Annotated in this window: 54 protein-coding genes (2 of these 54 running past the window's edge); 24 read left to right on the forward strand and 30 right to left on the reverse strand. The window is 68.9% G+C overall.

What is annotated here, in order from left to right:
• The 5 genes in view from bchL to bchF are tightly spaced (at most 8 nt apart) and all read right to left on the reverse strand, a layout consistent with a single transcriptional unit that may run on beyond the window.
• On the reverse strand, positions 1-596 hold the 5' portion of the coding sequence (bchL, locus tag DTQ71_RS00555; RefSeq protein WP_109562351.1) for a ferredoxin:protochlorophyllide reductase (ATP-dependent) iron-sulfur ATP-binding protein. It extends 295 nt beyond the left edge of the window; 596 of the gene's 891 nt are visible here — the first part of the coding sequence; it begins with the start codon at positions 594-596; its stop codon lies off the left edge, out of view.
• Positions 597-604: 8 nt separating this feature from the next.
• The gene (locus tag DTQ71_RS00560) at positions 605-4117 is read right to left on the reverse strand and encodes a cobaltochelatase subunit CobN (RefSeq protein WP_109562352.1); all 3513 of its coding nucleotides are present in this window, start codon (positions 4115-4117) and stop codon (positions 605-607) included.
• On the reverse strand, positions 4107-5657 hold the full coding sequence (bchB, locus tag DTQ71_RS00565) for a ferredoxin:protochlorophyllide reductase (ATP-dependent) subunit B (RefSeq protein WP_109562353.1): 1551 nt from the start codon (positions 5655-5657) through the stop codon (positions 4107-4109). The genes DTQ71_RS00560 and bchB overlap by 11 nt, the downstream gene beginning before the upstream one ends.
• Positions 5654-6985, reverse strand: a complete 1332-nt coding sequence (locus tag DTQ71_RS00570) for a ferredoxin:protochlorophyllide reductase (ATP-dependent) subunit N (RefSeq protein ID WP_109562354.1) — start codon at positions 6983-6985, stop codon at positions 5654-5656. The genes bchB and DTQ71_RS00570 overlap by 4 nt, the downstream gene beginning before the upstream one ends.
• Positions 6982-7494, reverse strand: coding sequence for a 2-vinyl bacteriochlorophyllide hydratase (gene bchF / locus DTQ71_RS00575; protein WP_109562355.1), 513 nt, complete (start codon positions 7492-7494; stop codon positions 6982-6984). Before bchF ends, DTQ71_RS00570 begins: the two co-directional genes overlap by 4 nt.
• A 160-nt stretch (positions 7495-7654) precedes the next feature.
• Here bchF and DTQ71_RS00580 point away from each other — a divergent pair, with 160 nt between their 5' ends.
• Genes DTQ71_RS00580 through idi form a run of 6 tightly spaced genes read left to right on the forward strand, consistent with a single transcriptional unit; the run spans position 7655 to position 13787 of the window.
• On the forward strand, positions 7655-8434 hold the full coding sequence (locus DTQ71_RS00580; protein WP_109562356.1) for a hypothetical protein: 780 nt from the start codon (positions 7655-7657) through the stop codon (positions 8432-8434).
• A 42-nt stretch (positions 8435-8476) separates the two neighbouring features.
• Complete coding sequence (gene ppsR, locus DTQ71_RS00585) at positions 8477-9871, forward strand: transcriptional regulator PpsR (RefSeq protein WP_109562357.1); 1395 nt, start codon at positions 8477-8479, stop codon at positions 9869-9871.
• 58 nt (positions 9872-9929) lie between these two features.
• The gene (gene chlG, locus DTQ71_RS00590; RefSeq protein WP_109563092.1) at positions 9930-10829 is read left to right on the forward strand and encodes a chlorophyll synthase ChlG; all 900 of its coding nucleotides are present in this window, start codon (positions 9930-9932) and stop codon (positions 10827-10829) included.
• Positions 10829-12067: an MFS transporter gene (locus DTQ71_RS00595; protein WP_109562358.1), complete on the forward strand. Its 1239-nt coding sequence runs from the start codon at positions 10829-10831 to the stop codon at positions 12065-12067. Before chlG ends, DTQ71_RS00595 begins: the two co-directional genes overlap by 1 nt.
• Before the next feature lie 2 nt (positions 12068-12069).
• Positions 12070-13260 (forward strand): geranylgeranyl diphosphate reductase, encoded by a 1191-nt coding sequence (locus tag DTQ71_RS00600; RefSeq protein WP_109562359.1) that lies wholly within the window; start codon positions 12070-12072, stop codon positions 13258-13260.
• The gene (idi, locus tag DTQ71_RS00605; RefSeq protein WP_109562360.1) at positions 13257-13787 is read left to right on the forward strand and encodes an isopentenyl-diphosphate Delta-isomerase; all 531 of its coding nucleotides are present in this window, start codon (positions 13257-13259) and stop codon (positions 13785-13787) included. The genes DTQ71_RS00600 and idi overlap by 4 nt, the downstream gene beginning before the upstream one ends.
• 307 nt (positions 13788-14094) lie before the next feature.
• Here idi and pufC read toward each other — a convergent pair whose 3' ends face one another.
• The 12 genes from pufC to DTQ71_RS00665 all read right to left on the reverse strand — a co-directional run bounded on the left by pufC (position 14095) and on the right by DTQ71_RS00665 (position 24977).
• Positions 14095-15204 (reverse strand): photosynthetic reaction center cytochrome PufC, encoded by a 1110-nt coding sequence (gene pufC / locus DTQ71_RS00610; protein ID WP_109562361.1) that lies wholly within the window; start codon positions 15202-15204, stop codon positions 14095-14097.
• The gene (pufM, locus tag DTQ71_RS00615; RefSeq protein ID WP_109562362.1) at positions 15204-16181 is read right to left on the reverse strand and encodes a photosynthetic reaction center subunit M; all 978 of its coding nucleotides are present in this window, start codon (positions 16179-16181) and stop codon (positions 15204-15206) included. Before pufM ends, pufC begins: the two co-directional genes overlap by 1 nt.
• Position 16182: 1 nt before the next feature.
• A complete protein-coding gene (pufL, locus tag DTQ71_RS00620; protein WP_109562363.1) occupies positions 16183-17022 on the reverse strand; it encodes a photosynthetic reaction center subunit L in 840 nt (279 codons plus the stop codon).
• Between the two features lie 117 nt (positions 17023-17139).
• Positions 17140-17307: a light-harvesting antenna LH1, alpha subunit gene (gene pufA / locus DTQ71_RS00625; protein WP_109562364.1), complete on the reverse strand. Its 168-nt coding sequence runs from the start codon at positions 17305-17307 to the stop codon at positions 17140-17142.
• A gap of 12 nt (positions 17308-17319) precedes the next feature.
• A complete protein-coding gene (gene pufB, locus DTQ71_RS00630) occupies positions 17320-17475 on the reverse strand; it encodes a light-harvesting antenna LH1, beta subunit (RefSeq protein WP_109562365.1) in 156 nt (51 codons plus the stop codon).
• Positions 17476-17686: 211 nt separating this feature from the next.
• Complete coding sequence (gene pufQ / locus DTQ71_RS00635) at positions 17687-17908, reverse strand: cytochrome PufQ (protein WP_109562366.1); 222 nt, start codon at positions 17906-17908, stop codon at positions 17687-17689.
• Positions 17901-19376, reverse strand: a complete 1476-nt coding sequence (bchZ, locus tag DTQ71_RS00640) for a chlorophyllide a reductase subunit Z (protein WP_109562367.1) — start codon at positions 19374-19376, stop codon at positions 17901-17903. The genes pufQ and bchZ overlap by 8 nt, the downstream gene beginning before the upstream one ends.
• An 82-nt stretch (positions 19377-19458) precedes the next feature.
• The gene (gene bchY, locus DTQ71_RS00645; protein ID WP_109562368.1) at positions 19459-20958 is read right to left on the reverse strand and encodes a chlorophyllide a reductase subunit Y; all 1500 of its coding nucleotides are present in this window, start codon (positions 20956-20958) and stop codon (positions 19459-19461) included.
• On the reverse strand, positions 20951-21952 hold the full coding sequence (locus DTQ71_RS00650) for a chlorophyllide a reductase iron protein subunit X (RefSeq protein WP_109562369.1): 1002 nt from the start codon (positions 21950-21952) through the stop codon (positions 20951-20953). The genes bchY and DTQ71_RS00650 overlap by 8 nt, the downstream gene beginning before the upstream one ends.
• Positions 21949-22887: a chlorophyll synthesis pathway protein BchC gene (bchC, locus tag DTQ71_RS00655; RefSeq protein ID WP_109562370.1), complete on the reverse strand. Its 939-nt coding sequence runs from the start codon at positions 22885-22887 to the stop codon at positions 21949-21951. The genes DTQ71_RS00650 and bchC overlap by 4 nt, the downstream gene beginning before the upstream one ends.
• A 111-nt stretch (positions 22888-22998) precedes the next feature.
• Positions 22999-24111, reverse strand: a complete 1113-nt coding sequence (locus DTQ71_RS00660; protein WP_109562371.1) for a methyltransferase — start codon at positions 24109-24111, stop codon at positions 22999-23001.
• A complete protein-coding gene (locus DTQ71_RS00665) occupies positions 24108-24977 on the reverse strand; it encodes a polyprenyl synthetase family protein (protein ID WP_109562372.1) in 870 nt (289 codons plus the stop codon). Before DTQ71_RS00665 ends, DTQ71_RS00660 begins: the two co-directional genes overlap by 4 nt.
• 96 nt (positions 24978-25073) lie before the next feature.
• Between DTQ71_RS00665 and crtD the strand changes: the two genes are divergently transcribed.
• The 5 genes from crtD to DTQ71_RS00690 all read left to right on the forward strand — a co-directional run bounded on the left by crtD (position 25074) and on the right by DTQ71_RS00690 (position 31093).
• Positions 25074-26732, forward strand: a complete 1659-nt coding sequence (gene crtD / locus DTQ71_RS00670) for a 1-hydroxycarotenoid 3,4-desaturase CrtD (RefSeq protein ID WP_109562373.1) — start codon at positions 25074-25076, stop codon at positions 26730-26732.
• On the forward strand, positions 26615-27454 hold the full coding sequence (gene crtC, locus DTQ71_RS00675) for a carotenoid 1,2-hydratase (protein WP_346217168.1): 840 nt from the start codon (positions 26615-26617) through the stop codon (positions 27452-27454). The genes crtD and crtC overlap by 118 nt, the downstream gene beginning before the upstream one ends.
• A 109-nt stretch (positions 27455-27563) precedes the next feature.
• The gene (hslV, locus tag DTQ71_RS00680; RefSeq protein WP_109562375.1) at positions 27564-28115 is read left to right on the forward strand and encodes an ATP-dependent protease subunit HslV; all 552 of its coding nucleotides are present in this window, start codon (positions 27564-27566) and stop codon (positions 28113-28115) included.
• Between the two features lie 330 nt (positions 28116-28445).
• Positions 28446-29744, forward strand: a complete 1299-nt coding sequence (gene hslU, locus DTQ71_RS00685; RefSeq protein WP_109562376.1) for an ATP-dependent protease ATPase subunit HslU — start codon at positions 28446-28448, stop codon at positions 29742-29744.
• A 125-nt stretch (positions 29745-29869) separates the two neighbouring features.
• A complete protein-coding gene (locus tag DTQ71_RS00690; RefSeq protein ID WP_109562377.1) occupies positions 29870-31093 on the forward strand; it encodes an MFS transporter in 1224 nt (407 codons plus the stop codon).
• A gap of 40 nt (positions 31094-31133) precedes the next feature.
• Here the strand turns inward: DTQ71_RS00690 and DTQ71_RS00695 are convergent, their stop codons facing one another.
• Positions 31134-32675 carry a hypothetical protein gene (locus DTQ71_RS00695; RefSeq protein WP_146204783.1) on the reverse strand — a complete coding sequence of 514 codons (1542 nt, stop codon included), beginning with the start codon at positions 32673-32675 and terminating at the stop codon, positions 31134-31136.
• A gap of 145 nt (positions 32676-32820) precedes the next feature.
• Here DTQ71_RS00695 and DTQ71_RS00700 point away from each other — a divergent pair, with 145 nt between their 5' ends.
• Both DTQ71_RS00700 and DTQ71_RS00705 read left to right on the forward strand, forming a co-directional pair.
• On the forward strand, positions 32821-33876 hold the full coding sequence (locus DTQ71_RS00700; RefSeq protein ID WP_109562379.1) for a phosphatase PAP2 family protein: 1056 nt from the start codon (positions 32821-32823) through the stop codon (positions 33874-33876).
• A gap of 3 nt (positions 33877-33879) precedes the next feature.
• Entirely contained in the window at positions 33880-35610 is a 1731-nt protein-coding gene (locus tag DTQ71_RS00705) for a hypothetical protein (RefSeq protein WP_109562380.1), read from the forward strand.
• Here DTQ71_RS00705 and DTQ71_RS00710 read toward each other — a convergent pair.
• The 4 genes from DTQ71_RS00710 to cueR all read right to left on the reverse strand — a co-directional run bounded on the left by DTQ71_RS00710 (position 35583) and on the right by cueR (position 39243).
• Positions 35583-37169 (reverse strand): AfsR/SARP family transcriptional regulator, encoded by a 1587-nt coding sequence (locus tag DTQ71_RS00710; RefSeq protein WP_146204784.1) that lies wholly within the window; start codon positions 37167-37169, stop codon positions 35583-35585. The two genes, DTQ71_RS00705 and DTQ71_RS00710, sit on opposite strands and share 28 nt — an antisense overlap.
• An 83-nt stretch (positions 37170-37252) precedes the next feature.
• Positions 37253-38128 carry a nickel/cobalt transporter gene (locus DTQ71_RS00715; protein ID WP_109562382.1) on the reverse strand — a complete coding sequence of 292 codons (876 nt, stop codon included), beginning with the start codon at positions 38126-38128 and terminating at the stop codon, positions 37253-37255.
• On the reverse strand, positions 38119-38745 hold the full coding sequence (locus DTQ71_RS00720) for a DUF1007 family protein (protein ID WP_170125254.1): 627 nt from the start codon (positions 38743-38745) through the stop codon (positions 38119-38121). The genes DTQ71_RS00715 and DTQ71_RS00720 overlap by 10 nt, the downstream gene beginning before the upstream one ends.
• Positions 38746-38844: 99 nt before the next feature.
• Positions 38845-39243, reverse strand: a complete 399-nt coding sequence (cueR, locus tag DTQ71_RS00725; protein WP_109562384.1) for a Cu(I)-responsive transcriptional regulator — start codon at positions 39241-39243, stop codon at positions 38845-38847.
• 75 nt (positions 39244-39318) lie between these two features.
• On the opposite strand from cueR, the gene DTQ71_RS00730 reads away from it, so the two are divergent.
• From DTQ71_RS00730 to DTQ71_RS00745, 4 genes are all read left to right on the forward strand, one after another.
• Positions 39319-41793 carry a heavy metal translocating P-type ATPase gene (locus tag DTQ71_RS00730; RefSeq protein ID WP_109562385.1) on the forward strand — a complete coding sequence of 825 codons (2475 nt, stop codon included), beginning with the start codon at positions 39319-39321 and terminating at the stop codon, positions 41791-41793.
• 79 nt (positions 41794-41872) lie between these two features.
• A complete protein-coding gene (locus DTQ71_RS00735; protein ID WP_109562386.1) occupies positions 41873-42577 on the forward strand; it encodes an ABC transporter permease in 705 nt (234 codons plus the stop codon).
• Positions 42571-43278, forward strand: a complete 708-nt coding sequence (locus DTQ71_RS00740; protein ID WP_172500033.1) for an ATP-binding cassette domain-containing protein — start codon at positions 42571-42573, stop codon at positions 43276-43278. The genes DTQ71_RS00735 and DTQ71_RS00740 overlap by 7 nt, the downstream gene beginning before the upstream one ends.
• A complete protein-coding gene (locus tag DTQ71_RS00745; RefSeq protein WP_109562387.1) occupies positions 43275-44078 on the forward strand; it encodes an ABC transporter substrate-binding protein in 804 nt (267 codons plus the stop codon). The genes DTQ71_RS00740 and DTQ71_RS00745 overlap by 4 nt, the downstream gene beginning before the upstream one ends.
• Before the next feature lie 278 nt (positions 44079-44356).
• Here the strand turns inward: DTQ71_RS00745 and DTQ71_RS00750 are convergent, their stop codons facing one another.
• Positions 44357-45133 carry an SDR family oxidoreductase gene (locus DTQ71_RS00750; protein ID WP_109562388.1) on the reverse strand — a complete coding sequence of 259 codons (777 nt, stop codon included), beginning with the start codon at positions 45131-45133 and terminating at the stop codon, positions 44357-44359.
• Positions 45134-45270: 137 nt separating this feature from the next.
• On the opposite strand from DTQ71_RS00750, the gene DTQ71_RS00755 reads away from it, so the two are divergent.
• The gene (locus DTQ71_RS00755; RefSeq protein WP_109562389.1) at positions 45271-46113 is read left to right on the forward strand and encodes a sulfotransferase; all 843 of its coding nucleotides are present in this window, start codon (positions 45271-45273) and stop codon (positions 46111-46113) included.
• A 4-nt stretch (positions 46114-46117) separates the two neighbouring features.
• Here the strand turns inward: DTQ71_RS00755 and DTQ71_RS00760 are convergent, their stop codons facing one another.
• From DTQ71_RS00760 to DTQ71_RS00770, 3 genes are read right to left on the reverse strand one after another with little or no spacing between them, the layout of a single operon-like run.
• Positions 46118-46705 (reverse strand): Smr/MutS family protein, encoded by a 588-nt coding sequence (locus DTQ71_RS00760; RefSeq protein WP_109562390.1) that lies wholly within the window; start codon positions 46703-46705, stop codon positions 46118-46120.
• On the reverse strand, positions 46702-47586 hold the full coding sequence (locus DTQ71_RS00765) for an MltA domain-containing protein (RefSeq protein WP_245947137.1): 885 nt from the start codon (positions 47584-47586) through the stop codon (positions 46702-46704). The genes DTQ71_RS00760 and DTQ71_RS00765 overlap by 4 nt, the downstream gene beginning before the upstream one ends.
• 3 nt (positions 47587-47589) lie before the next feature.
• A complete protein-coding gene (locus tag DTQ71_RS00770) occupies positions 47590-48249 on the reverse strand; it encodes a Tim44/TimA family putative adaptor protein (RefSeq protein WP_109562391.1) in 660 nt (219 codons plus the stop codon).
• Positions 48250-48345: 96 nt separating this feature from the next.
• On the opposite strand from DTQ71_RS00770, the gene DTQ71_RS00775 reads away from it, so the two are divergent.
• Positions 48346-48852, forward strand: coding sequence for an FxsA family protein (locus tag DTQ71_RS00775; protein WP_109562392.1), 507 nt, complete (start codon positions 48346-48348; stop codon positions 48850-48852).
• 70 nt (positions 48853-48922) lie between these two features.
• The gene (gene secB / locus DTQ71_RS00780) at positions 48923-49477 is read left to right on the forward strand and encodes a protein-export chaperone SecB (RefSeq protein ID WP_109562393.1); all 555 of its coding nucleotides are present in this window, start codon (positions 48923-48925) and stop codon (positions 49475-49477) included.
• 106 nt (positions 49478-49583) lie between these two features.
• On the opposite strand, the gene dnaQ is transcribed toward secB, so the two are convergent.
• From dnaQ to DTQ71_RS00800, 4 genes are read right to left on the reverse strand one after another with little or no spacing between them, the layout of a single operon-like run.
• Positions 49584-50270 carry a DNA polymerase III subunit epsilon gene (gene dnaQ / locus DTQ71_RS00785; protein ID WP_109562394.1) on the reverse strand — a complete coding sequence of 229 codons (687 nt, stop codon included), beginning with the start codon at positions 50268-50270 and terminating at the stop codon, positions 49584-49586.
• A complete protein-coding gene (gene coaE / locus DTQ71_RS00790) occupies positions 50267-50833 on the reverse strand; it encodes a dephospho-CoA kinase (RefSeq protein WP_109562395.1) in 567 nt (188 codons plus the stop codon). Before coaE ends, dnaQ begins: the two co-directional genes overlap by 4 nt.
• Complete coding sequence (locus DTQ71_RS00795) at positions 50830-51645, reverse strand: shikimate dehydrogenase (RefSeq protein ID WP_109562396.1); 816 nt, start codon at positions 51643-51645, stop codon at positions 50830-50832. The genes coaE and DTQ71_RS00795 overlap by 4 nt, the downstream gene beginning before the upstream one ends.
• Positions 51642-52223 (reverse strand): Maf family protein, encoded by a 582-nt coding sequence (locus DTQ71_RS00800; protein ID WP_109562397.1) that lies wholly within the window; start codon positions 52221-52223, stop codon positions 51642-51644. The genes DTQ71_RS00795 and DTQ71_RS00800 overlap by 4 nt, the downstream gene beginning before the upstream one ends.
• 379 nt (positions 52224-52602) lie before the next feature.
• Here DTQ71_RS00800 and hemJ point away from each other — a divergent pair, with 379 nt between their 5' ends.
• From hemJ to mnmG, 4 genes are all read left to right on the forward strand, one after another.
• The gene (hemJ, locus tag DTQ71_RS00805) at positions 52603-53034 is read left to right on the forward strand and encodes a protoporphyrinogen oxidase HemJ (RefSeq protein WP_109562398.1); all 432 of its coding nucleotides are present in this window, start codon (positions 52603-52605) and stop codon (positions 53032-53034) included.
• A gap of 145 nt (positions 53035-53179) precedes the next feature.
• On the forward strand, positions 53180-54493 hold the full coding sequence (rho, locus tag DTQ71_RS00810; protein ID WP_109562399.1) for a transcription termination factor Rho: 1314 nt from the start codon (positions 53180-53182) through the stop codon (positions 54491-54493).
• A gap of 12 nt (positions 54494-54505) precedes the next feature.
• Positions 54506-55789: a tRNA uridine-5-carboxymethylaminomethyl(34) synthesis GTPase MnmE gene (mnmE, locus tag DTQ71_RS00815; RefSeq protein ID WP_109562400.1), complete on the forward strand. Its 1284-nt coding sequence runs from the start codon at positions 54506-54508 to the stop codon at positions 55787-55789.
• Between the two features lie 2 nt (positions 55790-55791).
• On the forward strand, positions 55792-55861 hold the 5' portion of the coding sequence (gene mnmG / locus DTQ71_RS00820) for a tRNA uridine-5-carboxymethylaminomethyl(34) synthesis enzyme MnmG (protein ID WP_109562401.1). The gene runs 1799 nt beyond the window's last position; 70 of the gene's 1869 nt are visible here — the first part of the coding sequence; the start codon lies at positions 55792-55794; its stop codon lies beyond the right edge, outside the window.

The raw sequence follows: 55861 nt of genomic DNA on the forward strand, positions 1-55861 counted from the left end.
TTCTTGGCCTTGGCCTGCACCGCCGCGATGATCCGGTTCATCGCGTAGATGCTGTCGAAATCGTTGGCGGTGACGATCAGCGCCCGGTCGGCATGTTGCAGCGGCGCGGCAAAGCCGCCGCAGACCACGTCGCCCAGAACGTCGAAGATCACGACATCGGTATCTTCCAGCATGTGGTGCTGCTTCAGAAGCTTAACCGTCTGCCCCACGACATAGCCGCCGCAGCCCGTGCCGGCGGGCGGCCCGCCCGCCTCGACGCATTGCACGCCACCATAGCCCACGGCGACGAAATCCTCGGGGCGCAGCTCCTCGGCGTGGAAATCGACCTCCTTCAACGTGTCGATCACCGTCGATTGCAGCCGCCCGGTCAGGGTGAAGGTGCTGTCATGCTTCGGGTCGCAGCCGATCTGGAGCACGCGCTTGCCGAGCTTGGTGAAGGCGGCGGAGAGGTTGCTCGACGTCGTCGACTTCCCGATCCCGCCCTTGCCATAGACCGAGAAGACCTTGGCCCCCTCGATCCGGGCGCTCGCGTCCTGGTGGACCTGGACCGAGCCTTCTCCGTCCAAGCCTTTCAGGTCTGGGATATCCTTCGGCATCTCGCCTCCTATTCCGCCGCCATGCCGACGATGCCTTCGAGCCGGTCTTCCAGCTCGTCGGCGGCGTTCTGCAGGGCTGCCAATGTCTCGGCGTCGGGCTGCCAGAAGTCGCGGTCGCCCGCCTCCAGCAGCCGGTTCGCCATGCGCGCGCTGGCCTTGGGGTTCAGCTCCGCCAGGCGGCGGCGCATCTCCTCGTCCAGAACGAATGTCTCGCTGAGCCGGGCATAGACCCAGGGCTCCACCGAGCCGGTCGTCGCCGACCAGCCCAGCGTGTTGGTCACCTGCGCCTCGATCATCGAGACGCCCTCGGACCCGTGCTTGAGCAGCCCCTCGAACCAGCGGGGGTTGAGGCTGCGGGAGCGGGTCTCGAGCGCGACCTGATCGGCCAGGGTGCGCACCTTGGCCGCGCCGGTGGTCTGGTCGCCGATATAGACCGGCGCCTCGCTGCCCTTGGCCCGCTTCACCGCGCGGCTGATGCCGCCCAGCGTGTCGAAGTAATGGTCGACCGTGGTCACGCCCAGCTCGACCGATTCCAGGTTCTGATAGGCGAGGTCCACGTCCGAGAGCGCGGCCTGCATCACCTCGGCCTGCCGCGCGGCCTTGCCATCGCGGCCATAGGCGAAGGATTTGCGCGCCTCGAAGGCATCGGCCAACTCGCCCTCATCCTCCCAGGCGCCGCTATCGACGAGCTGGTTGACGTTGGAGCCATAGGCGCCCTCGGCATTCGAGAACACGCGCAGCGCCGCCGTCTCCAGGTCGCAGCCGACTTTCGCCGCATAGGCAAGGGCATGGGCGCGGACGAAATTCTGCGTCTCGGGTTCGTCGGCTGTGGCGGCCAGCCAGGCGGCCTCGGCCAACAGGCGCGTCTGCAAGGGCAGCAGATCGCGGAAGATGCCCGAGAGCGTCATCACCACGTCGATCCGCGGCCGACCCAGTTCGGCCAGCGGGATCAGCTCCGCCCCGGCGAGCCGCCCGTAATGATCGAAGCGCGGCCGCGCCCCCAGCAGCGCCAGCGCCTGCCCGATGGGCACGCCGTCGGACTTGATGTTGTCCGACCCCCAAAGCACCAGCGCGACGGAACGCGGCATCTCGGCATGGGTCTCGATCAACAGGTCGGCCTGCCGCGCCCCATCGGCCAACGCATAAGCCGTGGGCATCCGGAATGGGTCGAAGGCGTGGATGTTGCGGCCCGCCGGCAGCACCTCGGGCGAGCGGATCAGGTCGCCGCCCGGCACGGGCGCGACGAAGCGCCCCGAGAGCGCCCGCATCAGCCCGTCGAGCTCAGCGGAGCTGCGCAGCGCCTCTTCCGCGCTTGCCCGCGCGTCCGCAGCCTGATGCCCGAGATAGGCCGCCATCTGCGCATCGCTCAGATCCCCGCCAACCACGTGCAGCCCATCGGGGATGAGCGCCGCCTCGGTCTCCAGCAGCGTCAGCCACAGCGCATCCGGGTCGGCGCCGTCCATATCGACCGCCGCCGCCTGATCGGCGATCAGATCGGCCAGCGCCTCGGAACGGTCGCCCCCGCGCCAGCGATCCACGGAATCCTTGAGCGCTTGCAACCCCTTGTAGAGCCCCGATGCCAGCAGCGGCGGGGTCACATGGGTCACCGTCACCGCGTTGGAGCGGCGCTTGGCTAGCGACGCCTCGGATGGGTTGTTGGACGCATAGAGATAGACGTTGGGCAGGTCGCCGATCAGCCGGTCGGGCCAGTCGCCCGGCCCCATCCCGGCCTGTCGGCCCGGCATGAACTCCAACGCGCCATGCATCCCGAAATGCAGCACCGCGTCGGTGCCGAAATCGTCCCGCAGCCAGCGGTAGAAGGCCCCGAACGCATGGGTCGGCGCAAAGCCCTTCTCGAAGAGCAACCGCATCGGATCGCCCTCGTACCCGAAGGCGGGCTGGAGCCCGACGAAGACATTGCCGAACCGCGCGCCCAGCACGAAGACCCCGCGCCCGTCGGACTGGGCGCGGCCCGGCGCGGGCCCCCAGGCGGCCTCGGTCTCGGCCAGATAGGGATCCTCCGCGACCAGCCGGTCGGCCGCGACATGCGCGGCGACATTGGCGTCCTGGCCATGAATGGCGGCGTTGCCCTCCAGCACGGCCGCGCGCAGCGCCTCGACCGAAGGCGGCACCTCCACGTCGTGCCCCTCGGCCGCGAGGCGGCGCAAGGTATTCAGCAGGCTCTCCCAAACGGCCAGATAGGCCGCGGAGCCGGACCGCCCGGCATTGGGCGGGAAGTTGAACAGGACAATGGCGACCTTCCGGTCCGCGGCACGCGAGCGACGCAGCGCCGCGAGGCGCGCGGCCTTGGCCACCAATGCTTCAACCCGCTCCGGGCAGGGCGCCAACTCCCGCGTTCCGGCGCCGCGGCACATGCGGGCGCAGCCATGACAGCCCTCCGCGCCATGGCGCCCGGCAAAGACCGTCGGACAAGTCGCGCCGTCGATCTCCGGCAAGGCGATCAGCATGGTCGTCTCGACCGGACCCAGCCCCTGCCGCGCCCCCGCCCATTGACCCAGCGTCTGGAATTCCAACGGATGGGCGGCGAGATAGGGCATGTCGAGCCCCACGAGCGTCTCCACCGCGGCGGGCGAATCGTTATAGGCGGGCCCGCCCACCAAGCTGAAACCCGACAGCGAGACCAGCGCATCGATCCGGCCCCCGTCGAGATAGGCGGCGATGGCCGGCCGCATGTCGAGCCCGCCCGCGAAGGCGGGCAGCACGCGAATCCCCCGGGCCTCGAACGCGCGGATCACCGCGTCGTAATGGGCCGTGTCCCCCGCCAGAACATAAGAGCGCATCAGCAACAGCCCGACCGCCGGCCCGGTCCCGCCGGGCAAGTCGCTGGCCTCCGTCGTGATGCGGTTCGCGAGGTCGGGATGGTAGAGCCCGACCTCCGGATAGGCGATGGGAGCGGCGGCCCGCGTCTCGAACCGGCCGTAACGGCCGATGAGATGCCGCAGCAGCCCCTCGAAATTGTCGTCCGACCCGCCCAGCCAATATTGCATGCACAGGAACCAGGCTCGCAGGTCCTGCGCCTTGCCGGGGATGTAGCGCAGCAGCTTGGGCAGGCGGCGCAGCATCCGCATCTGCTTCTCGCCCGACGAGCCCGAGGGCGCCTTCGACCCGCGCAGCCGCTTGAGCAGCTCGACAGCGGCCGAAGACGGCGCAGCCATGTCCAACTCGCCCATCCGCGTCGCCTTCACGACGGCCGGGTCCGAAACCATGCCGACCATCGCGTCGCAACGGTCGCGGCGGGCCAGCAGGTTGGGCAGGATCGCGCGGACATGCTCGTCGATGAAGAGCAGGCCGCAAATCACGATATCGGCGGTGTCGACGGCGGCCCGCGCCGCCTCCAGCGCGCCGGGCGTCTCCGACCAGGCGGCGGCGGCATGGACCTCGACCGTCAGCCCAGGGAACTCGGCCGCCAGCCGTAACCCGACCCGATCGACGGGGCCCGCCGCATGCGCATCCATCGTCACGATGACGATGCGATAGGGGAGAGGCCCGTCACCGCGCATAGTGGGCCTTCGCTTCATAGAGCGTCTCGACGGTGATTTCTGCCACACCCCGTTCGGCGGCAAAACTCTCGGTGTTGCGCCGCGCCTTGCCGCGCACGAAGAACGGGATCTTGCGCAACTCCTTCTCGGCCAGGGCGTGCCAGACGATATCGAGCGCGTTCTCTTCCTTCTTCCCTGCGGAAATATCCCGGGGGGTCTGGGGGGCTGGCCCCCCAGCCTCTCCGCCGGGCGCGTGGCCGCCATGATGCGAAGGGCCGGCGGCGTCGGAGAACTCGAAATCCTCGCGGAACATCGTCAAGAGATGCTCCTCCAGCCCCATCACCAACGGATGCACCCAGGTGTCGAACAGCACGTTCGCGCCTTCGACTCCCATCTGCGGCGAATGACGCGCGGGAAAGTCCTGGACATGGACCGGCGCGGAGATCACCGCGCAGGGGATGCCCAGACGCTTCCCGATATGGCGCTCCATCTGGGTGCCGAGGATCATCTCGGGCGCGGCGGCGGCGATGGCGCGCTCGACCTCCAGATAGTCGTCGGTGATCGTGGCCTCGACGCCCATATCGCGGGCCAAGGCACGGACGGGACGCGCGAATTCGCGGTTGTAGCAGCCCAGCCCGCAGACCTCGAAGCCCATCTCGTCGCGGGCCACCTTGGCAGCCGCCATCGCATGGGTCGCGTCGCCGAAGACGAAGACGCGCTTGCCGGTCAGGTAGGTGCTGTCGACCGACGCGCTCCACCAGGGCTGGCGCAGGTCGCCGGTATCGAGTCGCGGCGCGACGCCGGCCATCTCGGCCACCTCGGCGACGAAGGCGCGGGTGGCGCGGGTGCCGATGGGGATGGTCCTGGTGTAGGGCTGGCCGTGCTCGCGCTCCAGCCAGCGGGCGGCCGCTTCGCCGTGCTCGGGATAGAGCAGCACGTTGAAATGGGCGGCGCCCAGGCGGGTGAGGTCCGAGGGGCGCGCCCCCATCGGCGCGACCACGTTCACGGCGATCCCCATCGCGTCGAGAAGCTTGGTCACCTCAACGACATCGTCGCGGTGGCGGAAGCCCAGGCCGGTGGGCCCCAGGATGTTGCAGCTGACCTCGGGCGTCCGCGCGCAGGGCGTCGCGAGCCTCCGGGCGAGCTGGTAGAAGGTCTCGTCGGTACCGAACAGCTCCTTGCGGGAATAGCTGGGCAATTCCAGAGCGATGACGGGGACAGGCAGGCCCAGCCGCTCGGCCAGCCCGCCGGGGTCGTCCTGGATCAGCTCGGCGGTGCAGGAGGCCCCGACGATCAGCGCCTCGGGCTTGAACCGCTCATAGGCGGCGAGGCAGGCGTCGCGGAACAGCGTCGCGGTATCGGCGCCCAGATCGCGGGCCTGGAAGGTGGTGTAGGTGACCGGCGGGCGCTTGCCGCGCCGCTCGATCATGGTGAAAAGCAGATCGGCATAGGTGTCGCCCTGGGGCGCGTGCAGGACGTAGTGCAACCCCTCCATGCCGGTGGCCACGCGCATGGCGCCGACATGCGGCGGGCCCTCATATGTCCAGACCGTGAGCTTCATTCGCGGGCGGAAGCGGGGGCCAGCCCCCGCACCCCCGGAGTATTTTCGGCCAGAAGAAGGGGGGCCGGGTCGGTCAGGATCCGCTTGCGGCGTAGCGGCCGGGCGAAGAGCGCGGCGAGATCGCCGGCCTGTTCGTAGAAATGGACGGGGGTGAAGACCAGCTCGATGGCCCATTTCGTCGTCAGCCCCTCGGATTCGAGGGGATTGGCGAGGCCCATGCCACAGACCGTCAGATCCGGTCGGTCGGCGCGCACGCGGTCCAGCTGACGATCCACGTCCTGGCCCTCGGAGAGCCGGGCGCCTTGGGGCAACAGGGCCAGCTCCGGCCCCATCAATCCGGCATGCAGGTAGGGCGTACCGATCTCCACCGGCTCCATCCCGCATTCGCGGGACAGAAAGCGGGCGAGAGGCAGTTCGAGTTGGCTGTCGGGAAGGAAGGTGATGCGCTTGCCCGCCAGCGTCTCGGCGGCGGCGGCCACGGCCCGGCGGGCGCGGGCGCGGGGCGCATCGGTGACACGGGCGAAGGTGGCCTCGTCGATGCCGAACGCCTCCGCCACCGCGCGCAGCCAAGCGGTCGTCCCCTCTTCTCCGAAGGGGAACGGCGCCGCGATTCGGGTCGCGCCGCGCCCGTCCAGGGCCGCCGCCGTGTCCCCCAGAAACGGCTGGAGCAGGGCGTATCGCGTATTTGGCCCGACCGCGGGATCCTGATCGGCGCGGCGACCGGGGAGGACCTGGACGTGATCGATACCAAGCCCCGCCAGGAGGGTGCGGGCCTGATCCTCGACGACGTCAGGCAGCGCGCCGACCAGGAGGAGGTTGGCAGCATCGGTCGAAGGCAGGCCCGGCACCATGGCGGCGAGACATGCATCCTCGCCCTGGGTGAAGGTCGTCTCGATCCCGCTGCCGGAATAGTTCAACACCCGGACATGGGGGGCGTGGACCTGGGTCAGCCGCTCCGCCGCGCGGGCGAGGTCCAGCTTGATGACTTCGGAGGGGCAGGAGCCCACGAGGAAGAGCTGCCGGATGTCAGGCCGCCTGGTGAGCAGCCGCGCGACCTCCCGGTCGAGCTCATCATTGGCGTCCTTGAGGCCGGCCAGATCGCCCTCCTCCAGGATCGCGGTGCCGAAGCGGGGCTCGGCGAAGATCATCACGCCCGCGGCCGATTGCAGCAGATGCGCGCAGGTGCGGGAGCCGACCACGAGGAAGAAAGCATCCTGCATCTTGCGGTGCAGCCAGACGATTCCCGTGAGGCCGCAGAACACCTCGTGCTGGCCGCGCTCCCGCAGAACTGGGGCTGATTGGCAGCCGAACGGAGTCGCATCGTTCATGCTGGCGCCCCTTCCAACCGCGCCATGCGCAGCTTCCAGATGAATTGGACGGCGTTGACCAGGTAGGCCGCATAGGCGGCCAAGGCGCAGGCCATTTCGGCCACCGGAGAGAAGCCGCCCCAGAGGATCATCGCGACATAGGAAAGATGAAGCGCGATGACGCCGAAGCTCACGACATCCTCCCAGAAGAAGGCCGGCGCGAAGAGCCAATGACCGAATACGACCTTCTCCCAGATCGAGCCAGTGATCATGATCGTGAGCAAAACCAAAGTCTTGACGACAATCGAAGCGGTCGCGACCGCATAGCCCTCGCCGGTCAGCAGGAAGCGGGCGACAAGCCCGAGGGAGACCAGGAAGACCACGAACTGAACCGGCGCGAGGATGCCCTGGACCAGCGTCCAACGCGTCGCGTCGCGGCGGGCGCGCTCCTCCGGCGAATAGAGCCGGGACGGCGTGGATGTCAGGCGCGAAGCGGTCACGGTTCTCGAGTCTCCCTCAAAACGTATCATCGGAATGACGCGTAAATTGTCAACTTGAACTTACACTCACTTCCACATACTGTCGACCTTGCGAGACGTGGGGTCGCGAGAATTCTGTCACCTTGGTTTGACAGAACCCGTGTCGAGAGGTTTTGTGAGGGCGCGCGCGCGCTCGACGAGGTAGCCACCGATGAGCAAGACCAGACTCGCGATTCAGTCCCTGCCCGAGGCCGTCGCCGCTTCGGTCCTGACGCAGCAGGCGGATCGCTTCGCAGATCTGATGGGCAGGGCGGGAGCCGACCCGACGCTGATCGACGCCTTCACGCCCATGGCCGAGCGGATCTTTCTGCATCCCGACGAGACCCCTCGACGCACACTGCTGGCGGCCGGCGAGGCGAATGCGCGCCTGGGCGAGACCCTGCTCGGGGCGATCTTCCCTCGGGTGGCCGCGCTGCTGGAGGAGGGGTGGAACACCGATCGGCTGTCCTTCGTGGACGTCACGATCGCGGCGACCCGCCTTCAGGACGCCGTCCGCCAGCTGGGTCGCTTCGTTTTGCCGGTGCAGGCGGACGCGCTCGTCATGATCGTCCCGCCTTGGGAACAGCACGGCTTGCCGCCGAGCCTAGCGGCATCACGGCTCCGGCGGATGGGCATGCCGACGCGACTCGTCTCTGGACTTCCAGCGCGGCAGATGCTGGCCCTGATCGCGCGGACAGGCCCGTCGGGCGTCCTGATCAGCGTCGGAAGCCATCGGTCGGCGGCAAAGCTGCGCCCGCTGATCGGGGCGCTGCGCCACCAGTTGCAACGCGTCTTACCCATCGTCGTCGGTGGTCCGGCGATGGAGGCGGACAGCGCCCTGTGTCGTTTGAGCGGCGCAGATCTTGCAACGAACGACCTAGCGGAAGCGTTGAGCTTTTGCGATCTCGCACTAGGTAGTAAGGCTCTTCACCAAGCCGATGTCGATGCGTGAAGGGGGAGTTTCGCGCAACGCGCCACGAATGGGACAGTCTGCATGAACACGCGCGAAAGCGACTTCTGGAACGAACGGTCCGGCCCCCGCATCGCGCCCGAGCATTTCGGCGAGATTGTCGCCACCGCCGCCGATATCGCCCTCGTGGTGGGCGAGGGTGGGACCATCATCTCGTTCACCACGAACCCGCTCAATTCCGCGATCGGCCGGATCGATCATTGGGAGGGGCGGCCGATCACCGATTTCCTCTCGGCCGACAGCACCGCCAAGGTCACGCGGCAGATCGCCGCGACCATCCGCGGGGAGGAGCGGCCGACCGCCATCGAGGTCAACCATGTCGACGGCGCGGCCTGGGACTTTCCGGTGCGCTACACCACCCATCTGACCGGGCGCGACGGCCGCGTTCTGATGCTGGGCCGCGATCTCCGGCCCCTAGCCGAGTTGCAGCAGCGCCTGGTGCGCGCGCAGATCGCCATCGAAAAGGACTACGAGCAGCAGCGGATCTACGAGACGCGCTACCGCGTCCTGCTGGAAGCGACCCGCGAGGCGGTCGTTCTGGTGGAGGCCGCATCGGGCCGGATGTTGGATGTGAGCGACGCGGCCGCCCGGTTGCTCGGCTCCGACCGGGGCACGCTGACCGGAGGCGCCTTCACCCAGGAGTTCACGGGCCGCCGCCGGTCGGAATTCATGGACGCGCTGAGCCGCGCCTCGGGCGAGGAGCGGGGACATGTCGTCGCCAGCCTGCGCGACGGACGCGAGGTGACGCTGCGCCCGGTCTTGTTCCGAAACGCCGGAGACCGCGTCTTGCTGTGCCGAATCGAGAGGGCCAACACTCCGGCGCAGGCGGAAGATGTCGCGCTGGAGGCGCTTTTCGACGGCGCGCGCGAAGCCATCGTCCTCACCGATGGCGAAGGCCGAATCCAGCGCGCCAATGACAGCTTCCTGACGATGATGGAGATCGATTCGCTGACCGAACTGCGGGGCCGCACCCTGAGCGAGTTGCTGGTTCGGGGCGGGGTCGACCTCAAGGTGCTGCATGATGGCGGACAGGCCATGCCCCTGGCCACACGGCTGGTGACGCGGTTCGGCTCCCATTTGCCGGTGGAGGTGACCTGTGCGGGCCCGATCGGCGCCGGACATGGCTATGTCTTCCGCGAAAGCTCCCGCAGCGCCGCGCTCGACGGCGAGGCCGCGCCGTCCGACGGCCTGAACGGCCTCGGCGCGGATGCGTCGCGCGTTCAGATGCTGGTCGGATCCGCACCGTTGCGCGACATCGTCGCCTCGATGACCGATGTCATCGAGAAGCAGTGCATCGAGACCGCCATCGAGCTGACCGACAACAATCGCGTCGCCGCCGCCGAGATGCTCGGCCTCAGCCGCCAGAGCCTCTACGTCAAGCTGCGCAAATACGGCCTCTTGCAGCGCGACGAGACGTGACGCCGCATATGGTGTAAACCTGTTGTGACACATGGGGTGTATGATCTATCATACGTCCATGACCGTCGCCCATGATATTCCCTCAACCCGCCGCTGGCCCGATCCGGCGGCGCTGTTGCGTCTCATCAAGCCGATCACATGGTTTCCGCCGATGTGGGCCTATCTGTGCGGCGTGGTGTCCTCCGGCGTCTCGCCCTGGTCGGCGCCAGGGCTTGTGGTGCTGGGCGTCGTTCTGGCGGGGCCGGTCGTCTGCGGGATGAGCCAAGCGGCCAACGATTGGTGCGACCGTCATGTCGACGCCGTCAACGAACCCGACCGCCCGATCCCCTCGGGGCGCGTGCCGGGCCGCTGGGGCCTCTGGGTCGCGCTCGCCATGACCGTGCTGGCCCTGGCCCTCGGCGGGCTGCTGGGCCCCTGGGGATTCGGCGCCACCGTGCTGGCGGTCATCGCCGCCTGGGCCTATTCCGCCGAGCCGGTGCGCGCCAAGCGCTCGGGCTGGTGGGGGCCGGGCCTGGTCGGGCTGAGCTATGAAACCCTGCCCTGGATCACCGGCGCCGCCGTTCTGGCCGCCGGCGCGCCGGACATACGGATCGTCGCGGTCGCCCTGCTCTATGGACTCGGGGCGCATGGCATCATGACATTCAACGACTTCAAAGCGTTGGAGGGGGACCGCCAGCATGGCTTGGCCTCCCTGCCGGTGACGCTGGGGCCCGCCCGCGCGGCCCGGGTCGCCTGCTGGGTCATGGCGCTGCCACAGGTCGTCGTCGTCGCGCTGCTCTGGTCCTGGGACCGGCCGGTCCATGCCTTGATCGTCGGCGGGCTGATCGCGCTGCAACTCGCGGCAATGCGCCGTCTCCTACGCGACCCGGAGCGGTTCGCGCCCTGGTTCAACGGCACCGGCGTCCTGCTTTCGGTAACCGGCATGATGGTCGCCGCCGTCGCGCTGAGGGGTCTGTGATGGGCTGGGGCGGCATCGCGCGGCTCTGCCTTGTCAACGCCGCGATCGGCGGGATGGCGGCGCTGCCGCTCAACCTCTTCAACCGGCTGATGACCGTGGAGCTGGCTTTGCCGGCGCTTCTGCCGGGGCTGCTGGTCGCGCTGCATTATGCCGTGCAGATCACCCGGCCCGCCTGGGGCCACCGTTCCGACCGGACTGGGGCGCGCGTGCCGGTGATTCTGTCGGGCATGGCGGTGCTGGGCGCGGGCGTCGTGGCGGCGGCCTGGGCCGTGGGCCTGCCGACCGGGGCCGCTCTGGCCGTATGGCTGGCTGCCTATACGGCGATCGGTCTAGGGATCGGCGCCGCGGGCACCTCCTTCCTGGCGCTGCTGGCCACCGCCGCCCCGGACGACAAGCGCGGCGCGGCGGCAACCCTGGCCTGGTTGATGCTGATCGCGGGGGCGATCCTGGCCTCGGTCGGCGTGGGCCTCGCGCTGGAGCCCTATTCCCCCGCCCGGCTCGTGCTCGTGGTCGGGGCCGCCGCGCTGGTGGCCTTCGGGCTGACGGTCCTCGCAACCTGGAGGATGGACGACCGGCCCAGCGCCGCCCCGCCCGCCTCGGTGCCGCTCAGGGCCGCGCTCCGCGCCGTCTGGGCCGATTCGAGCGCGCGGCGCTTCACCGGCTTCGTCTTCCTGTCGATCCTGGCCTTCCACCTGTCGGAGCTGATCTTCGAGCCCTTCACGGGTCATGTCCATGGGCTGCCGCCCGACAAATCGACGACCCTGTCCGGCGCCAAGGACGGCGCCGCCCTGCTCGGCATGCTGGCCGCCGGGGGCCTCGCCCATTTCCGTATCGGGACCTTGCGCGCCTGGGCCATGACCGGCTGCGTCGTCTCGGCCCTGGGGCTGGTAGCGCTCGGCGCCGGGGCGCCTCTGGTGCCGGCCACGCTGACCCTGGGCCTCGGGAATGGCTTGTTCGTCGTCGGCGCCATCGGGTCGATGATGCGCCTCGCCGCCTCCCGCGCCTCGGCGGAGGGCACGACGATGGGCGTCTTCGGCGCGGCGCAAGCCATCGCCGCTGGCCTCGCCGTGGTCGCCGCCACCGCAACGCTGGACCTGCTCCGCACGGTGCTGCCCGACCCCACCGCCTATGGCACGCTCTTCGTGCTGGAGGCTCTGCTCTTCCTCGGCGCCGCTCTGATGGCGGCCCGCGTCCTGGGCTCCGCGCCCGCCGCCCCAACCGCCATCCCCGGAGAGTGACCATGCCCCAGACCTTCGACGTCGTCGTCATCGGGGGCGGCCCCTCGGGCGCCACCGCCGCCGCGGACTTGGCGCGGCTTGGCCGCTCCGTCGCACTGATCGACCGGGCGGGGCGCATCAAGCCCTGCGGCGGCGCCGTGCCCCCCCGTCTGATCCGCGATTTCGAGATCCCCGACGATCAGCTCGTGGCGCGCATCAACACCGCGCGGATGATCTCCCCCACCGGACGCCGCGTCGATATCCCCATCGAGGACGGCTATGTCGGCATGGTCGACCGCGAACATTTCGATGAGTTCCTGCGCGTCCGTGCGGCCGAGGCCGGGGCGGTGCGCCTGACCGGCACCTATCTGCGCATCGAACGGGCGGGCAATGTCGCCACTGTCGTCTACCGCGACAAGGCCAGCGGGGAGGAGCGGCGGCTCGACTGCCGCCTCGTGATCGGGGCCGACGGGGCCCGTTCGGCGGTGGCCCGCAGCGAAGTGCCCGGCGGGCGCGAGATCCCCTATGTGATCGCCTATCACGAGATCATCGAAGCGCCGGCGGCGGTCGGCTCCTACGATCCCGCCCGCTGCGACGTGGTCTATGACGGGGCGATCAGTCCCGATTTCTACGGCTGGGTGTTCCCACATGGGAAGTCGGCCAGCGTCGGCATGGGCACGGGCCGCGACGGCGTCGACCTGAAAGCGGCCACCGCGGCTCTGCGCGCGGCCAGCGGCCTCACCGACTGCCCCACGATCCGGCGCGAGGGCGCGCCGATCCCGCTCCGCCCGCTCGACCGCTGGGACAATGGCAAGGACCTCGTGCTCGCCGGAGACGCCGCGGGCGTCGTCGCGCCCAGCTCGGGTGAGGGGATCTTCTACGCCATGGTCGGAGGCCGCGTCGCCGCCGTCGCCTGCGAGAAGGTTCTCACCACCGGCAAGGCCGCCCATCTCCAATCCGCGCGCAAGCTTTTCATGAAGGACCACAAGGCCGTCTTCCGCATCCTCGGCGCCATGCAGGACGCCTATTACAAGTCCGACGAGCGGCGGGAGCGGTTCGTGACCCTGTGTCACGATGTCGACGTGCAACGGCTGACCTTCGAGGCCTATATGAACAAGGAACTCGTAAAGGCTCGGCCCATGGCGCATATCAAGATCGGCATCAAGAACCTCGCCCATCTCGCAGGGATCGTCCCGGCCACGGGGCGGGCATGAGCAGCCTCATCCCTGCCTGGGTCGACGGCAAACTGGTGCCGGTCGACAAGCTCGAAGTCCATGAGCGCGGACTGCGGCATCCGGCCGTCTCGGTGTTCGTGATGGAGGGCTCTCGCGTGCTGATCCAGCGGCGGGCCTTGTCCAAATACCATACGCCCGGACTCTGGGCGAATACCTGCTGCACCCATCCGCATTGGGGGGAGGCTACGGCGGCCTGCGCCAGCCGTCGCCTGGAAGAAGAGCTGGGGATCACGGGTTTGCGCATGCGCCCCCGCGGGACGCTCGAATATCGTGCGGATGTGGGCGGCGGGCTGATCGAGCATGAGGTCGTCGACGTATTCACCGCCGACGCCCCTGCCTCCCTGTCCGTGACGCCCCATCCGGACGAAGTCGATGCGACCCGCTGGGTCGATCTCTACGACCTCGCCGCCGAGATTCGGCGCCATCCCGGGCGCTTCACGCCCTGGCTCCGCATCTACATGACCGAGCATATGGACTCGATCTTCGGCGTCCTGAACCGCGCCTGACCGCAGGGCGGCGGGGCGCGCTCACCGAGCGGCGCCGACCGAAAGCCGGTCGCCCTTTCCTTCATGCGGCGGCAAGGCTGCAATCTTCCTGCTTGGCCACCACCCCCGCCCGACCCGTCGGTCCGCGGACAATCACCGCGCGGCCCGGGGCGGTCCGCCGCTCCCTTCTTCTGGCCGGAAATACTCCGGGGGGCGCCGAAGGCGTGGGGGCAGAGCCCCCTCCTCCCCTTTCAGCCCGTGCAGGAGCTCCCAAAACGACGACGCGCGCCCCCACGGGGGCGCGCGCCATCTCGCCGTCGTCCGACTGTCACTCGTAGACGGGCGGCTCTGTCGAGGCGAGCTCCGGCCAGTCCGCGGCCATGTTCAAGCCCTGCATCGGCTTGTTGTAGCCTTTGTGACAGGTCTTGCAGGCCGCCTTGGGGGCATCGGCATAGACCGGGCCCAGGCGATGCTCCGGATATTCCGGACCCAACGGCTCAAGGAACTCGTTGTTCATTCCCCGCACCATCTCGATGGCCAGCGATGCGGCCCCCCATTGCGGGGTGAACTGCGCCCCATCGTAGAAGGCACGGCTGTTGTGGCAGAACACGCAGTTCACGCCCAGCGAATTGGCGAAGTAGTTCATCAGCGAGTAGGTCCGCTCGGCATCCTGGATAGAGGCATAGTCCCCCTGCCCAGGCGTGCCGGCGACGCGGCTCTCGAGGTCGTGCACCACGATGATGTTGTCCTCGTAGAGATAGCGATAGAGCGCGTCCGACGGCAGCGAGGTGAACTGAGACTGAACGGTCGCGCGGTTCTGCACCGCCGCCCAGCCCTCGGTCGCCTCGGTCACCGGGTCGATCCGGAACCAGATCTCGGACGGCACATTCTCGCCGCGGTGGCAGGTGTAGCAGTTTACCCCGACCTCCGCGTTGTAGTTGACGTGCGCGCCCCACTCCTCGTTGATCCACTGCGTCATCTGGATCATCCGCCGGGCGACGATCTTGGTGTAAAGGCTGTCATCGGCGTAGTCCCCCTCATCCGCGCCAGCGTGACAATAGGCACAGCCCTGATCGGGGGCGACCCAGAGTGTCATCGCGTTCATCAGCCGGTTGAAGTTCCCCTCCGAGACGCCGCCCAGAACCTGGACGTTCTCGTAGATCTCCGAGGCCAGCGGTTCCCCTTCTTCACGGGGATAGGGCGGCTCGGAGTAGTACTCCTCCAGAGTGGGATCCGCCGTCATGGTCGCGATGGAGGGGATCTGCATCCCCGTCCCACGAGGGCCGGTCTGGTTGAACTCGTCGTTGAACGGGTTCCCCCAGCTCACTACCAGCGTTGCCAGGACCACTGCGCCGCCCAGAGCCCCGATCAGGATCGCCGGACCGTAGATGTTGGTCGGGTTCTCGGAGTTCCAGTCATTGAACCATTTGGGAAACATCAGTTCGCCTCCGGGACATAGAACTCGTAGCCATAGGGCTCGAGATAGGTGGGGGCGAAGTGGTGCTCTTGCGCCCAGATGAACCAGTTGTCGACGACCGTCCCGGTGAGCAGGATGCCGATTCCGCCGGTGATCGGGGTCAGCACCGCGAACCACCAGGCCCAGCGATGGATGCCTTCCATCGTGGCGTTGAAGCCCATGGTCCAGCGCCAGAACAGGCCTGCGCGCTCAGACGCGGTGCCGCGGTCGTAGATCTGCTCCAACTCCCGGTCGCCGCCATAGCGGGTGACCGCCAGGATCGTGCCGCCATGCATCGCAAACAGCAGGACCGAGCCATAGAGGAACACGATCGAGAGCGCGTGGAACGGGTTGTAGTAAAGGTTACCGTAGCGGATCGAGAAGGCCGTCGTCCAATCCAGGTGCGCGAAGATGCCATAGGGCACCGCCTCGGACCAGGAGCCCATCAGGATGGGCCGGAAGAGACCCAGCACCAGGAAGAGCCAGATCGCGGCGAGGAACGCCCAGGCGACATGCTTCCCCATCCCGTGCTGCTGCGCCAGGAAGTAGGAGCGCGCCCACCAGGACATCACCGAGACCAGCAGGAAGAAGCTGGAGATGATGTACCAGCCCCCGTCCTTGAGCGGCGGCATCGTCAGCCCGTATTCAGGCGAAGGCGGGTCGAGCGACAGCCAGAACAGCTGCCGGATGAACTCCGGGATCGACCAGCCCACCTGCGCGAGGAAGTTGAAGCCGATGATGTTGAGCCACAACGTCCCGGTGATCAGCGAGATCACCCCGAAGAAGCCCAGATAGATCGGCCCGAGCTGGGCGTTGCCGATCAGGCCGAACAAGGTCGAGAAGGACGCGCTCTTGGTGCGCTCGCGGTGCATCTCGTTGGCGTTGTCCATGCCCATCTCGGGCGCGCCCTGGACCTGCACCTGGGTGAAGATGTTCTGATATTCAGGCCACCAGCTCATATCACAATCCTCCCGTCGCGGGCCAGATCGGCAGCGTCAGCCACCAGTTCCACCATTCCGGCCAGCCCTTGGTCCAAACCGGACCGCTGATGATGATGCAGACCGCGGACCAGAAGCCCGCATTGATGGCCAAGAGGAAGCCCAGGCGGTGGATGCCCAGCGTCCCGATCGAGTAGCCGATGAAGTCGCGGAAGAACGTGTCCTCGTGATCCGGGGTCTTGGCCTCCTCGCCCTTTTCGGGATTGGCGGCGGACAGGATCAGCGCCCCGTGCAGCGCGAGCGCGAAGGTGGTGGTGAAGAACAGCGTCACCGCCAGCATATGCGCCGGGTTGTAGTGGAAGTGCAGATAGGCGTAGCCCGTATTCGACACCCAATCGAGATGGGAGAAGATCCCGTAAGGGAAGGCATGCCCCCAGGCGCCCATGAAGAAGGGGCGGAAGACGTTGAGGGTGACGAAGGCGAAGATCGCGAAGCTGAAGGCGAAGGGCACGTGATAGCCCATGCCAAGCTTGCGGCAGATCTCGACTTCCCGCAGCGCCCAGCTGACAAAGGCGCCCACCGCGCAGAACGTGATGATCTGCCACAGCCCGCCTTCCCGCAGCGGCGCCATGCCGAGGCCGACGCTCAGATCGGGCGGCGCGATGTTGATCAGCCAGGGATTGAAGACACCCTGCCAGGACGCGCCGATGAATATGAGGATGGTGCCGAGCAGGGCGAAGAACGCGCCCGATACACCGAAGAAGCCGACATAGAATGGCCCCACCCAGAAGTCGAACAAGTCGCCCCCGATAAGCGTCCCGCCACGGACGCGGTATTTTCTCTCGAAGCTGAGCAATGCCATTGGCAGCCTCCGCGCTTTCGGGACGGTCTTCGGGCGCGAGGATCGAGCCGCGCGAGCCGTCGGTTATCTTGGGAGTTGGATCGCGGGCGGGCGGACCCGCCCGCGATCCGGGGTGGGTCACTCGCCTGCGAGACGGGCCGCCTGGCTCAGCTCGAACCAGTTGTAGCCGTCATAGGACAGCAGCACGAGATGGATCATCGCCGCGAGCAGGAAGAGGAAAACCCCCTGCGCCACGAAGACCCTGCGGGGGTCGAAGACCAGCCAGATCTTGTAGAACTTGCTCATAATCTATCCCCTTCAGAACGCGAACCAGGGGAACACGATGTAGGTGAGCAGGTGGGCCACGACGGCGACTGCCGAAAACAGCCAGAGCCCGCTCAAATACACCGCGTGCAGTTCCTGGGCCTGCTCGTCGGTCAGACCTGTGAAGGACAGGTCGGTTCTGTCAGCCATTGGAGAACTCCTTAAGGACTGACGCCGCACACCCTGCGGCCGGGCCCCGGCGCCGCCTCATTGCGACGCCGGCCGTCCGTCCCCCCTGGGAGGGGACGGAACCGGTCGCTCCCCACCGCCCGGCCACGGGAGAGGGAGCCTATTGGTCCCCCGGCGTGTCTGACGTGCCGGGGTATCTGGAAGGCGTCCCCGAGGGGGCGCCCGGGTCCGCTCAGATCGAGCAGATCGTGGTCGTCACGTCCCGCGCGCGGCGGACGGCATCGGTCAGGATGCCCGGCCGCGGGGTCGGATCGGAGGTCAGGATCGCACCGCCCGCGCGCAGCGCCGCCAGAGGCAGCGACAACGCGAAGACCGGCACGAAATAGGCCTTGTATTCCCAGCCGGGTGCCTTTCGCGCACGCGGCATTGGGGTATTCGATGTCATGTCAGACATGGCTGTCCTCCTTGGCGTCGGATGAGGGGGCGAGACGCGCGACGGTGTCACGATCGACACGCGACGCGCCTGCCTTAAGCGCCGCCCGCTCCGCGTCGTCGCGGAGCGTCTTGGCGGCGGAGATGCGCGTGAGCACGGGAAACTCCGCAACGATCCGGTCGAGCAGAGCTTGCGCCTCGGGCTCCCACGGGAAGTCGCGTTTGAGCGGCGTGGGCGTCGCCTCAGCGGCATCCATCTCGCTGCCCAGCGGCAGGATGTGAAACAGCGCGTCGAAGAGGCCGTTGCAGATCTCCTGCAAGAGATAGGTCGCGCCGGCATAGCCCATGAAGGGCGTGCCCGTGGCCCGCCGGATCGCCGCGCCCGGAAAGCTCGCGGGAATGAAGGCGGGCTTCGGGCCGTGCCCGCCGGCCATCTCGGCAAGATACATCTTCTCGTTGATCGACCCCATCAGCACCAGCGGCCGCTTGCCGTGGATGTCGGCGCGCACCTTGTCGTTGTCGGACTTCTTGCCCGCCACCCGCGCGGTCGCGAAGGCGCAGGGCAGGCCCAGATCGTCCTCGAGATACTTCCGCACGCCGCGGGCATAGGTCTCGTTCGCGACGATCCCGAAACTGGCCGTGGCGAAGAAATCCTGCGTGACGGAGCGCCAGAGATCCCAGACCGGCTTCAGCGTCGAATGCTTCTCGGTCTCGATGAAGGGCTCGGGGTCGAGCCCGGTCAGCTCGCCCAGCTTGCGCAGGAAGAGGGTCGTCGACTCCACCCCGATGGGCGCTTGCAGATAGGGCTTGTCCAGTACCTCGGCCAGGCCGCGCCCGAACTCCCGGTACATGACGACATTGACGTCGGCGTTCACCAGGTTGCGCATCTCGGCCAGGTGACTGCCCAGCGGCATGACCATGTTGATCTCGGCCCCGATCCCTTCGACCAGCCGGCGGATCTCATGGAGATCCGAGGCCATGTTGAAGGTGCCGTACATCGGGCCGAGGATGTTCACGCGGGGCTTGGCGCCCTCGGGGCGCTTGGCCTCCTTCGGCATCCGGCCCTTGGTCATCCCGAACTCGGTGAAGATCCAGGTCATGGCCCGGTCGGCGGCCTGCCACTGATCCTCGTCGATGGTGCGCGGCAGGAAGCGCTGGATATTGGTGCCCTCGGGCGTGACGCCGCCGCCGATCATCTCGGCGATGGAGCCGGTGACGACCACTGCGGGCAGGGCCGGATCCAGCGTGCCCCAGGCCCGTTTCATCGCGCCCTCGGTGCCGTCGCGGCCCAACTCCTCCTCACCCAAACCGGTCGTCACGATCGGCAGCTCATGGGGCGGCAGCGCGTCGGTATAATGCAGCACGGATGTGACAGGCAGGTTCTCGCACCCCACAGGCCCGTCGATCACAACCTGCAAACCCTTCACGGCGCAGAACGCATAGACCGCGCCCCAATAGCCTCCGGCCCTGTCGTGATCCTGGATCAGCATGGGATCGCACTCTCATCTTGCCCGAAATACCTCGGGGTCCGGGGCAGAGCCCCGGTCCTGCCATATGCCGCGTGCGCCCCCATCAGATCATCTGCGCGGCCTTCTCGGCCCGCGCCTTCTTCTCGAGTTTCTTTTGCTGCATCGCCCGAAAGTCGGGCCGAAGGTTCGGATCGCCTTCCCAGACGCCCGCCGTATCTCCGTGACCGACGCCCTCGAAGAAGCCGCGCATCTTCGCCATGCGGTCGCGATTGCCCATCGCCGCCGTCACCACCTGCTGGAGCGATCCGGCCCCTGCGGGTCCCATCAGCGGCCGCGCCGAGATGAGGTTGGTGAAGTAGAGCGACGGGATGCCCAGCTCCTTCGCCTTCTGGACCACGGGCGTCGTGCCGATGGCCAGGTCGGGGCGCAGGCCCTCGACCACGGCGAGGTCGTCCTCCAGCGAAGCGCGGAATTTGACAGTGACGCCCCGCGCCTCCAGCCACTCGCGATCCGGAGCGGACCAAGGCGTCTTGGGGCAGGCCGTGCCGACATATGGCACGTCGGCCCCGCTTTCGATCAGCAACCGCGCGACCAGAAGCTCGGAGCCCTCATAGCCCGATACGGTGATCGTCCCATCGACCCGAGCGCCTGAGAGCGCCCCGCGAATCGCGGGCAAAAACTGGTTCTGCGCCTCGGCGATTTTCGCCGCCGAAATCCCGAACGCATCGCCGACTGAGGCGAGCCACGCCGCGGTTCCGTCGACGCCGACAGGCGCCGAAGGGAGGATCGGGCGTCCGGCCGCCTGAAACTCCCGCACGGAGGCGGTGTAGAACGGGTGGATCGCGGCGACAGCGCCGCAATCCAACGCAGAATAGAACTCGCGCCACTCACGGCAGGGAACGACCGGACCTGCCGCCAGACCGAGTGGCGCGAGCATTCCAGCCAACCCCAAGGGATCGGCTGGAAACATTTCGCCCAACAGCGTCACTGTCGGACGATCTTCCCGCCCGCCTTGCGGGGCGGGCACGGGGCCGGCCGCCGCTTCCTTGCGGGCATAGGAAAGCATGGCGGCGGCGAGGACATCCTTCGCCTCCGCATGGGTCGGGATGCCGAAGCCCGGCACGTCGATGCCGATGATCCGCACCCCGTCGATCTCGTCGGGCAGAAGCCGCAGCGGCACGCCGCTGGCGGTCGGCACGCAGAGATTTGTCACGACGATCGCGTCCAGCTTCGCCGGATCGGCCAGCTTGTGAACGGCCTCGCGGATGTCCTCGAAGAGCTTGCCGGTGACCAGCGTCTCGCTGTCGAAGGGCACGTAGCCGACCGAGCGGCGCGCGCCGTAAAAGTGGCTGACGAAGGAGAGGCCGTAGACGCAGCAGGCGGAGCCGCTGAGTACGGTCGCCACCCGTTTCATCCGCAGACCGACGCGGAGCGAGCCGAAGGCGGGGCACATGCTTTGCGGCTTGTCGTGGGGGCCGACGGGATAGTCCGCCTTGAAGCGGTCGAGCAGATCGCCTTGACCGGCCTCCCGCGCCGCCTGCTCCATCGTCTCGGACGAGGTGCAGCCACCCTCTTTGGCGATATGGCGTCCGTCGTCAGGCATCGTCGTAGACGACCTCCAGCGACGGCTTGGGTTCGTAGTTCTTGCCGCGCATGTCGGCATCGGTCGCAGGCTGCAACACGACGCCCGCGCCGGTCTCGGAGCCGTCGAACAGGGCCAGCAGCCCGTCCTGGTCCAGCGGCGCCGGACGCACCGGCGGCGCAGCGGCGACGTTCTCGCCCAGGGCCGCGAACAGGCCGCCCCATTGCGAGGCTTCGGTGCCGACGATCTGGTAGTTGGCGGACTTCTTGCGCAGGTCGTCATCCTGCGGGATCGAGGCCAGAACCGGGATGCCCGCCGCCGCGGCGAAGGCCTGCGCCTCGCCCGAGCCGTCATCCTTGTTCACGACGAGGCCCGCGACACCGACATTGCCGCCCAGCTTGCGGAAATACTCCACCGCCGAGCAGACATTGTTGGCAACATACAGGGATTGCAGGTCGTTGGAGCCGACCAGGATCACCTTCTGCGCCATGTCGCGCGCGATCGGGAGGCCGAAGCCGCCGCAAACCACGTCGCCCAGGAAGTCGAGCAGGACGTAGTCGAAATCCCAGTCATGGAAGCCCAGCTTTTCGAGCAGCTCGAAGCCGTGGATGATGCCGCGCCCGCCGCAGCCGCGGCCGACCTCGGGCCCGCCGAGCTCCATGGCGAAGACGCCGCCCCGCTTGAAGCAGACATCGCCGATGGCGACTTCCTCGCCCGCGAGCTTCTTGCGGGTCGAGGTCTCGATGATCGTTGGGCAGGCCTTGCCGCCGAAAAGCAGGCTGGTCGTGTCCGATTTCGGGTCGCAGCCGATCAACAGCACGCGCTTGCCCTGCTCGGCCATCATGTGGCTGAGATTGGCGAGGGTGAAGGACTTGCCGATGCCGCCCTTGCCGTAGATCGCGATGATCTGGGTCTTCTTGGTGGCCTCGGTCGGGATCACGTCAGCCAGATCCTCGGAGGCCTCGTCGCGGAGTCGCGCGGAGAAGTCCTTCAGGTTGGGGACATCGAGGCTCATGCGGTGTGCTCCCAATCGAGGATCATCTTGAGACAGTCGGGCGCGTCGAAGGCCTGGGCATAGGCCTCGGCCGCGTCGCGCGCGGGTCGCGTATGGGTGATGAGGCCGTGGAGGCTGAGCAGCCCGTCCTCCACCAAGTCGCGGGTGGCGACGAGGTCGTCGCGGGTCCATTCGGCGCTGATGCGGAACCGGGCCTCGCGCATGAAGGCCGGCGGATAGGCGAAGGCGACGGGCTTGGGGTAAAAGCCCGCCAGCACGATCTCGCCGCCCTTGGCCAGGCGCCCGACCAGATCGTCGAGCAGCGCGGCGTTGCCCGAGGCGTCGTAGATGGTGGCATAGTCGCGCCGCTCATCGGTGGCGGGGTCGATCACGTCATACCCCTCGGCGCCGCCGCGGCGGGCCGGCTCGACCTCCCACACAGTGGGAGACCCACCGGCGGCCACGGTCAGCCGGGCCAACAGGCGGCCGAAGGCGCCATGACCCACGATCAGTTCGGGGAGGTCCGTGCGCAGACCGACGATGGCATGGCGCGCCGTCGCGGCCAGCGCCAGAAGCGCGCCCTCCGCCCCATGGGCCGGGTCGATCTTGACCAGACGCTCGGCGGGCGTGACCACGCGGGACGAGGCCGCGCCAAACAGGCCGCGCGCGCCGGTATAACAGTCGGCCCCGGGCACGAAGACGCGATCACCGGGACGCAAGGCATTGGTTTCATGGGCCTCGACCACCTCGCCCACGGCCTCGTAGCCGGGGACGAGCGGATAGCCCATGCCGGGAAAGGGGGGCATCTCGCCGGACCAGAGCAGCCGCTCCGTCCCGGTGGAAATGGCGGATTGCCGGATGTCGACAACGACCGAACCCGCCGCTGGATCGGTCAGCCCGAGCGCATCGAGGGAAATGGCCCCCGGTCCGGACATGATGATCGCCTGCGTTTGCACGGTCTCTCCCCACTTTTCGGGCGGCCTCATGGACTCACCCTTTGACACATTGTCGCGGACCCACCCGCATATGTCAATCTACCTAGACAGATGGACTGTCAAAGTTTTGGATCATTTTCGCGCATCAAGGACATGAGTCACGAAGGGCCGAGTCGTCCCCGCATCGCGAATTCGGCCGAAGCCCGCACGCCTCAGCAGCGCGACGATCTCCTCGGGCGAGCGCGCGCGCCCGGTTCTCATCGCCATGCAATAAAAAGCAAAATAGGCGTCACCGGCCCGGTGCGGCGCGGCGCCTCCGGTCATCGGCTCGCTGACGATCAGGCGCCCGCCCTCGGGCAGCGCGGTGTGAACCGCACGCAGCAGCGCCAGCACCGTCTCGTCCGCATGGTCGTAAAGCACCCGCACCAGCGTGACAGTGTCCGCTCCCTCGGGCAGCCGGTCATCCCGGAAGCTCCCGGGCGTGATCCGGGCGCGCGCCGACAGCCCCGCCTCGGCGAAGGTCCGCGCCGCGGCGGGGGCCACGGCAGGCAGATCGAAGAGATGCAGGTGCGGTCCGGAATGGCGCGCTCCAAGCGCGGCCAGGAAGGCCCCAGCGCCACCGCCCACGTCCAGAACCTCGCTGGCCCCCGACAGATCGACGCGCGACAGGGTCTCCTCGGCGACGAGGGCTTGGCTCTCGGTCATCAGGCGGGAATAGCGCGCGGCGACATCCGGGGCCTCGGCGGCGGCGGCGCCGAAGACATAGGGCCAGAACCGCGCCAGCTCCGTCTCCTCCCCGCGCAGGACGCCCAGCGGGTCGGAGAGATCGCGATAGAGAACGGAATGGTGCGAGACCATCGCCTCCAGCCCCGGCACGCCCAGCATCGCCGCACCCCGGCGGGCCAGGGAATAGGTGCCATGGCGCTTGCAAAAGAGGCCAAGCGCCACCGCCGCATCGCAAAGCGCGGCCATACGCGCGGCGGGAATGCCGGTGCCCCGCGCCAGCGCCTCGGCGCTCTGGGATGCTTCGAACAGGCGGTGCGCCAGGCGCAGCTCGACCACGGCCCAAAGCACCTGCGAATGCACGAACCCCGCCACGAGATCGAACAGCGCCTCTCCATCCCGGCGCGCGATGCGGCGCAGGCCCGGGACGCGGGCGCAAAACGTCTGGAACCGGCGCGACGCGACGAGCCGCGTGGCCCAGCCCGCGCGGCGCGGGCGGGCCGGCGGCTCCAGCGCGGTCATTGGGCAGGCGTTGCGATATGCGCCGGGGTCAACCGGGCAGCGGTGCGGTTCACCATGTCGGCCAGCATCGCCTCGCCCGGGCAGGCCGGAATGGAGGCGATGGCCCCCGACAGGATGTCCTGAAGACGCCGAATCGCGCCATCGACGCCATAGCTCGCCACGGCCGAGGGCCGGTCATGGGCGGCGTCCTGCCCCATGGGCTTGCCGGTCTCGGCGGAGGGTTGCAGCACGTCCAGCAGGTCGTCGGCCACCTGGAACGCCTCACCGATCCGCGCGCCGAGCTCGGTCCAGGGCTCGGCCTCCTGGCCGGCGGCGATGGCGCCCATGCGGGTAGCCGCGGTGAACAGCGCGCCGGTCTTGGCCCGGTGATAGGTGGCGAGGTCGATCTGGTCCTCGCTCTCCCAGCCCTGCCCGGCGCAGATGCCATGGGGCATCCCGGTATAGCGCGCCAGCTCCGCCGTGAGACGGATGGCCCGGGCGGGGTCGATGGCCCCCGCCTCGGCCAGCGTATCAAAGCCCTGAACGATGAGCGAATCGCCCGTCAGCACCGCCAGCGCCTCGCCATAGGCGCGGTGGACCGAGGGCTTGCCCCGGCGGGTCGCGGCATCGTCGAAGCAGGGCAGGTCGTCATGGACCAGCGAGGCGCAGTGGATCAATTCCAGCGCGGCTCCCGCCGCATCGGACAGCGCGGGCCTGTCATCGCCGCAGGCACTGGCCACCGACAGAAGGATCGTCGGGCGGATCCGGGCGCCGCCGGGCTTGACCGCGTGCCGCAGCGCGGCCGCCAGCTTGGGCGGCGGCAAGGCGGCGGTGGCGCGGTCGAGGGCGCGGTCGATGCTGCCTTCGATACGGGCGGAGAACGGCATGGCGGACCTCGGGGCTGGACATGTCACATCAAGATGACAGATGGTGTCAGACAGTTTGGACAGTTTCGCCTGTCTGTCAACTCGGACGGAGGGAGGATGCGCGACAGGGTTATCGTGATCGGCGCCGGCATTGGAGGGCTTTCTGCCGCGATGCGTCTTGCCGCGCGTGGCTGTGACGTCCTCGTGCTGGAACGCGCGGCGGAGGTCGGCGGCAAGATGCGCACCCTGCCCAGCGCGGCCGGGCCGGTCGATGCGGGCCCCACCGTCCTGACCCTGCGCGACGTCTTCGAGGAGCTTTTCGTCGCGTGCGGCACCACGCTCACGGAGCATGTCACGCTCGAACCGCTGGTCGTGCTGGCGCGTCACCACTGGGCCGATGGGAGCGCGTTGGATCTCTACGCCGATCCCGAGCAGTCCGAGGCGGCGATCCGTGCCTTCGCCGGGGGCGCGGCGGCGGCGGCCTTCTACGACTTCCACCGCGATACGGCACGGCTGTTCGATGCGTTCGACGCGCCGATGATGCGGGCCAGCGCGCCGACGCTCTGGGGCATGACCGGCGTGGTCGCCCGCGATCCGAGCCTGATACCGGCGATGGCGCCGGGCCGGACGCTCGCCGGAGCGCTGGCGCGGCGGTTCGACGATCCCCGCTTGCGGCAGCTTTTCGGACGCTACGCGACCTATGTCGGCGGCGACCCGACCGCCTCTCCGGCGCTGCTCTCGCTGATCTGGCAGGCCGAATCGCGGGGCGTCTGGTCGGTCGCGGGCGGGATGCACCGGCTCGCAGCCGCAATGCGAACGGTGCTGGAGGGGCTTGGAGCTCACGTGATCTGCGACACTCATGTCGACCGGATCGAACAGACGGGCGGCCACGTCTCCGCGATCCATGCGGGCGGCACGCGCCACCCCTGCGACGTGGCCGTCTTCAACGGCGATCCGGCGGCGCTGCATCGCGGCCTGTTGGGGCCGGTCCGCCTGCCCGCCCGCGCCGTCAGCCCCCGAAGCCTCTCGGCCTTCGTCTGGTCCTTCGCCGCCCGCGTCACAGGACGACCGCCCACACATCACAACGTCTTCTTCGCCGATACCCCGAACTCCGAATTTCCCGAGATCGGCCTCGGCCTGCTGCCCTCGGACCCGACCCTCTATGTGTGCGCGCAGGATCGCGGCGACGGCCCCGCGCCCGAGGGGGCAGAACGCTTCGAGATCATCGTCAACGGCCCGCCCCGGGCCGCCACCGCCCCGAACCCGGAGGAGATGGAGCAATGCCGCGAGACCACCTTCCTCCGACTGGCGCGGATGGGACTGACCTTCGACATCACCCCGGAAACGGACCGGCTGACCACGCCGGAGGGCTTCGCGACCCTGTTCCCGGCCTCGGACGGATCCCTTTACGGGCGGAGCCCGCACGGGACCCTGGCGGCCTTCGCCCGGCCCACGGCGCGGACCGCGCTGCCCGGGCTTTATCTGGCGGGGGGCGGAACGCATCCGGGAGCGGGGTTGCCGATGGCGGCCCTGTCCGGCAAGCTCGCGGCCGAGGCGATCTGCACGGACCTCGCTTCGACCTCGCCGTCCCGCCGGACGGCTATGCCTGGTGGTATGTCGACGGGATCAGCGCCTGCGGCACCCGCGCCGTCTCGGTCATCGCCTTCATCGGCTCCGTCTTCTCGCCCTGGTATCGTTGGAGCGGACGGCGCGACCCCGACGACAACGTCTGCATCAACGTCGTCACCTACGGCCGGGGCGGTCGCTGGACGATGACCGACCGGGGCCGCGCGGCCCTCAGGCTAACGGCGGAGAGCTTCACGGTTGGGCCGTCCTGCCTCAGATGGGAGGGCGAGCGTCTGGTCATCGAGATCGACGAGATGTCAACGCCCCACGCCCAGCCCTTGCGAGGAACGATCACGGTGGCGCCGACGGCGCTGACCGATGTCGAAGTGCCGCTCACGCCCGATGGCGCCCATGTCTGGCGCCCCTTCGCGCCCACGGCCGGGATCAAGGTCGATCTGAACCGCCCCGGCTGGCGCTGGGACGGGCATGGCTATCTCGACGCGAATTTCGGGACGCGCGCGCTGGAGGCGGATTTCGGCTATTGGACCTGGGGGCGGTTTCCGGTCGGGGACGGCTCGGTCGCCTTCTACGACGCGGCCCGGACGGACGGGTCGCAGTTGTCGGTCGCGCTGCGCTTTGGGGCCGATGGCAGTTGCGCGGAGATCGAGGCGCCCCCGCTGCAACGCTTCCGCCGCTCGAACTGGCTGGTGCGCCGCGAAACCCGCTGCGACGCGGGCCACGCGCCCCGACAGGTCAAGGCGATGCTCGACGCGCCCTTCTACAACCGCTGCGCCGTCGAGACGGTGATCGGCGGCGAGCGGACAGTCGGGGTGTTCGAGGCGCTCGATCTCGACCGCTTCCGCGGGCCCTGGCTGATGCCGATGCTGGCGGTCCGGGTGCCGCGGCGGGCGGGCTGGCGCTTCCCGGAGTGAGGGCGAAATCGCTTCGAAGCTATATGCGTGGGGTTTCCTCCGCCAAGCCCGCGCCCCATATCGGCCCGCAAAGGACACTTGCGCCCCTTCAGGGCGACGGAGACGGACCATGAGCGACTTTCCCGGCTGGCACGGCACCACCATCATCGGCGTCCGCAAAGGCGGCCGCGTCGTCGTCGCGGGCGACGGGCAGGTCAGCGTCGGCCAGACCGTGATGAAGGGCACGGCGCGCAAGGTGCGCCGGCTGGCGCCTGGCCGCGCCGAAGTGGTCGCGGGCTTCGCCGGCTCCACCGCCGACGCCTTCACCCTGCTGGAGCGGCTGGAGAAGAAGCTGGAAGCCACGCCAGGCCAGTTGCAGCGCGCCAGCGTCGAACTGGCCAAGGACTGGCGCACGGACAAGTATCTCCAAAAGCTGGAAGCGATGCTGATCGTCACCGACGGGCGCGACCTGTTCGTCATCACCGGCGCGGGCGACGTTCTGGAGCCGGAGCATGACGTGACCGCCATCGGCTCGGGCGGGAATTATGCGCTCGCGGCGGCGCGCGCGCTGATGGACAGCGACATGGACGCGGAAGCGATCGCGCGGCGGTCGATGGCGATCGCCGCCGATATCTGCGTCTACACCAACGGCAATCTGACGGTGGAAAGCATCGGCGGCTGACGCTCATCGAGCCTGCTCGGCTCTCTTCGCTTGGGGCACCGCGTGCAGATGTCGGTGTGGCGCCTGCGGCACCGGCGCGCCGTGAGTATTTGAGAACCCGTGATGGAGAGGCGCGGGGCTCCCCTCATCTCAGCCCTGCGCCGCCCGTGGTATGCGTTGCTGCGAGCATGGCGGATTAAGTCGAAGTCGCTCGACACGCTCTGAGGCGGGCCGGCCAGGCTGCGGGCGTTTAGCCGTCGCGGGCGGAACGCCTCGCCCCGCTCCCGCCCACGTCACCGCCGTTGCGTTTCCGGGAGCGCCGTCCCAAGTAGCGGAGCGAAGGAGAGACCCATGACCGACCTGACCCCGCGCGAGATCGTCTCCGAACTCGACCGCTTCATCATCGGCCAGAAAGAGGCCAAGCGCGCCGTCGCCGTGGCGCTGCGCAACCGCTGGCGGCGCAAGCAGCTGGGCGACGATCTGCGCGAAGAGGTCTATCCCAAGAACATCTTGATGATCGGCCCCACCGGCGTCGGCAAGACCGAGATCTCGCGCCGCCTCGCCAAGCTGGCCCATGCGCCCTTCCTCAAGGTGGAGGCGACCAAGTTCACCGAGGTCGGCTATGTCGGCCGCGACGTGGAGCAAATCGTCCGCGATCTGGTCGATTCCGCCCAGCTGATGATCCGGGAGCGGATGCGCGACGAGGTGAAGTCCAAGGCCCATTCCGCCGCCGAGGAGCGGGTGATCGAGGCGCTTGCGGGCGAGCATGCCCGCGAAGGCACACGCGAGGCCTTCCGCAAGAAGCTGCGCACGGGCGAGTTGGACGACAAGGTGATCGAGCTTGAGGTCGCCGACACCTCAAACCCAATGGGCATGGCGATCCCGGGCCAGCCCGGCATGGACCAGATGGCCAATCTGGGCGAGATCTTCGGCAAGATGATGCAGCGCCGGGTCAAGAAGCGGATGACCGTCGCAGCCTCCTACGACCTGCTGATCGAGGAGGAGGCAGATAAGCTGCTCGACCCCGAGACGGTCACGCGAGAGGCCGTGCGCGCCGTCGAGCAGAACGGGATCGTCTTCATCGACGAGATCGACAAGGTCGCCGCCCGCCAGGACGCGCGCGGCGGCGATGTCAGCCGCGAGGGCGTGCAGCGCGACCTGCTGCCGCTGATCGAGGGCACGACCGTCTCGACCAAGCACGGGCCGGTCAAGACCGACCACATCCTGTTCATCGCCTCGGGCGCCTTCCACATCGCCAAGCCCTCGGACCTCCTGCCCGAGCTTCAGGGCCGCCTGCCGATCCGGGTGGAATTGCGCGCCCTGACCGAAGCCGATTTCGTGCGCATCCTGACCGAGACAGACAACGCGCTGACCCGGCAATACACCGCGCTGATGGCGACCGAGCAGGTCACCGTGACCTTCACCGAGGAAGGGATCGCCGCCCTCGCCCGGATCGCCGCGCAGGTGAACGAGAGCGTCGAGAATATCGGCGCGCGCCGCCTCTATACGGTGCTGGAACGCGTCTTCGAGGAACTCAGCTTCGAGGCCCCCGACAAGGGCGGCACCGAGGTCGTGATCGACGCGCCTTTCGTCGAGGCCCAGCTGGGGGAGTTGGCCCGCTCCACCGATCTCAGCCGATACGTCCTCTGATCTCGCCGACAGGCTGCAGGGTCTCCACAGGGAAGGCACGAAGACCCCCCTTCTTCCCTGGAAAAATATCCCGGGGTCCGGGGCAGAGCCCCGGTCCGACGGCTCCCTCCGGCTAGGCCTCCGACATGGCGCGCAGCATCCCCAGTTTCGCTTTCCTGCGCGAGAACGCCCCCTTCCTCAGCGCGGGCGTGACCCTCGCCTTCACGTCGAGCTACGGCCAGACCTTTTTCATCGCGCTCTTCGCGGCGCAGATCATGGCGGCCTTCTCTCTGAGCGACGGCCAGTGGGGCTTGCTCTACGCCCTCGCCACGACGACGTCGGCCGCAGTCATGGTCTTTGTCGGCCCCGTCACCGACCGGCTTCGCATCCGGCATCTCGCGGCCTTGTCCGGGCTGGCGCTGGCGGGGGCCTGCCTGCTGATGGCGGGGGCATGGCATTGGGCGGTGTTGGGCCTGTCGGTCTTCGCGCTGCGCTTCGCGGGCCAGGGGATGATGAGCCATCTCGCCGCGCTGGCGATGGCGCGCTGGTTCGTGGCGGCGCGGGGCCGGGCGCTGTCGATCTCGGCGATGGGATTCGCCCTCGGGCAGGCGGTGCTGCCCATCCTGTTCGTCGCCGGGATGGCGCTGGTGGACTGGCGCGTTCTTTGGGTGATCGCGGCGGGGCTGGTCCTGGCGACGATCCCGCTGGTGACGCGCCTGTTGCGGGCGGAGCGGACGCCGCAATCGCTGGCGCAAGAGACGGCGGTCGCGGGCATGGGCGGCCATCACTGGACCCGCGCCGACATGCTGCGCCATCCGCTGTTCTGGATGCTGACGCCGCTCTTGCTGGGGCCCCCGATGTTCGGGACGGCGCTATTCTTCCACCAAGTTCATCTCGTGGCCGAGAAGGGCTGGACGCTGGCCGGCTATGTCGCGCTGCTGCCCGCCTTCACCGCCGTGTCGGTCGCGACGACGCTAACCTCGGGCGCGGTGCTGGACCGTATCGGCGCGGGGCGGATGATGCAGGTCTACATGCTGCCCTACGCGCTCGCCTTCCTGCTGATGGGCAACACGGAGACGCTGGCCGGCGCGGCTGTGGCGCTGCTGATCTTCGGGATGGGCACGGGCTTGCAGGCGACCGTGCCCACCGCCTTCTGGGCGGAGTTCTACGGCACGCGCCACCTGGGCGGGATCAAGGCGCTGTCGACGGCAATCATGGTGCTGGGCTCTGCCATCGGGCCGGGGATCACGGGGGTCGCCATTGATCTCGGCATCGACTTCCCCTCGCAGATGGGGGTGATCGCAGCGTTTTTCCTGGGGGCGGGCGCGTTGGCCGCCCTGGCGGTCGAGACCGCGCGCCGGGCGGCGTGAGAAGGGTGGCCGCGGCGGGGGAGACGCGCCGCGGCCGGGGTCAGGCCTGGCGCGTCCACCAGGCCCGAAGCGCGTCTGCACCGCCCGCGCCGTCCTCGTTCCAGATCGTGACGGGCGGGTCATCGCGCGCGGGTGCGGCCTTGATCGTCAACCCGTCGCCGTCGAACGAGGTCAGGCGCATGGTCGTCGGCCAGGGCGATGCCGCCGCCTCTTCGGTGAGAAGACGCACGGCGATCCGCTCGCCCTGGCGCAGGGCGGCATGGGCCGCCTCGGGCGTGGCATCGCCCGCGAAGACGCAGCCCATGGCGAGGTTCGCCGCCAGCTTGTCGAGCTCCCCCAGGAGCATCAGCGGCGCCGCAGCCACCGGGCGCAGGTCCTGCGGATTCTCGGGACAGGTCTGCCAAGCGCAGGACAGGGGGGCGTCCGGCCCGGTCAGGGCGCGCAGCGCCCCCAGCGGCGCCGGTCCAGGGCGGTCGAACATCTCGAAGCAGGCCTTGAGGATCGTCACGCAGGCCCCCGCAGCCAGAGCGGGGGCGATGCCGCGCGTCGCGGACGGATGCGCCATCGGCAACAGCGCGTTCGTCTCTTCCCCCAACGGACCCAGGGCGCCGCGATCGGGCCAAAGCGCGTTCTGATAGGCGTTATGCGCGGCCACCCGCTGGAGCAGACCGCGCTCCGACAGAACCTCCGCCATCCGGGAGAAGCCCTCGCCCGCCATACCGAGCGCCCGATCACGGTCGCCGGACCAGGCCAGGGCGAGCCCGGCAGCAAGCGCTTGGGGACCCAGCGACCGGCGGTCGTGCCGATCCGTGCGGGCCGCCCGAGCTGCGCGGCTCGCGGCCTCGGTCACCAGGGACAGAATATGGGACGGACCGAACGGCGCATCCGCGTCCGAGGCGGCACCGGAACCCGACAGCCCGGCCCCGAGCGGGATCCCGGCCTCCAGCAGAACGAGGCAGGCCGTCAGCGGCGCTTGAAACGGCGCGTCCAGGCAGACCCGGCTGACCAGATCCCTCGGCGTGGCGACGAAATGCGCGAAGCGCTCCAGCCGGGGTGTCACTGCGCCGCGCCGATCGCGCGCATTCTGCCACCCGGCCCAATCCGTCCCATAGTCGAGACGGCTGAGATAGCCCGCGACATGCTGGCTGAGTCGTTGCGTGCCATAGCTGACCAGGCCGGACCGCACGCCAGCACCGGCCTCTCTCGGATCGATGCCACCGTCCCGCTCGACGCCCCCGCCGATCAGGAGAAGCTGCGAGACATAGGGTCCCTGACGCGCCCCATCCATGCGCCCGCGCAGCAAGCTGTCTGGGGCCACCCCGTCCGGATCGCCCGGCATCATGCGCGCCAGCGCCGCCACCTGCGGGTCCGTCCCCCACTGCGCGAATTCGCAATCCCGCAGCAGCCCCGCGCCGTAGAGCGCCGCCATGTCGGAAATGGCGCTCTCCGAACTGGGGGCGACCCCGCTCTGCGACAGCACACCGCCCAGCGCATGGAGCTGGGGCGCCCTGGCGCCTGCCGCCTCCTCATCGCGCGCCCCGTCCGGGGCCGGGCCTCGATCGGAAACGAGTCTCAAGGTCATGATCCACCCTCATGCGGCGGCCTGATTCGGCCCCTTCGACCCTATGTCGCAGGAGGGGCGTGATTTTTGCGTGAACCGGGCCGTCTCTGGGCAGACGAAGCCGATAACGGTGGTAGGTCCTGACCAAGGGGAATCGGGAGACACCATGCCTTTTGCCAATGCTCAGAACGCGCAGAATGCGCAAAATGCCCAGAACGCACAAAACGCTCAGAACGCGCAGAACGCCCAGTCGGAGCTGAGCCATGCGGGCCAGGGCACGTCCTCCCGGCTCAGCGCCGCGCTAGACGCGGTCGCGATCGCGCTGCCGGGCCAGGTCCCTGCCACCGCCGTGGCCCAGCCGATCCCCTCCCCCGATCCCGAGCGGGCGCTGCGCCGTCTGAATGCCCGCCACCGGGAGATCCTGCTGGTGCAGGAACTGGTCGACGGGATCACCGTCTCCGACGCGTCCGGCGCGGCCCAGGTCACGACGCCGCAAGGCAGCGCCACGCTGACATCGCCGTTCCACGGTCTCTCCGGCGCGGCGTTGGAGACGGCGGCGCAACAGGCGCTGGCCCCGATCCTCGCCCGCCGCTGGCTGCGGGCCGAGCGGATGAACGAGATCCTGGAGCAGCAGTCGGACCTCATCAGCTTTCTGGCGCTGGTCCATCCGATCTCGGCGGCGACCCATCCGATGACGATGACGCTTCTGTCCGCGATCCACGCCGCGACCACGCAGATCACCGTGCAGGCCAAGGCGCTGCTCTCGGTCTCGCGGCCCGCCGATCTGAGCTCCGCCGTCGCGCCAGTCATCCAGACGCCCGCCCATAGCGCCGCCCCCAGCGGCCATGCCACCGAAGCCTTCGGCCTGGCCTTCGCCCTGGAGGCCCTGATCTTCGGCGGCGCCAGCCGGGAATTGCGCCTGATCGCCGCCCGCATCGAAGAGAACCGCGTCGTGGCGGGCGTCCATTACGAGCATGACGGCTATATGGGACGGACCCTGGCCGCGCTGCTGGCCCGGGTCTTCGCCGACCGCATGGGGCTCGGCGCGACGGCGCCCGCGCCCGCCGACATGTGGCCCGGCTCCGGCGAGGACGGCGTGCTGGGCTCGAACCATGCGGGCCAGTCCGGGCGGCCTGCCATCGTTCAGAGCCAGACCGCGGGCGTGGGCGACACGCGCGTCGCGCTCCTGACGCGCCTCGCCCTGGCCGAAATCGGGGGCTGAGCAGTGCTGCGCCTGACCGACGCGGCCTCGGCGCCCCTGGACGACCTGCCGGAAGAGGCGCTCGCCAGCTATCTCGAACTCTGCCTCGCCCGCGACCCCGACGCGCCGCTGTGCCGGCTGCATCGCGGCGCCGACGCCGTGACACTGGCGCCTCTCGACCAGAGCAGCTTGCGCGGGGACGTCGAAGCCTGTCTCGCAGGCGCCGCGCCGTCTGAGGACGGCGCGGTCGGCGCGGATGTCCTGGCGGTCGCGCCCGGCTTTCCCGTCGGAACTCTCTCGGTACCGCTGCCAGCCGCCCGCAGCGCCGTGCCGGGGCCCGAGACCCCCGCCCAGATCGGCCTGATCGACGCGGGCATCGCGTTCTGGAACCCGAACATCCTCAATGTCGAGATCCGCTCGGTCGGCCATCTCGCGCCCGCGCAGGCGGGGGGAGTCGAACGCCTCGCCAGCAGCGAGATCGATGCGGCCATCGCCCGAGGCACCGCGCCCGAGGGCGACCGGGCCAATCGCCGGATGCTGGCGGCCGCCTTCCCCGGCTCCGTCCATGCGCCCCAAGCGGGACGCCCGCCGCTGGTCCGCCCCGGACAGGTCGCCCACGGGACCGCGATGCTCGACGCGATCGCCCGCACCGCGCCGCCACGCAGCCGGCTGCACGCGCTGGAATTGCCGCGGGCGGTGCTGCGCGACTCGACCGGCATCCGGATGCGCGCCGTCCTGCCACTGGCCCTGGCCGCGATGGCGGACATGGCGGCGCGGGCGACCCAGCCGAACATGCCGCTGCGGCTGGTCGTCCTGCTCTCCTACGGGTTTCCCGGCGGGCCGCAAACCGGCGCGGACCCGGCCTTCCTGCGCGCGGTGACCGCCGTGCTCGATGCGCTGGCCGCGCGCAACATCCTGCTGGAGCTGATCCTGCCCACGGGCAACCACCTGCAAGGCCAGAGCGTCGCGCATCTGCCCGACCCCGAGGGCGGCGCCCGCCCGCCCCTGACCTGGCGCATCCTGCCCGGCGACCACTCCAACAACCGGCTGGAGCTGTTCCACGCGCCCGGCCGCCCCGCGCTGACCCTGACGGCGCCGGATGGGACGGAGGTGACGCGGGCCGAGGGACGCAGCTTCGCCCTGCTCAGGGACGACGACCGGATCGTCGGGCTGATCTACACGCGGCGCGCCTCGGACAGCCTGGAGAGGACCGAAGTCATCCTGTCGGGCCGGGGACCGGACGGCGCCGGACCGGGCGCGCCCTTCGGAGCCTGGCGCGTCGCGCTGGGCGGCCCGGGGCCGGCCCGGGCCTATGTGCGACGGGACGATTCAGGCTTCGAGGACGACCGCGCTGCGCCCTTCCGCCGCTCCTGGTTGGAAGATCCGGCCTATCGGCCGCGGGACGCCATGGGCCTGCCCGGCACGGATGACAGCAGCCACGCGGACAGCCTCGTGCGCCGGGCGGGGACGATCTCGGTGCTCTGCACGGGGCGGGATCCGAGGCTCCGTTCGGTCGGGGCGCACTGGTCCGGCGGGGATGGCACCCACCCCGCGGTCTACGGCGGGCTGGAGGCGGACTCCGCCGACGCGCCCGTCGCGCGGCTTGCCGTGGACGGGCCGGGGCCGTTCATGGGCATGCCCCTGCGCGGCGACGGCAGCGACCGGCTGTTCCGGCTGCGCGGCACCTCCATCGCGGCGGCACTCCATGCCGGCGAGCGCGCCGCGCCTCAGGCCCCGACCAGCGCCTCGGCATAGCCCGTCTTGCGCAGGGTCAGCAGCGGATAGTCGGGGCGAGTGAGATGCGAGATCAGGAAGCCCGGCTCATGCCGCGCCAGCTTTTCGGCATGAAGCCGCGCCGCCGTCCGGTCCCCCCGGATCAGATCCAGCGCCACGAGGTAACGCAGGGCGGGCCGGAACGCCCGGTTCTGGGCATGGGCCGCCCGGGCGGAGCGGTGGGCCAGTTCCAGATCGCCCATGCCCAGCGCCGTCAGACAGACCTCCATGTCCCAGGCATAGGCGTTGGGCAGACCGTCGGCGCAGAGCCGCCCGGCCTGCGCCAGCCGGTGCGCCTCGGCCCGCTCGCCCGAGATCAACGCGACCTGCGCCGCCGCATAGAGCGCATAAGGATTGCGGTCGCAGGCCCGCAGCCCCGCCTGCGCCAGATAGGCGGCGCGGTCGACATCGCCCTCCAGCTCCAGCGCGACACGGGCCGCGAGCGAGGCGATGAGCGGGTTGTCGGGACGCAGGTCGAAGGCCTCCTCGGCCAGGGCCGACGCCTCGGCCGCGATCGGGCCCCGGTCGATGAATTCGAGGCTCCGGGTCAGCCCGGCGAAGCCCCGCCAGGCCAGGGCCAGCGGCAGCGCGTCCCCGGTCGAGAGCGCCGCAAGCTCCGTCTCGGCCAGACGGAGCTGCTCCCGGTCGCCGGTGAAGAGGCGCGCCGCAGCCCCCTGCAACGCCATCACGCCGGAGCGATCGGTCAGCCGATAGGCCCGGAGCCGCGCGCTGATCTGCGAAATCGCCGTCGAGGCGAAGCCGGGCAGCCGGTGCCCCTCGGCGATCTCGCGCAGGTCCAGCGGCATCCGCGCCCGGCCCGACCAGATGAAGCGCCGGTTGGCATCGGCCAGCGCGCGCAGATGCACCGTCCAGCAGCCGTCCTCCTCCACCGCCGCGGCGAGTTCGATCCTCAGAAGGCGCGTGCCGCGCAGAGCCGAGGGCGGGACGGGCTCATGCGCGTGGTAGATGTCGGTCACGCCCTCGGCGGCAAAGCGCGAGGCCAGGTGATCCGCCAGCGTCGCCGTCAGATAGTCGGAGTCCACGTCACCGGGTCCGGGCAGCAGGACGATCTCGACGCTGGTCCGATCCGGCGGCCGCGCGCGGGGCGCCTCGGGATGGCGCGGCGCGTCGTCCTCGCCCGCGCGCACCTCCCGCAGCCAATCGTCGAGCGCCGGGTCGACATGGTCGAGCGTCTCCAGCAGGTCGGCACCGCTCTCCGCATCGCCCCGATCCAGCCGGACCTCTTGGGACAGGGACACCACCAGCGCATCCCGCGTGTCCAGGAGATCGGCATCCGGGCCCAGCGCCTTGCGCAGGTTGCTCAGCGCGCGCCGCAGGCTGGCCTGCGCCTGGGTGGCGGAGCGGGACGACCAGAGCGTGCCGCGCAACGCCTCACGCGTGCGCGTCCGCTGCGGCGCGAAGGCCAGCAGCGCGAGAATCGCGCATTCCTTTCGCCGCGCCGGGGTCAGATCCGTGCCGTCGGACCGCAGCACACGAAAACGGCCGCGCGCGTATAGGGTCACCCGGACGGTGCCGGACATCGCCTTCGCCACAACCTTTCCTTTCCTTGAGGGCCGGACGAAAGCCGAGCGTTCGCTTTATGTCAACGATCTTGAGCGGTGGGTCAGCCCAGCAGCGGCAGCAGCATCACCAGGCTGATCGCCACGATCACCGCGCCGCCCAGAAGGTGCAGCACCCCCGCCGTCACCTGAAACGAGGCCGTCTCGCCGGAATGGACGAGCTGGCGCGCGACCACGCCGGAGGCCGCCACCGACGCATTGAACGCCGCTGTGCCGAGCCCCATGGCGAGAACCGCGAGAATGCCGACCATCATCACATCGAGCCGCGCCGCGATCGCCAGAAGCAGCAACGCGCCCGAGCAGGGCCGGACCGCCACGCTGAAGACCAGCGCCGCCGAGTCCCGCCAGGAAGACAGTTCCGCCACCGCCTCGGGCGCGGGGCCATGGGCATGGCCGCAGGACTGGCAGACCGGGGCGGGCGCGCGCGCCTGAGCCACCAGGCGCATCCCCCGCGCCACGATCACGCCGCCGATTGCGGCGAAGAGCGCATAGCTGAGCGGCGCGAGCCACTCCTCGACCACATCCACCGCCGCCGTCGAGCTGAGCAAGGACACCCCGCCGACCAACGCCGTCACCAGGAGGATCGCCATGAGCGCCTGCCCGAGCGCGGAGACGACCGAGAGCGCCACCATCCGCCGCAGCGTCGCCTGGGTCGCCAGCGCCGCCCCGCCCAACAGGATCTTCCCATGCCCCGGGCCCAGCGCATGGACGAAGCCATAGGCGAAGGTCGCGGCACAAAGCGACAGGATCGCCGTAGGGCTGCCGCTTCGCACGGCGCGCAGGCTGCGGGCCATCGCGTCCTGGAACTCCCGCTGGGTGGCGACGGCCCAGGCCATCACCGCGTCCCACGGAACCAGCAGCGCGGCGAGCGCGAGCACCGCCAGCGCGCCGAGCGAAACGGTCTGCCGCGTCAGTTGCATGTCAGCAGCACGGTCTCGGCAAAGGCTTCGCCCACATTGGGGTCTTCCGGCATCTCTTCCTGCGAGAGCGCGGCCAGTTGCGCGCGCAGATCCATCGCGCCGTCGTCCAGATCCGGCTGGATCACGTCGACCGCGCAGCCTTCGGGCGCGACGGCCTCGGTGGTGTAGGCGTAGTAATAGCCGGGGTCGTAGATCTCCACGCGCAGCCCATCAGCCGGGCGCGGCGCTTCGAAGGGCAGCGTGAAGGCGACCCAGATGCGCTGATCCTCCTCGCCCGCGCTCGCATGGCGGGGCGCGGCGAAACCCGGTCCCTCGCCGATATGCAGATCGCCGGTATAGCCCGGCGGCCAATCCGTCTCGCCCGCGGCGATCATGGCGAAATCCACCGCGTCCAGCACGCCGTCGCGGTCCGGGTCGAGATCCAGGATCTCCCAGAGCGTGAGCGAGGTGAACGCGTCGTAATGCCAGCGCACGGTCAGGGCCGTGACGTCGCCCTCCGCGTTGCGCTCGAACCCGATGGTGGTGTCGGCGAAGACATGCGGATGCGCCGCCCCCGTCCCGGTCGACAGACCGAGAGCCATGAGCCCCGCCATTCCGATCCCCAGCGCTCGAATCATCTTCGGTCCCTTTCGACGTGTCCCGGACATAGGTGTCTCACCGTTTGTGCAAAAGCCTCCGCTCAGGCGCAGCCCCGCCACAGGCGCCCGACCGCCGGTTCAGCCCGAGGCGATCTCGCCGCCCAGCGACTCGAGGATCGGGCAATCGGGCCGCTGATCCCCGGCGCAGGCCCCGATCAGATGCGCCAGCGTCTCTCGCATCTCGCGGAGATCGGCAATCCGGGCGTCGATCTCTCCCAGCTGCGCCTCGGCGATGGCCTTCACCTCCGCACTGGAGCGCGCCTCATCGTCCCAAAGCGCCAGCAGCGTGCGGCACTGCTCGATCGGAAATCCCAGGGACCGCGCACGCCCGACGAAGTTCAGCTTGTGAATGTCCGCGTCGGAGAAGCTGCGATAGCCGTTCGCGGAGCGCTTCGGCCGGACGAGATCGATTTCTTCGTAGTAGCGGATCGTCTTGGCGGGCACGCCGGTGCGCGCGGACGCATCGGAAATATTCATGCGGGACCTCCCTTGACCTTCCAGCAACTGGAACCCCCATCTGCATAGTCAAGTCAAGCACGGCGGAGGATTCCCATGTCGGACCAGAGCATCACCCTTCCCCTCTCGGGGCTGACCTGTGCCGGTTGCGCCGGGCGGGTCGAGCGGGCGCTCGCCAAGGTGCCCGGCGTGTCCGCGGCCGCCGTGAACTTCGCCACGGGCAAGGCGACCGTCGACGGCACGGCGGGGCGCGCCGATCTCGTTCAGGCGGTCGAGGCGGCAGGCTATGCCGTCCCCTCCCGCACGGTCACGCTGACCATCGAGGGCCTGAGCTGCGCCGGATGCGTCGGCCGGGCGGAGCGGGCGCTCGCCGCCGTCGACGGTGCGGACGAGGTCTCGGTCAACCTCGCCACCGGGCGCGCGACCGTCACCGGCTGGGCCGAGGAAGCGGCGCTGATCGACGCCGTCACCGCCGCCGGGTATCCAGGGCGGCCAGTTGCGGACGCGACCACGCCCGCGGACACGGGCGACGATGAAGCCCAATCGATGCGCCGCCGCGCCGGGCTGGCGGCCCTGCTGACAGCGCCTGTCTTCGTCCTGGAGATGGGCGGGCATGTCTTCCCTGCCTTCCACCACTGGATCGCCGGGACCATCGGCATGCAGACCAGCTGGGTGATCCAACTGGTGCTCACGACCCTGGTCCTCGCCGGCCCGGGGCGCGTCTTCTACGCCAAGGGCCTGCCCGCCCTGCTCCGGCGGTCGCCCGACATGAACGCGCTGGTCGCGCTGGGCACGACGGCGGCCTATCTCTATTCACTCGTCGCGACGCTCACCCCGGGCGTGCTGCCGCCCAATAGCGTCGCCGTCTATTACGAGGCCGCCGCCGTCATCGTGACCCTGATCCTGATCGGCCGCTGGCTGGAGGCCCGGGCCAAGGGCCGCGCCTCCCAGGCCATCGCGCGGCTGGTAGGACTGCGCCCGGCCACCGCGCATGTGCGCCGCGCCACCGGGATCGAGCAAACCCCTGTCGCAGCGCTCGCCCCCGGGGACATCATCGAAATGCGCCCCGGCGCGCGCTTTCCGGTCGATGGGATCGTCACCGAGGGCACCGGCACCGTCGACGAGTCGATGCTCACCGGAGAGCCTCTGCCCGTGGCCAAAGCGCCCGGCGACCCCGTGACCGGCGGCACGGTGAACCAGACCGGCGCGCTGGTCTTCCGCGCGACGGCGGTCGGAGCCGACACGCAACTGGCCGCGATCATCCGTCTGGTCGAGGCGGCGCAGGGCGGCAAGCTGCCGATCCAGGCGGTGGTGGACCGGGTCACGGCCTGGTTCGTGCCCGCCGTGCTGGCCATCGCGGCGCTGACCTTCGCGCTCTGGCTGACGCTGGGCCCCGACCTCGCCCATGCGGTGGTGGCGGGCGTCGCCGTCCTGATCGTCGCCTGTCCCTGCGCCATGGGGCTGGCCACGCCGGTCTCGATCCTGGTGGGCACGGGGCGCGGGGCCGAGATGGGCGTGCTGTTTCGCAAGGGCGCGGCGCTGCAACGGTTAAGCGAGGCCCAGGTCGTCGCCTTCGACAAGACCGGGACCCTGACCGAAGGGCGTCCGCGCCTGACCGATCTGGAGCTTGCGCCGGGCCAAGACCGCGAGACGGTGCTGTCGCTGGTCGGCGCGGTCGAGGCGCGCTCCGAGCATCCTCTGGCGCGGGCCCTGGTCGAGGCGGCGCAGGGGCTGCCCCTGCCCGAGTTGTCCGATTTTGAGGCCGTTCCCGGCATGGGCGTCTCGGCGGAGGTGGCGGGCCGGCGCGTCCAGATCGGCGCGGCGCGCTACATGGCATCGCTCGGGTTCGAAGCCGGTCCCTTGGCCGAAGCCGCCGACCGCTTCGCCGCCGGCGGCGCGACGCCGATCTTCGCCGCGGTCGAGGGCCGGGTCGCCGCCGTTCTGGCGGTGGCCGACCCGATCGCCGACGCCACCCCCGCCGCGCTGGCCGCGCTGCGCGCCCGGGGCGTGCGGCTGGCCATGATCACCGGCGACGACCGCCGGACGGCGCAGGCGGTGGCGCGGGGCCTCGGCATCGACGACGTCGCCGCCGAGATACTGCCCGACGGCAAGGCGGCGGCTGTCGCCGATCTCCGCGCGCGCCACGGTGTCGTGGCCTTCGTCGGCGACGGCATCAACGACGCGCCCGCCTTGGCCGAGGCCGATATCGGCGTGGCGCTCGGCACCGGCACCGATGTCGCCATCGAGGCGGCCGAAGTCGTCCTCGTCTCCGGCGCGCTGACGGGCGTGCCCAACGCCCTGGCCCTTTCGCAGGCGACGCTGCGCAATATCCGGCAAAACCTGTTTTGGGCCTTCGCCTATAACGCGGCGCTGATCCCCGTCGCGGCGGGCGTTCTCTGGCCCGCCTTCGGGCTGCAACTGTCGCCGATGCTGGCGGCGGGGGCGATGGCGCTGTCATCGCTCTTCGTCCTGGGCAACGCCTTGCGCCTGCGCGGCTGGCGGCCCGCGGCGCGGAGCCAGCAGACCCCAGCGCCGGCGGCGGTCCCGGCGGGGCAGGCGCGCCCCGCCTGACCGGAGCGCTTGCGCTCCGGCCCCCGGCCATGCAGGGGTGCGGACCATGCCCCGCGCGCTGCCTCTCCGCTGATCGGCCATGGACGACCTGCTGGCCGGGTTCGCCGCCGCGTTCCGCCTGATCGTCACCCTGGACGCGGAGCTAATCGAGATCACGCTGCTGTCGTTGCGCGTCACGCTCACCGCCGTGGCGATCGCCTGCCTCATCGGCCTGCCGCTGGGGGCCTGGCTGGCGGTGCGGCGCTTCCGCTTCCGCCGCACTGTGATCGCCACGCTCAACGCGCTGATCGGCCTGCCGCCGGTGGTGGTGGGTCTCGTGGTCTACCTCATGCTCTCGCGCTCGGGCCCGTTCGGCGTGCTGGATCTGCTCTTCACACCCACGGCGATGATCGTCGCGCAGGTGGTCATCGTCACGCCCCTGGTCGCCTCCATCGCCCATCAGGCCATGCGGGAGCTCTGGGCCGAGTATCACGACCTGCTGATCTCGATGGGCGCCTCCCGGTGGCAACGGATGGCCACGCTGATCCTGGACGGGCGCCGGGCGCTGCTGACTGCGGCGCTGGCGGGCTTCGGCCGCGCCATCGGCGAGGTCGGGGCGATCATGATCGTGGGCGGCAATATCGACGGCGCGACCCGGGTCCTGACCACCGCCATCGCGCTGGAGACCGGGCGTGGCGACTTCGCCTTGGCGCTGGGGCTGGGGATCGTCCTGATCGCGCTGGCGCTGATCGTGTCCGGCGCGAGCCATTGGGCCATGCGGACGGAGCGGCACGGGCGATGGTGAGCCTGCTGCCCCTGCGCCTGGAGGGCGCCGCCCTGGTCCGCCGAGGCCGGACCCTGGTCGGCCCCATCGACCTGGACCTGCCGGCGGGCGACGTCACCGCGGTGATCGGGCCGAACGGATCGGGCAAGACGTCGCTGTTGCGGATGATGCACGGACTTCAGCCCGCACGCGGCCGGATCCGCTGGTCGGTGCCCGAGGCCGAGGCCCGGCAGCGCCAGGCCTTCGTCTTTCAGCGCCCCATCGTCCTGCGGCGCTCGGTCGCCGCCAACCTCGCCTACCCGTTGCGGCTGCGCGGTGTCCCGCGCGAAGAGGCCCGTGCAAGGGCCGATGAGCAGGCCCGCCGCTTCGACCTCACGACCCTCCTGACACAGCCCGCCCCCTCCCTCTCCGGCGGCGAACTCCAGCGCCTCGCCCTCGCCCGCGCGCTCATCACCGAGCCCGAGCTGCTCTTCGCCGACGAGCCCTGCGCCGCCCTCGATGGCCGCGCTACCCGCGCGGTCGAGACCCATCTCGCCCGGGCCGCTTCTCGCACGACGCTGGTTCTCGCCACCCATGACATGGGCCAGGCGCGGCGCATCGCCACGCGGGTGATCTTTCTGCTCCATGGCCGCGTCCACGAAACCGGGCCCGCCGACGCCTTCTTTTCGGACCCACAGACCGAGGCCGCCCGCGCCTTTCTCAGAGGAGACATTGTCGAATGATCCTAGCCCTCCTGCTGATGCTTCTGACCACCCTTCCGGCCAGCGCCGAGACGCTGCGCATGGCCGTCACCACCTCGTTCGACGCCTCAGGCCTCGCGGACATCCTCTTGCCCGAGATCGCGGCAGAAACAGGCATCGATGTCCAGCTTCTGGTGGTCGGCACCGGCCAAGCCCTGCGGCTGGGCGAAGCGGGCGATGTCGATGCAGTCCTCGTTCATTCCCGCGCCGCCGAGGAGTCCTTCGTGGCCCAAGGCCATGCCACCCACCGGCGGGAGATCATGTATAACGATTTCGTTCTGATCGGGCCGGTCTCCGACCCAGCCGAGATCGCCGACGCCCCCGACGCCGCCACCGCCCTGGCCCGCATCGCGGCCGCGGGCACGCCCTTCGTGAGCCGCGGCGACGACAGCGGAACCCACAAGGCGGAGCTGCGCCTGTGGAACGCCGCAGAGCTCTCCCCCGAGGGCGGCTGGTATCGCCCCGTCGGCGCCGGGATGGGCGCGGCCCTGAACACGGCGGTGGCGATGGGGGCCTATGTGCTGTCGGATCGCGCGACATGGCTCAATTTCGGGAACCGTGACGACATGACCATCCTGTTCGAGGGAGATCCCGCGCTCTTCAACCAATATGCTTACCTGCCCGTGGCGCCGGACCGGCACCCGCATGTGCCCCATGACAGGGCGCTCCGGCTCGAAGACTGGCTCACCGGCCCGCGCGGTCAGGCTCTGATCGACGGCTACACGATCGCGGGCGAACGCCTCTTCACCGCCAACGCCACCCCCCGGGAGGCGCGCCCTTAACCCAGCCCGACATCCTGGTCCTGATAAGCGACCAGCACACCGGCACGCTCTTCCCGGACTACCCCACCGACGGACTGCGCACCCCAGCCGACGCGGCGGGCCGCCCGCCCGGCCTATTTCGACACTCTCCTCGATCTCCACGAAACCGCAACGGAGGCGCTTCAAGGGCGCGACGACACCCGGCGGACGGCCGCCTTCCTTTCCCTCTCAGACCATGGCGATACGCCGGGCGGGCCGCTGACCGACCCGGCCTCGGTCGCCTTCGATCCCGGCCCCCCCTAGCCCAGCATCCCGAGATCGCCGTCGATGGCGATCGCCTGGCCCGAGATCGTCGCGCCGCTGGGCGAGGCCAGGAACAGCACCTGATCGGCGATCTGGCGCGGGGTGACGTAATCCTTGATCGATGCATAGGCGAAGGCCTCGGCCTCGATCTCGGCCATCGTGCGGCCCTGGGCCTGGGCGCGCGCCTCCATCACGCGCCGCTGGCGGTCGCCCGCGACGAGGCCCGGCAGGATCGCGTTCACCGTGATCCCGTCGCCCCCCAGCTCCCGCGCGAGGGATTTGGTCAGGCCGATCACCCCCCATTTCGCCGCCGCGTAGGGCGCGCGATTGGCGAAGCCCAGGCGCCCCGCCGCCGAGGACATCATCACGATCCGTCCCCGGTCCGAAGCCCGCAGCGCGGGGATGGCCGCGCGGGTGACGTAGAACGCCCCCGTCAGGCAGACATCGAGCGTGCGCGCCCAATCCGCCGCGTCGACCTTTTCCAGCGGCGCGGTCGGCCCCGCGATGCCCGCATTGTTCACCAGCAGGTCCAGCCCGCCCAGCGCCGCCACCGCCTCGGACACGAAGGCGCCCGCCTCCGCCTCGTCCGCCACGTCGCAGCGCCGGGCAAAGAGCTCCGCGTCGGCGGCGCGGGCCGCGCCCAGCGCGTCCTCGTCCAAATCGCAAAGCGCCACCCGCGCCCCCGCCTCACGCAGCGCGCGCACGATCTCCAGCCCGATCCCCCCGGCCCCGGCGGTCACCAACGCGCGGACCTCTCCAAGATGCAGATCCATATCCCGTCCTCCTGCCAGCATGGGATATGACATGCCGCGCGACGGCAAGCCCTCCCGGAGCAATCGGGTGGGACCGATCTTTCGCATCCGAAAGGATTAAGGCAAGTTGACCTCTCGGTCGCGAGTTTGGAGGCGTTATGGATCGAGACTTTGGCCCACCGGTCGCCATCGGTGGGCTCGGCGGCAGTGGGACGCGGATCTTTTCGGCGCTGCTCCAGGCGGCAGGGTTCCGGAACGGAGAGGACTTGAACAAGGCCTTGGACATGCTTTGGTTCACGATCCTGTTCAAGCGCCCAGACTTCGCCCGCGCCTGCCCCAGCGAAGCGGCGCTCGATCAGGCCGTGCGACTGTTCCACGATGCGATGACGCATGGCCTCTCGGGGCGCATGGGCCCTGAGGATCGGGCGCTCCTGGACCGGCTGCGGCGCGATCTTCCGCCGCATGGAAACTGGACGTCGGGGGCCATTGCGGAGAATGTCGACCGCCTGATCGCCAGTGGACCGAAACCCCCCGGCCCATGGGGATGGAAAGAGCCGAACACGCATATCTTTCTCTCCGCGCTGGACGCGCGTTTCCGGGGCCTGCGTTATATCCACATCGTGCGCGATGCGAACGACATGGCCCTGTCCCGAAACATCAATCAGCTGAAACTCTGGGGTCCGAACCCGCCCGAGGACGCGCCCCTCCCGGTCCGACAGCTCCGCTTCTGGACCAAGGCGAACGCGCGGGCGCTGGATTACGGGGCGACCATGGGCGAGCGTTTCCTGGTCATCTCCTACGAGGATTTCTGCGCCCGGCCCGGGCTCCATTGGGAGCGGCTCAAGGCCTTTCTGGGACCGGAGGCGCACGGAGAGTTCCCCTCGGACCTCGTCAACCCCACGACGATCGGACGGGGCGCGGCGTTGGAGCACATCCCGGAGGCGGACCTCGCCGCCGCCGAAGCGGTCACCGCCCGCGTCGCCGCATTGGGGCGCGTCTGACGCCTCAGCCGCGCCGAAGATAGACGTAATAGGCACCGGAGCCGCCATGGCTACGACTGGCCTCGGTGACCTGGAGGACGACAGAGGCGAGCGGAGGCATCGCAAGCCAGGTCGGAACCTGATGCTTCAGCACGCCGAGGCGGTTGGGCATAACCGTGTCCGAGGGCTTGGACTTGCCCTTGCCGGTCACCACCAGAACCAGCCGCTTGCCCTCCGACTGGGCCGACATCACGAAGCGCGCGAGCGCAGGCTGCGCCTGAGCCAGGGTCATGCCGTGCAGGTCCAGCTTGGCCTCGGGGCGCAGCTTGCCGGACTTCATGCGCTTATGCGTCTTGGCATCCATCCGAAGCGGGGCCGCCGCGACCTGCTCCGAGATGGTCGGAGCAAGGGAATGGGCCGAGCCCCGCGCCTTGGCCCGCGCACCGAGCGTAAAGGGCTGGATGGCACGCGGCGCGGGCACGGGGCGCGGCTTTCTCGGCGGTTCGGCCTCCGGCGGGGGCGCGTCGCGGCGCGCGGCATCCAGGGGGTCGGTGCTGCGTGTGTAGCGCTGCCACAGCTCCCGATCCTCGGCGCTGAGGCGGCGCCGCCTCATCTGGGCATCAGCGGCGTCATCCGCCCGGCGAGGTTCATCTCACCGGCGGCCTCACCCGCCGCCGCCCCCGTGCCATGGAACAGGTCCAACCGGCCCGGCCCCTTGATCGCCGACCCGGTATCCTGCGCGATGCAGAGCCGGCTGACCCCCGGCGCATGGATCCAGACCGGCGTGCCCAGCGGCGTATGGGCGGGATCGCAAGCGACGCTGCGCCCCGCGGTCACCGGACAACCCATGGTCCCGATGGGTCCGTCCTCGGGCGGGCCATCCTGGACGCGGAAGAACACGTAAGACGGATTTTCGTCCATCAGCGCCCGGCCCCGCGTCGGATCGGCCCGCAGCCAGTCCTTCAGTTGCTCGGCCGTCAGGTCCATCCCGAACACCTGCCGCTCGATCAGGATCTGGCCGATGGAGCGGTAGGCGTGGCCATTGCCGCCCCCATAGCCCAGACGCAGGGTCGAACCGTCGGCCAGGCGCAGACGGCCGGATCCCTGCACCTGGAGGAAGAAGCGGTCGACCTCGTCCCGCAGCCAGGCCAGCACATAACCGTTGAGCCGCGTGTCGATCTCGGACCGGCGCAGGGAACACCCGCCATCGGGCAAAGCATGGACCGGGACCGGAAATTCCAGGGTTCGGGTCAGCGATGCGTCGAGCTCGGGCTCATAATAGCCGGTGATCCGCGCGGCGATGTTGCGGGCCGGCGTGAACCGGGTCTCGAAGAAGGCGCGGGCCGAGGACGCTGTCCGCGCCGCTTCAGCCAGGGGATGATCCTCCATCCGCCGAAAGGCCGCGAGCGCGGCTTCCAGGTCGTCGCCGTCCCAGCCGTCCGGCGGAACGAAGGGCGCGCGGGCCGAGAGCGTGGGATCGGGCCGGGCCGTCACGCGTTAGCCGCCCGTCGCCACCAGCTTCCAGTTGGGATCGGTCGAGCCCATCTCCCGGGCGAAGGTCCAGACATCGCGCTGCTTCTTGATCTCGTTCGGATTGCCCTCGACAATCGTGCCCTCGCTGTCGCGCACGACCGATGTCAATTCACCGACGAAACGCAACGTGATCTGGGCCTCGTTCGTATCGCGCTCGAACTCCGCCTCCAGGAGGGTGGTCTCGCGCACGCCGATGAAATTGGCGTCGATCTTGAGGCCCTTGTCCTCGCGGTCGGCGATCACGCTGAGAAAGGCCTCGTAAACATCCTCCGACAGAAAGTCCTGCACCTCGGATAGATCGCCGTTCTCGAAAGCCATCAGGATCATCTCGTAGGCGCCGCGCGCGCCGGACACGAATTCCGAGACGATGAAACCAGGCTCGGCCAGCTTCATGGCGGACAGTGCCTTGGCGCTTTCGGTGCCGTCATCGACATGATCGGTGATGTCGCGATCTGGACCGCCTTCGATCACCTCGAAATCGCGGCGCACGGGCGGCTCGGATCGGCCCTGAACGGCGGTCGGCTTTTCGAAGCCGGTCCGTTTGCCCAAAACGTTCTTGAGACGGATGACGAGGAACAGGGCGATGCCGGCAAGGACAAGAAGTTGTATCACGGCGTCGTTCATCCCTATCTCGGCTCCGTCCAATGCGGGGTTGGTATCGCACCCGATGGACATATGTAAGGCCCGCGAAGGGTCAAGGACCGATCGGAGGGGACGACCATGTGGCTGCTGCTGATCTTTATCGGTGTTCCCCTGTTGGAGATCGCCCTTTTCATCCAGGTGGGCGGGCTTTTGGGTTTGTGGCCGACGCTGCTGATCGTCGTCCTCACCGCAATCGCCGGGACATATCTGGTGCGCCGGCAGGGGTTGGCGCAGCTAGCCGAGGTCCAGCAGTCCTTCGAGCGGCTTAACGATCCGACGCGGCCGCTGGCCCATGGCGCGATGATCCTGGCCTCGGGGCTGTTGCTGCTGACCCCGGGCTTTTTCACGGATGCCGTGGGCTTTGCGCTGCTGATCCCGGGCGTGCGCGACGCGGTGATGCGCTATGTCCGGTCGCGTGTGGAGGTGCAGTCCTTCACGATGGGCCAGCCGGGGCCGCATCCAGGTCGGGGCCCCGGGCCTCACCACCCGCCCCAGGACGACGTGATCGAGGGCGAGTATGTCGAAATGCCGCGCCGCGACGGCCCGTCGGGTTGGACCGACCCGGATGCGGCACGCCGCGACTGAGCGCCAGTTGTAGCCTCGCCGGGCCTCTGCTAGGCCGGGCCGGACCATTTTCCAGACCAAGGACGCCAAGATGGCCGATCAAGACGACGCTCCGAAGCCCGACGCCGCGCCCGCGGCCGACGCCCCGCAGGCCGCGACCCCCAACGGCGCCGCCCAGCCGCAGAAGGCGCCCAACATGCAGGTGCTGGGCCAGTTCATCCGCGACATGTCCTTCGAGAATGTCGCCGCCCAGAAGGGCCAGACGATGGACGGCTCGCCCGATATCAACGTCCAGGTCGGGCTCGACGCCCGCAAGCGCCCCCAGGAAGGCCAGTTCGAGGTCGCGACCAAGCTCAATATCACCGCCAAGAAAAAGGGCGGGGACGAGGCGATCTTCGTGATGGAGCTGGACTATGCCGGCGTCTTCGCGATCCAGAACGTGCCCGAGAACCAGCTGCATCCCTACCTGCTGATCGAGTGCCCGCGGATGCTGTTCCCGTTCCTGCGCCGCATCGTCTCGGACGTGACGCGCGACGGGGGCTTCCCGCCGCTCAACCTCGAGAACATCGATTTCGTGTCGCTCTATCGCAACGAGATCACGCGCCGGGCCCAGGCGCAGGGCGCGCAGCCGACCCAGCAGGCCTGACCGGCCCCCGGTCGGAACCGCGGGGAGGGAGGCGCTGCCCTCCCCCCTCTTCTGGCTAAAAATACTCAGATCCCGCCGCCTGCACTCCGCGCGGCGTCGGGCGGGATCACAACGCTTTCCACAGCGCGCCCTCCCCCAGAGAGTCGACGAAGGCCGCATGGGCCGCCCGCTCCTCGTCCGAGAGACGCGAGGGCAAGGGGCTGAGCCGCGCATAGGCCTTCCACGCGCCCTCATCGTCGGAAGCGCGGCGCCGCGCGGGGCCGGCCAGGGTCAGGCTGGTCTGACGTCCCCCGATCAGCTCCAGATAAACCTCCGCGAGAATCTCGCTGTCGAGCAGCGCGCCATGTTTTTCCCGCGACGAATTGTCCACGCCGAACCGGCGGCAGAGCGCATCCAGCGAGGCCGGGGAGCCCGGGAATTTCGCGCGCGCGATGGCGAGCGTATCGACCGCCCGCTCCATCGGCAGGAGGGGTAGGCCCATCCAGCCCAGTTCCGCGTTGAGAAACTTCATGTCGAAGGCCGCATTGTGGATCACCAGCTTGTCGCCGCCGATAAAGTCCAGGAACTGCTGGCCGATCTGTCCGAAGACCGGAAAATCCTTGAGGAAATCGTCGCCCAACCCGTGCACCTCGAAGGCGCCCTGGGGCATGCTCCGCTCGGGGTTGATATATTGGTGATAGGTGCGGCCCGTGGCCACGTGGTTGATCAGCTCGACGGCGCCGATCTCGACGATCCGGTCGCCGGACTCGGGCTCGAACCCGGTGGTCTCGGTGTCGAGGACGATCTCTCTCATCTCAGCTCCTCCAGGATGGCGTCGACTTGGGCGGCGGCGGCCTCAAGCGTCGTCGTCTCGATGACATAGTCGGCGCGGGCGCGCTTTTCCGCGTCGGGCATCTGCTTGGCCAGGATCGCCTCGAACGCCGCCTCGGTCATGGTCCCGCGCTCCAGCACGCGGGCGCGCTGCACCTCGGGGGGCGCAGTGACGGTGATGGAGCGGTCCACCGCAAGACCCGTTTCGAACAGGAGCGGCACGTCGAGCAGGACGATCGGCGCGTCGGTCTCGGCCAGGAAGGCCGCACGGTCCGCGGCGACGAGGGGATGGACGATAGCCTCGACGCGCTTCAGCGCCGTGGGGTCGGCGGTGATGACCTCACGCAGGGCGGAGCGGTCCACGGTGCCGTCTCGCACGACCTCGGGGAAGGCGGCGCGAAGCGGCGCGACGGCGGCCCCGCCCGGGCCGTAGAGGCGATGCACCGCCGCATCCGCATCCCAGACCGGGACGCCACGCTCCGCGAACATCCGCGCCGTCGTGGTCTTGCCCATGCCGATGGAGCCGGTGAGGCCGAGGACGATCATGCCAGCACCGCCGCACGCAACGCCTCGTCCACCCGCGGCTCGGCTCCGAACCAGGCGTGGAAACCGGGAACCGCTTGATGCAACAGCATCCCCAGACCGTCCACGACTGGATGTCCCCGGGCGCGGGCGGCGGCGAGAAGCGGCGTCTCCAGCGGGGTGTAGACGATATCGGTGACGGTCGCCGACGGGTCGAGGCCGGCGAGGTCGAGATCGAGCGGCGGCTTCCCGGTCATCCCCAAGCTGGTCGTGTTCACGAGCAGGCCATGGCCCGGAAGTGCCTGGGCAGCGTCGATCCAGGGAACGGTCGTCACCCGGTCTCCAAACAGCGCGGCCAGAGCCTCGGCCCGGTCGGCACTGCGGTTGGTGAGCGTGACATGGGCCGCGCCTTCGTCCAGCAGCGCGGCGATCACCCCCCGCGCGGCCCCACCCGCCCCAAGGACGAAGGCCGGGGCGCGCACGTCTCGATGTCCCGCCCCCTGCGCAAGGTTGGCGGTAAAACCATAGCCGTCGGTATTGTCCGCCAGGATACGCCCTTCCTGGAAGGTCAGCGTATTCGCGGCACCGACCGCCCTGGCGCGGGCCGTGGTCTCGTCCGCCAGAGCGAAGACGGCCTCTTTATGCGGAATCGTGACGTTGATCCCCCGGAATCCGAGCCGCGGCAGCAGGGCCAACGTCGCCTCCAGATCATCGGCCCGGACATGGAGCGGCACGTAATGGCCATCGATGCCATATCGGCGCAGCCAATGGCCGTGAAGACGCGGAGAACGGCTATGGGCAATCGGGTCGCCGATCACGCCAGCAAGCAGGGTCATGCGGCAATCTCCCCTCGGGTCACCAGATAGTCGATCAGCGGCAGCAGCGGCAGACCCAGCACGCTGAAGAAATCGCCGCGCACCTGGTGGAAAAGCCGGGCGCCCTCCCCCTCCAGCGTATAGGCGCCGGCGGAATGGCGGATCGTGTCCCAGTTCCGGGCCACGTAATCGTCGAGATAAGCGGGCGAGGCGGGGCGCATGACCATGGTGACGTCGCCGACATGACGCCAGACTGGGCGGCCATCCTCCGCCAGGACGGCGGCGGAATGCAGCTTATGCGATCCCCCGCGCAGCCGCATGAGTTGGGCCACGGCCGCCTCGGGGCTGGCGGGTTTGCCCAGCAGCTCTCCCTGATGGTCCAAGGTCTGGTCGCAGCCGAGCACGAGCCCCGGACGCCGCACGCGAAGCGCCTTGAGTTCCGCCAGGGCGTCCGCCACCGCGCGCGGCCCATGTCCCTCGGCCAGGAGCGCCTCGCGCACGCTCGCCTCGTCGACCCGCGCGGGGACGGCTTCGAAGGGGATCGCGGCGTCGGACAGCATCTTCTGCCGGGTGCGGGAGGAGGAAGCGAGGGTCAGCATGTGGATCGTTTCGTGAGCAACCGGTCGGGAAACCCTGTCGAGAGGGCGGGGAGAAATGGCCCCTCGCGGGCGTTGGGGGAGAACTGGCCCGTTCCTAGAGGGTTCTGGCAAAGTTATCCATGGGGAGGAATGGCGTTCCGCGGGACGCTCCGAGCGGTCGAGCCGATGGCTTATTCCCTGAGTCGCTCACAGATCCGTCCCCGGGTCAAAGCCCGTCAAATCGGACTGAATCGCGGGATATCCACCGACATGCCTGGGCGATATCTCCCGTGTGGACAGATTTGAGGACAGGATTCCATCCCCGTTCTTCAACCGTCCATCTACAACTATCTTCCTTTCTTCTATTTTTCTAAGAGGGAGGCCGAGAAGTGGAGGTGAGATGGACCTATATCTTTGGGCCAAGGCGCTGCATGTCATCTCGGTGATCGCGTGGATGGCTGGCCTGTTCTACCTGCCCCGGCTCTATGTCTATCATGTCGAACAACAGGACGCCGTCCCCGAGATGGTCCCCGTGCTGGAAGTGATGGAGCGGCGATTGCTGCGGGCGATCATGACCCCGGCGATGATCTCGTCCTGGCTCTTCGGGTTGATCATGGTGGGGATGGGCGGCGTCGATTGGGGCGCGGTCTGGCCCTGGCTGAAGGCCGCCAGCGTCCTCGCCATGACCTGGTTCCACTTCTGGTGCGCGGGGCAACGAACCGCGTTGGCCGCCGGTCACGCGCAGGTCAGCGGCCGAGGATACCGGATGATGAACGAGGTGCCGACGGTGCTGATGATCGTCATCGTCGTCTCGGTCATCGTCAAGCCGTGAGCGGCGGGCGCTGGTTGACAGCGTGATCCTGGGCGCTTAGCTGACGAGTGCACGGAGAGCCGTCCTGGCTCGGACCCGTTTTCCCGATTTTCAAAATGGCGCCGCCCCGATGGGCCCGCGCGCCTCCCCGACGGAGCTTCGCCCCATGCGCGACGATATCCCTGGTGCCACGGATGGCGCCATCGAGCAGCCGACCGGCACCCTGAACCTGCGCGACCTGAAGGCGACCTCGCCCAAGGCGCTGGTCGATATGGCCGAGGAACTCGAAATCGAGAACGCCTCGACCATGCGCAAGGGGGAGATGATGTTCTCCATCCTGCGGGAGCGGGCGGATGAGGGCTGGGAGATTTATGGCGAGGGCGTCCTGGAAGTGCTGCAGGACGGGTTCGGCTTCCTGCGCTCGCCCGAGGCGAATTATCTGTCGGGGCCGGACGACATCTATGTCTCGCCGGACATGATCCGCCAGCATAGCCTGCGGACCGGCGATACGGTCGAAGGCGTGATCCAGGCGCCCGACGACAACGAGCGCTATTTCACGATCACAAAGGTCACGCAGATCAACTTCGAGGCGCCGGAGAAGGCGCGGCATAAGGTGTCCTTCGACAACCTGACGCCGCTTTATCCGGATGAGCGGCTTAAGCTTGAGATCGAGGATCCGACGATCAAGGACCGGTCTGCTCGCATCATCGACCTTGTCGCGCCGATCGGGAAGGGTCAGCGCTCCCTGATCGTGGCGCCGCCGCGTACGGGTAAGACCGTGATCCTGCAGAACATCGCGAAGTCGATCGAGACGAACCACCCGGAATGCTACTTGATGGTGCTGCTGATCGACGAGCGGCCCGAAGAGGTGACGGACATGCAGCGCTCGGTGAAGGGCGAGGTGATCTCCTCGACCTTCGACGAGCCGGCCACGCGGCACGTGGCCGTGAGCGAGATGGTGATCGAGAAGGCGAAGCGTCTGGTCGAGCACAAACGAGATGTTGTGATCCTTCTAGACTCAATCACAAGACTTGGTAGGGCCTATAACACCGTCGTGCCGTCCTCGGGCAAGGTGCTGACCGGTGGTGTCGATGCGAACGCCCTCCAGCGGCCGAAGCGCTTCTTTGGCGCGGCGCGTAATATCGAAGAGGGTGGCTCGCTGACCATCATCGCCACGGCACTGATCGATACCGGCTCGCGGATGGATGAGGTGATCTTCGAAGAGTTCAAGGGCACCGGCAACTCCGAGATCGTTCTGGACCGGAAGGTCGCGGACAAGAGGGTGTTCCCGGCCATGGACATCCTCAAGTCCGGAACCCGGAAGGAAGATCTGCTGGTCGACCCGAAGGATTTGCAGAAGACCTTCGTGCTGCGCCGGATCCTGAACCCGATGGGCACCACCGATGCGATCGAGTTCCTGATCTCGAAGTTGAAGCAGACGAAGACGAATGCGGACTTCTTCGACTCGATGAATTCCTGACGGCGCGATGCCATGGCAGACACGATCTATGCCCTGGCGACGGCGCCCGGGAAGGCTGGCGTGTCGATCGTCCGCATCTCCGGACCCGGTGCTTTCCACACATTAGAAGCACTGGGGGCCCGTCGCGGCGCGGCCCGGGTCGCGCGATTGCAGAACATTCTGGATGGCGACGGGACCGTTCTCGACCAGGCCCTGACGTTGACATTCGAGGCCGGCGCCAGCTTTACCGGCGAAGACGTCGTTGAGTTGCATCTGCATGGGAGCATCGCGGTTCAGCGCGCGACCTTGAGGCGGATCTCCGAGATTGGCCTCGCTCGGCCCGCTGAAGCTGGGGAGTTCACCCGGCGCGCCTTGATCAACGGCCGGATGGATCTGACCGAGGTCCAGGGTCTCGCCGATGTGATCGAAGCGGAGACCGAGGAGCAACGTCGAGCGGCGATGCGCGTCCTGAACGGCCAGATGTCCGATCTGGTTCTGAGCTGGCGGACGCGGATCGTTCGGGCGTCCGCCTTGCTTGAGGCCACGATCGACTTCGCGGATGAAGAGGTCCCCGTGGACGTTCTCCCCGAAGTGATGGACCTGCTGGGCGGCGTCCTCGGGGAAATGCAGGCTGAGGTGGACGGCGTCAGCGCGGCTCAGTCTTTGCGCGACGGGTTTACGGTCGCCATCGTCGGCGCGCCGAATGCGGGGAAGTCGTCCCTGCTGAACGCCATCGCGCGCAGTGAGGTTGCTCTGGTCTCGGAGATCGCGGGAACGACGCGGGACGTGATTGAGCGGGCCATTGATCTTCGGGGATACAAGGTCCTGCTCTCGGATACGGCCGGGCTCCGGGAAACCGACGATCCGATCGAGAAGCTCGGCGTTCAGAGGGCGGAACGTGTGGCGCGGGGGGCAGACCTCAGGATCTTCCTGCACGAGGAAGCAGAGCCGCCGGCTTTTCCCATCGCCCGTCAGGATGGCGATCTCGTTCGGCGGTCGAAATGTGATCTCCACGGAGAACCTGGGCTGTCCGCGCGGACGGGCGAAGGACTGGAGACGCTTCTTTCCCAAATCGCGGACCGTTTGGAGGAAATGGCCGGATCAGCCGGTTTCGTGTCGCGGGAGAGGGATCGCGCCGCCCTGATCTCCGCCATCGATATCTTGTCCTCCGTGACGGCCGGTGGATTTGACCAGGGTGTGGAGTTTGTCGTATCCGACCTGAGATCCGCGATTAGGAATCTTGAGCGCGTCGTCGGTAAGATCGACGTCGAAGACGTGCTCGACGAGGTCTTCCGGTCCTTCTGTCTCGGAAAATAGGAGTGTTTCACGTGAAACATCGCCAATTCGATGTCATCGTCGTCGGGGCTGGCCATGCTGGGACCGAGGCCG

Source organism: Jannaschia seohaensis (genome assembly GCF_900116765.1).
Taxonomy (GTDB): domain Bacteria; phylum Pseudomonadota; class Alphaproteobacteria; order Rhodobacterales; family Rhodobacteraceae; genus Jannaschia; species Jannaschia seohaensis.

Coding starts and splice junctions, on each gene's coding strand:
- DTQ71_RS00560 (WP_109562352.1), bottom strand. CDS start 4,117: ATGCGCGGTGACGGGCCTCTCCCCTATCGCATCGTCATCGTGACGATG.
- bchB (WP_109562353.1), bottom strand. CDS start 5,657: ATGAAGCTCACGGTCTGGACATATGAGGGCCCGCCGCATGTCGGCGCC.
- DTQ71_RS00570 (WP_109562354.1), bottom strand. CDS start 6,985: ATGAACGATGCGACTCCGTTCGGCTGCCAATCAGCCCCAGTTCTGCGG.
- bchF (WP_109562355.1), bottom strand. CDS start 7,494: ATGATACGTTTTGAGGGAGACTCGAGAACCGTGACCGCTTCGCGCCTG.
- DTQ71_RS00580 (WP_109562356.1), top strand. CDS start 7,655: ATGAGCAAGACCAGACTCGCGATTCAGTCCCTGCCCGAGGCCGTCGCC.
- ppsR (WP_109562357.1), top strand. CDS start 8,477: ATGAACACGCGCGAAAGCGACTTCTGGAACGAACGGTCCGGCCCCCGC.
- chlG (WP_109563092.1), top strand. CDS start 9,930: ATGACCGTCGCCCATGATATTCCCTCAACCCGCCGCTGGCCCGATCCG.
- DTQ71_RS00595 (WP_109562358.1), top strand. CDS start 10,829: ATGGGCTGGGGCGGCATCGCGCGGCTCTGCCTTGTCAACGCCGCGATC.
- DTQ71_RS00600 (WP_109562359.1), top strand. CDS start 12,070: ATGCCCCAGACCTTCGACGTCGTCGTCATCGGGGGCGGCCCCTCGGGC.
- idi (WP_109562360.1), top strand. CDS start 13,257: ATGAGCAGCCTCATCCCTGCCTGGGTCGACGGCAAACTGGTGCCGGTC.
- pufC (WP_109562361.1), bottom strand. CDS start 15,204: ATGTTTCCCAAATGGTTCAATGACTGGAACTCCGAGAACCCGACCAAC.
- pufM (WP_109562362.1), bottom strand. CDS start 16,181: ATGAGCTGGTGGCCTGAATATCAGAACATCTTCACCCAGGTGCAGGTC.
- pufL (WP_109562363.1), bottom strand. CDS start 17,022: ATGGCATTGCTCAGCTTCGAGAGAAAATACCGCGTCCGTGGCGGGACG.
- pufA (WP_109562364.1), bottom strand. CDS start 17,307: ATGAGCAAGTTCTACAAGATCTGGCTGGTCTTCGACCCCCGCAGGGTC.
- pufB (WP_109562365.1), bottom strand. CDS start 17,475: ATGGCTGACAGAACCGACCTGTCCTTCACAGGTCTGACCGACGAGCAG.
- pufQ (WP_109562366.1), bottom strand. CDS start 17,908: ATGTCTGACATGACATCGAATACCCCAATGCCGCGTGCGCGAAAGGCA.
- bchZ (WP_109562367.1), bottom strand. CDS start 19,376: ATGCTGATCCAGGATCACGACAGGGCCGGAGGCTATTGGGGCGCGGTC.
- bchY (WP_109562368.1), bottom strand. CDS start 20,958: ATGCCTGACGACGGACGCCATATCGCCAAAGAGGGTGGCTGCACCTCG.
- DTQ71_RS00650 (WP_109562369.1), bottom strand. CDS start 21,952: ATGAGCCTCGATGTCCCCAACCTGAAGGACTTCTCCGCGCGACTCCGC.
- DTQ71_RS00660 (WP_109562371.1), bottom strand. CDS start 24,111: ATGACCGCGCTGGAGCCGCCGGCCCGCCCGCGCCGCGCGGGCTGGGCC.
- DTQ71_RS00665 (WP_109562372.1), bottom strand. CDS start 24,977: ATGCCGTTCTCCGCCCGTATCGAAGGCAGCATCGACCGCGCCCTCGAC.
- crtD (WP_109562373.1), top strand. CDS start 25,074: ATGCGCGACAGGGTTATCGTGATCGGCGCCGGCATTGGAGGGCTTTCT.
- hslV (WP_109562375.1), top strand. CDS start 27,564: ATGAGCGACTTTCCCGGCTGGCACGGCACCACCATCATCGGCGTCCGC.
- hslU (WP_109562376.1), top strand. CDS start 28,446: ATGACCGACCTGACCCCGCGCGAGATCGTCTCCGAACTCGACCGCTTC.
- DTQ71_RS00690 (WP_109562377.1), top strand. CDS start 29,870: ATGGCGCGCAGCATCCCCAGTTTCGCTTTCCTGCGCGAGAACGCCCCC.
- DTQ71_RS00695 (WP_146204783.1), bottom strand. CDS start 32,675: ATGACCTTGAGACTCGTTTCCGATCGAGGCCCGGCCCCGGACGGGGCG.
- DTQ71_RS00700 (WP_109562379.1), top strand. CDS start 32,821: ATGCCTTTTGCCAATGCTCAGAACGCGCAGAATGCGCAAAATGCCCAG.
- DTQ71_RS00710 (WP_146204784.1), bottom strand. CDS start 37,169: ATGTCCGGCACCGTCCGGGTGACCCTATACGCGCGCGGCCGTTTTCGT.
- DTQ71_RS00715 (WP_109562382.1), bottom strand. CDS start 38,128: ATGCAACTGACGCGGCAGACCGTTTCGCTCGGCGCGCTGGCGGTGCTC.
- DTQ71_RS00720 (WP_170125254.1), bottom strand. CDS start 38,745: ATGATTCGAGCGCTGGGGATCGGAATGGCGGGGCTCATGGCTCTCGGT.
- cueR (WP_109562384.1), bottom strand. CDS start 39,243: ATGAATATTTCCGATGCGTCCGCGCGCACCGGCGTGCCCGCCAAGACG.
- DTQ71_RS00730 (WP_109562385.1), top strand. CDS start 39,319: ATGTCGGACCAGAGCATCACCCTTCCCCTCTCGGGGCTGACCTGTGCC.
- DTQ71_RS00735 (WP_109562386.1), top strand. CDS start 41,873: ATGGACGACCTGCTGGCCGGGTTCGCCGCCGCGTTCCGCCTGATCGTC.
- DTQ71_RS00740 (WP_172500033.1), top strand. CDS start 42,571: ATGGTGAGCCTGCTGCCCCTGCGCCTGGAGGGCGCCGCCCTGGTCCGC.
- DTQ71_RS00745 (WP_109562387.1), top strand. CDS start 43,275: ATGATCCTAGCCCTCCTGCTGATGCTTCTGACCACCCTTCCGGCCAGC.
- DTQ71_RS00750 (WP_109562388.1), bottom strand. CDS start 45,133: ATGGATCTGCATCTTGGAGAGGTCCGCGCGTTGGTGACCGCCGGGGCC.
- DTQ71_RS00755 (WP_109562389.1), top strand. CDS start 45,271: ATGGATCGAGACTTTGGCCCACCGGTCGCCATCGGTGGGCTCGGCGGC.
- DTQ71_RS00760 (WP_109562390.1), bottom strand. CDS start 46,705: ATGAGGCGGCGCCGCCTCAGCGCCGAGGATCGGGAGCTGTGGCAGCGC.
- DTQ71_RS00770 (WP_109562391.1), bottom strand. CDS start 48,249: ATGAACGACGCCGTGATACAACTTCTTGTCCTTGCCGGCATCGCCCTG.
- DTQ71_RS00775 (WP_109562392.1), top strand. CDS start 48,346: ATGTGGCTGCTGCTGATCTTTATCGGTGTTCCCCTGTTGGAGATCGCC.
- secB (WP_109562393.1), top strand. CDS start 48,923: ATGGCCGATCAAGACGACGCTCCGAAGCCCGACGCCGCGCCCGCGGCC.
- dnaQ (WP_109562394.1), bottom strand. CDS start 50,270: ATGAGAGAGATCGTCCTCGACACCGAGACCACCGGGTTCGAGCCCGAG.
- coaE (WP_109562395.1), bottom strand. CDS start 50,833: ATGATCGTCCTCGGCCTCACCGGCTCCATCGGCATGGGCAAGACCACG.
- DTQ71_RS00795 (WP_109562396.1), bottom strand. CDS start 51,645: ATGACCCTGCTTGCTGGCGTGATCGGCGACCCGATTGCCCATAGCCGT.
- DTQ71_RS00800 (WP_109562397.1), bottom strand. CDS start 52,223: ATGCTGACCCTCGCTTCCTCCTCCCGCACCCGGCAGAAGATGCTGTCC.
- hemJ (WP_109562398.1), top strand. CDS start 52,603: ATGGACCTATATCTTTGGGCCAAGGCGCTGCATGTCATCTCGGTGATC.
- rho (WP_109562399.1), top strand. CDS start 53,180: ATGCGCGACGATATCCCTGGTGCCACGGATGGCGCCATCGAGCAGCCG.
- mnmE (WP_109562400.1), top strand. CDS start 54,506: ATGGCAGACACGATCTATGCCCTGGCGACGGCGCCCGGGAAGGCTGGC.